This window comes from Nocardia vaccinii NBRC 15922, from assembly GCF_001613305.1.
Lineage (GTDB): Bacteria > Actinomycetota > Actinomycetes > Mycobacteriales > Mycobacteriaceae > Nocardia > Nocardia vaccinii.
The window spans coordinates 1-47,353 of sequence record NZ_BDCC01000082.1 but is presented as its reverse complement, the minus strand read 5'-3'; the positions used below and the strand labels follow the sequence as shown (position 1 = coordinate 47,353).

Genomic DNA, 47,353 nt, shown 5'->3' with positions numbered 1-47,353 from the left:
CACCACGATAGAACCACCGCCGCCAGTGTGACAAGGCTCTCCATCAAGATCTTCCGGCGAGGCCGCTTGGAAACGTAATTCGCGCTGCGAGCAAATAAATAGAAACGAACAGGAGATCAGAGTCACCGTAAAGAGCGGTCAGACGACATCACATTCTCCGGTAGAGTGCAACGATGTTCTGCACACGCGACAACCAACAGGTTCATCCGTGACAAGCCCCATCGAAGAGCCGGGCTGGAAGCAACGGGCGGTCGAGCGGTCGCTGCGCACCGCCAAGATGCGAGCCGAGCAGCGGGTGCAGCGCTTCCTCGACGCCGCGCAGGCGCTGATCACCGAAAAGGGCACCACCGACTTCACCGTCCAGGAGGTCGTGGACCGGTCCCGGCAGTCCCTGCGCAGCTTCTACTTGCAGTTCGACAGCAAACATGAACTGCTGCTGGCCTTGTTCGAGGATTCCCTGGTGCGCACCGCCGACCAACTGCGCGTCGCGGCCACCAATGCGTCCGATCCGGTGGAACGCCTGCGTATCGTCATCGAGTTGCTGTTCGAATTGTGCCGCCCCGACCCGACCGCGCGCCGGCCGCTGTTCACCGACTTCGCACCGCAACTGCTGATAACCCACCCCGCCCAGGTGAAACTCGCGCACGCTCCGGTGCTCGCGCTGTTCACCGAGTTGCTGGACGAGGCCGCGGCGGCGGGACAACTGCGCAAGGATGTCATCCCCCGGCGCATGGCCGCCATGGTCATGCAGACCGTCATGTTCAGCGCGCAGTCCGCGGAGGATCCGGAGAACGAGACCCAGTACCCGGTCACCGGCGCGGAGATCTGGGACTTCTGCGCACGCGGTTTCACCAAGAAGTGACTCGCGGCGGCCCGCTCTGTTCCCGCTCGTAGCCCCCCGGCTGCGCCGGGCCGAGATCCCGCGACGCCCCGAGCAGGGTATCGAGGCGGCCCAGGACGTCGAGCTGGGCGGACCGCGCACCGCATCCGGGCGGCGATTTTCGAGAGAATTTGACTCTCCGATTTAAATACTCATCTTCTTCTGAATGGTAACTTTGTTACTCGACAGGGAGAGTGATGGAAACTCCCTGGAGAGTCGGAGGAGTATCGCGTGCGCCCTACAGAACCGGTCTACTGGGATCCCTGGGACCGCGATATCGCCGACGATCCGTATCCGGTGTACCGGCGGCTGCGCGCCGAGGCACCGCTGTACTACAACGAGCGGCACGACTTCTACGCGCTGAGCAGGCACGACGATATCGATCGCGCGCTGCTGGACTGGAAGACGTTCTCCTCCTCGCGCGGACCGATTCTGGAGATCATCAAGGCCGGTGTGGAAATTCCGCCGGGGACGTTGCCGATGGAGGATCCGCCCGCGCACGACATCCATCGTTCGCTGCTGGTGCGCGTGTTCACCCCGCGGCGGGTGCTGTCGCTGGAACCGCAGATCCGCCAGATGTGCGTCCGCTCGCTGGAGCGCCTGGCCGGCGTGGACCACTTCGACCTCATGACCGCGTTCGCGAACGAGGTGCCGATGCGGGTGATCGGCATGCTGCTCGGCATTCCAGAAGCCGACCAGCAGTCGGTCCGCGATCGCGCGGACGCCGATCTGCGCACCGAACCCGGACAGCAGATGCAGGTCGAGCAGGCTATTCCGAATACCGACCACTTCGCGGAGTACATCGACTGGCGCGCCGAGCATCCCTCCGACGATCTGATGACGGAATTGCTGCACGCCGAGTTCGAAGATGTCGAGGGGGTGCGGCGGACCCTGACCCGTCAGGAGATCCTGACCTATATCTCGGTCGTGGCCGGTGCGGGAAACGAGACCACCGCCAGATTGATCGGCTGGCTCGGTTCACTGCTGACCCGCTATCCGGAGCAGCGCGCCCAACTCGTCGCCGATCCCGGCCTGATCCCGAACGCCATCGAGGAGACGCTGCGCTTCGAACCCACCGGCCACGCGATCGCCCGGTACGTCACCACCGACGTCGAACTGCGTGGCGTCACCGTCCCCGCGGGCAGCGCCATGATGCTGCTCGTCGCCTCGGCCAACCGCGACGAGGATCGCTGGTCCGATCCCGACCGCTTCGACATCCACCGCAAGATGAGCAATCTGCGCACCTTCGGTTTCGGCACGCACTACTGCCTCGGTGCCGCCCTGGCCCGGCTGGAAGCCAAGATCGCGCTGGAGGAACTCCTCAGACACTTCCCGACTTGGGACGTCGATTGGGACAAGATCACCTTGTCCCCCACCTCGACGGTCCGCGGCTGGGAAACCCTGCCGGTCACCGTCGGCTGAATCCGGCTGCGCCACAGAGTGTTACGAATACCGCGGATTTTCCGCAGACGTCCACGACGCATACGGAAAACCCCTGTGCGAGTCAGTGGTCGGCGTCGGTGTAGCGGATGACGCCGCGAATGTTCTTGCCGTCCAGCATGTCCTGATAGCCGTCGTTGATCTGGTCCAGGCGGTACTGGCGGGTGACCATATCGTCGAGGTTCAGCTTGCCCGCCTTGTACATCGACAACAGTTGCGGAATGTCGTAGTGCGGGTTGCCGCCGCCGAAGATGGTGCCTTGCAACCTCTTCTGCAGCAGCGACAGCATGGCCAGGTTCAGCGTGGCCTCGTTCTCGACGAGACTGCCCATCGCGGTGACCACGCAGGTACCCGCCTTGGCGGTGATGCCGAGCCAGGTGTCGATATCGCGGCCGTGCGCCTCGCCGACGGTGACGACGACCTTCTTGGCCATACCGCCCGCGGTGATCTCCGCGCACGCCGCGGTCGCCTCCTCGATGGTGGCGTAGGCGTGCGTCGCGCCGAACTTCAACGCCTGCTCGCGTTTCCACTCGACCGGATCGACGGCGAAGATGTACCGCGCACCGCAGTGCACCGCCCCTTGCAGCGCCGCGACTCCCAGACCGCCGATACCGATGATCGCGACGTCCTCACCCGGGCGGATGTCCGCGGCGCGGGTGGCCGAGCCATATCCGGTGGTGACGCCGCAGCCGACCAGGCAGGCGACCTCGAACGGGATCGAGGGATCGATCTTCACCACCGAACTCTGATGCACCACGGCGTACGGGGCGAAGGTCCCCAGCAGCGTCATCGGAAATACGTCCTGACCACGCGCGGTGATCCGATGTGAACCGTCGCTGACCGAGGTGCCGGCCAGCAGCAGCGCGCCCAGGTCGCACAGGTTGCGCAGACCGGCCTGACACGAGGGGCACTTACCGCAGGACGGTATGAACGACAGCACCACGTGATCGCCGACCGCGAGATCCTCGACGCCGGGGCCGACCTCGATGATCACGCCCGCACCCTCGTGCCCGCCCAGCACCGGGAAACCCGCCATCGGAATGCCGCCGGTGACCAGGTGGTGGTCGGAGTGGCACATACCCGCCGCCTCCATCCGCACCTTGACCTCGTGGCCGCGCGGCTCACCGATCTCGATCTCCTCGATCGACCAGGGCTGGTTGAATTCCCAGATGAGGGCGCCTTGTGTCTTCATCGTCACACTGCTTTCACGATCGGGATCGCCGCAGGGCTGGTCGCGCGACGATCGGGACGAACTCGGATCGAGGTCCAGGACCCGCGCAGCCCGCGCGATCCTATGCCCGCGTCCCGCTTGGCGCGCCATGGAGACATCTGCATGATACAGCTGTTTAGACAGGCGTCCAGCAGTTTCGGATACCGAGTCCCGGTGACCGGACATCGAACTCGTCGTCGCTGGTCACCAACGGTGATCTACCGTGGCCGCGGGGCGGCTCAGGAGACGTCCGACAGGTGTACGGAGTGCGCGACGGCGGTGACGTGCAGGCCGTCGGCAGCGGGCTGGATGGCCGTGAGCCGCGCGCCCAGCGGCAGCTTCTGCAGTGGAACGACGAACGTGAGCGTCTGCCGCAGCAGAGACAGCGACAAGCTCGGGCCACCGACGGCGGCCTGCACGGAGACCGGGGTGACGGATATGCCGTTCTCGGTCGGCGAGACGGTGACCACGACGGTGCCCGGCACCTGGATGCCCTCGACCGTGAACGTCCCGCTGACGTGCATCCCGTCCGTGCCGTAGGAGATCGACTTCACCCCCGAGGGGGCGAATTGCCGCACCGTGTCGTAGGGCACCCGGGCGGTCGCCGACGCCGAATCCGCCACGTAATCGGCGGTATTGCCGTGCAGCACGTCGCTCAGCGGCGCGGCGACATCGGTCAGCGTCACGTCGAGGTCGTGGACCGAGATCTTCTCCCCGGACCACTCCCCGGCGTGGATCTCGATGTCGTGGTACTTACCGGCGACGGCCTGGGTCAGGAACGGGAAGCCGCCGATGCGGACGCTCGGCCGGTCCGCCATACCGTATTCGGCGGCTATCTTGGTCCCGATCTCGTTCTGCGCCAATACAGCCGCCACTCGATCGCCGGCGACCAGCGCGATCACCACCACGACGAGGAAGATCAGAAATCCGCGCACGCACTCACCCCTTCGAACATCCCCCCATCATGCTGGTGATCGCGTCCGGGCGCAGCGCGAACGCGGGCGATCGGCCGCCGGCAGCCGGAACGCGCAGCCCGCGACTCCGCCCGCCCGCGTCCGGCGAGCACCGTCGCGCGAGGCCGGACCCGGTGCGGACGACGGGCAGCACGAGCCGGTGATCACAATGGACCCGAAACGACAGGAGATCGAATATGCCCGCGAATCCTCTCGGCATCGCCCTGCGCAATCGGCGCGCCGGTCACCACACCCTCGTATGGGCTCGCCCCGAGCTACAGGCCACGGAGAACTTCACTCTGACCAGTCCCGTCTTCGAGCACGAGACAGCCATCCCGGAGAAATATCGCGGCCGGGTGTTCGGCGCGAACATCTCCCCCGCCCTGGCCTGGACCGAACCACCTTCCGGCACCGTCGAACTCGCGCTGATCGTGCAGGATCCCGACGTCCCGTTCGGGAAATCGGCCACGCACGCCCTGGCGATCGGCATCGATCCCACGCTGCCGGGACTGCCGGACAACGCCCTCGCCTCGCCCGCTCCGGTCCCCGGAATCCGGCACGGCAAAGGCGGTCTCGGCCGGCGCGGCTGGATGGGCCCGATGCCGATTCGCTCGCACGGCCCGCACTCCTACGTCTTCCAACTGTTCGCCCTCGACCGAACCCCGGACCTGCCAACCGGATTCACCCTCGACCAGACGATCGCCGCGCTCACCGGCCACGTCATCGGCCGCGCACGACTCGACGGCACGTACGAAATCCGTTGAACCCGAGTCCGGAGCGGAGTTGTTCTCGCGCACCGGAACCGGGCGAGGCGCCGCCCCGCCGAGCGAACCGCGTACCGCTGAGGCGATCGAGCGGAACTAGAGCCCGAGCGAGCTGAGCAGATTACCGATCACGGGGAGAGAATCCGCGCTGCCGGTGCCGGCGGAACTGCTGCACCCGGCACTGCCCGCGGCCTGCACGGTCACCGCCACCGGGCCGATGGTGTAGCCGCCGTTGGGCTCGATGCCCCGCATCCAGAGATCGTGCGTTCCGCTGGTCGTCGGCGTCCACGTGGCGGTGGCGCTCTGACCGGAACCGGACCGATAGGACTGCTGGGCGCCGATCCGGGTCGCGGAGCCGAGGCTCGCACCGTCCAGGAAGTAGTAGCCCGTCGTACCGGTCTGGATCTTCGACGCAGCCACGGTCAACGTGTACGACTGGCCGGCGCACTGGGTAGTGCCGGACACGGTGATGTATTGATCGGCGGACGCGGGCGCGGCGAACGACACCGTCGCCGCGGCGACGATCGCAACCCCTGCCACACCCGAACCCACGCGAGCGAACCTAGAACGCCTCACGTCGTTACTCCTCTACGCTGTCTACCGGAAAAACCTGTTACGCCGTAATCGGAATCCGGCCGGTGGCGTTACCGCGAGGATATTCGGCGGCGATATCGGTCCCGAGATCGCGCATCACCTGTCATCAATGCGCGATGGGCGTGTAAGTCCTTGCATCGCTGACGAATTCGGGATTGCCGTAGGCGGCCAATCGGCGCCGCACGAGCCGGGTGATGTACCGGTCGACGGCCGGGCGCAACGCCGGGATGCGATTCGCGCCGGTCACCACCACGAGACGGCCGAGGATGAACGGCGCCGTCAGCGCGATGCGCACGAGATCGAACAGTCCGATCGATACACCCATGCGCCGGGCGACATGTCGATTGCCGTGGCAGAAGGCGATCACGAAACCTGCTGTGCTGTAGCTCTTCTCGACCGCGTCGGCGATGCGATCGAACCGGGTATGCCCCGAGCGCAGATAGGCCGCCATCGTCGAACGGATCAGCCCGCCGCAGGTGGCGTCGTCGAATCCATCGCGCAGCAGCGCGGCGCGGGCGTGGAAGACCTGGATGATCTCCTCGGCCGTGGTGGGCAGCAACTCCTCGGGCAGTCCGAGCAGGAAGCAGCGGTAGCGCGCGAATTCGACCAGGGCGCACTCACTTTCGGTGAATTCGGTCCGTCCCGCGCGGCGAATCCGGACGGCGAGCAGATACAGGCCGATCATCCCGGCGGGCATCTGGTCGACCTGCGGCACCGGCACGCCGTAGATCTCCGGTTCCCAGCGATCCGAACGTTCGAGCGCGTTGTAGCGAACCATCGAATGCATCAATCGCACCATGGCCGCCGCCTCGAATCCGGGTCCGTACCGGTCCAGCGCACCCGGCAGGGTGGTGACCGCGAAGAAGTTGGCCGTCTCGTTGACTCGCCTGGTCGCGCGCCGCCCCGATAACGCCCCGGTCAGCGCCATCGGCAGCGCCGCATAGGTATTGGTGAAAGTGGCGATGAACGCGCCCCGGGTGATGAAAGGCGACAGCAGCGCCGCATCGACGCGGGCCTGGCGAGCACCCTTGCGGACCAGGTCCATATCCAGCCATGCCGGCGTGGCCTCCATATCGGCGATGAACGCGACCAGTTCCGGCGGCGCGTCGGGGACCGCCTCGACGCCCTCGCGACAGGCCCGCCGGACCATGCCGACCAGGTCGGTCACACTGTGCCGCGGCATAAGCGCGGCGAATGGATCCGCGACGGTGTCGCCCAGCATCGTGGCCGTCGAGATCAGCTCGACCACACGCTCGTCGGTCAGCAGCGACGCACGCTCGGCCACCCACTTCGGCAGCGCCGACGCATCGTCCGGATCGGTGGTGAGCCGGTACGGCGGAGTGTCGAAGTCGATGCCGCCGTAGAGCTCCGGCTGCAACTCGCGCTGACTGCGCACGCGTCGCGCGAGGTCCGGATAGTGGGTCGTCATCGAAGCCTCCAGCAAAAACTAACAAGTTGTCAGTAACCATACTCACGATGCGTTAGTTATGCTGTCAAGGGTGAACGCGCAGCGCCGACGACGGATGACGGCCGAGGACAGGCGAGAGCAGATCCTCGACGTCGCGCACATGATCATCACCGCCGAGGGCTTCCACGCGGCGACGCCGAATCGCATCGCCGACGCGGCGGGGGTCAATCGCTCACTGCTGTACCAGCAGTTCGGCGATCTCGCCGGACTGTTCGTCGCGCTGATCGACCGCGAGGCCGCCCGAGCGGCGATCCAGTTCAACGAGGCCGTGGCCGAGGGAGAGGACGGCGACAGCGATGTACTGCGCGCTTTCGACGGCATACTCCGAGCCGTCGACGCGTATCCCAACACCTGGCGCCTGTTCCTGTTCCCGCCCCAGGGCGCCCCGCCGGAACTGTACGAACGCCTCGCGCAAGCCCAGGCCGCGGTCCGCGAATATTTCATTCGTCAACTGCTGCATGCGAATCCGAACCTCGAGGATCCCGAATACACCGCCTACGTCCTGCACGCGGCCGGTCGCGAACTACTGCAACTACGACTCGGCGACCCCGAATCGGCCACCCACGAACGCCTGCGCGCCCTCGTGCGCAGACTCAGTTCCGAACTGCAGCACAGGATTCGGTAGTTCCCGGGCTCCGCGCCCCGACGCCTGCCACCGCTCGGTCCGCCCAGCGGGAATACTGGGCGCGGTGAGTGACGATACCGACTCGGTTCCGGCATGGGCCCGGCGCAGCGCGGGTGAATCGCGAGTGGCCGCGACTTTCGCGGTGCTCGTCGTAGTCGCCTTGCAGTGGAGGCTGCCCGATCGCCTGACGATACGGCCGACGGCGTTGGTTCCGGGCCTGGCGCTGCTGCTGCTGGTGGTGTTGATCGTGGCCAATCCGGTGCGGATCGACCGGGAGACGCAGTGGTTGCGCTGGGCGAGTCTGGCATTGTCGGGCCTGCTGGGGGTGTCCACCGCGTGGTCGGTGGACCGGTTGGTCGCGGGACTGATCAACGGGACGCTCAGCAACGACCCGGGTGTGCTGCTGTCCTCCGGCGCGGGTGTCTGGGTAACCAATGTGCTGGTCTTCGCGCTGTGGTACTGGGAATTCGATCGCGGCGGCCCGGCCGCGCGCGCACACGGCCGCAGGAAACATCCCGATCTGCTGTTCCCCCAGATGCAACTCGGCAAGCTCGCCGACCGCGATTGGGAACCACAATTCGCCGACTACCTCTACCTGGCCTTCACCAATGCCACCGCCTTCAGCCCGACCGACGTCATGCCCCTGTCCCGCTGGACCAAGATGATGATGACCGTGCAGGCCGCCATATCCTTCGTCACCGGAATCCTCGTCATCGCCCGCGCGGTCAACGTCCTGAAGTGAGTCACGGGTCGGCACGCCCGCGAGCTGTAGAGTTCAGCCCGAGTGCCCGGCGCAGAGCTGAGGAGTTCGTGATGACCTACACAGTGGACTTCGACAACGTTTCGACCGTTGGCCTGGAATCGTCGCCGGTCGCGGCCGCCCTGGCCGGGCTGCGGGCGAACGAGGCCCGATATTTCAAGAACAAGTACGACCACGTCTTCACGGTGGAGCCCGCCGAGGACGCCCGGTCGGTGATCGATCGGGTGAGCCGGATCCTCGAGGACGAACGCGGGATCGTCATCGCCTCCCGTCCGCTCGAGGCGACGGCCTTCCAGGTGGAGAACCTGCACATCGCGTACGTCTTCTACGAGAGCGGCCTGTCGATCAACGTCATGTACTCGATCGACGATCAAGGCAAGCGGGCGGTCGGATTCAAACTCTCCGACGGCATGGAAGTTCCCACCGAACTCGCCTCGTTCAAATTCGCGAGGCAGAAGTCGAAGCTGGCGGGAACCATCCGCGGCTCCTACTTCGTCATCAAGGGCGCCTACCCCTCCGGATAGAACACGAACAACGTGCAACCGGCGGCGCTGTTCGGGATGTGCCAGCTACCCGCCGGGGCGTGCAGGAACGTCCCGGCGGGGTAGTCGCGGGCCCCGTCGTTGAAAACGCCCGCGACCACGTAGACCTCCTCGGAGCCGGGCTCGTGCACATCGCGCCGCGGCCACGTACTGCCCGGGTCCATCTCCAGGACGTGGGCGTGCGCACCGGACTCCCCCTGCCACAGCGAACGCAGCCGAATCCCCGGAAAGAGTTCGCGGACAGGGGATTCGGCAACGGCGGCGGAGGTGTAGCCCGCTTGGGCCAGAATCTCGGGGTGCATGGGTTCAGGGCTTCACGGCCACAGCGGCGTACTGGCCGTACACCCGGTCCATCTCGGCCAGGACTTCCTCGCGCAGGAAGAACCGGTCCGAGGGCCGCCAGCGGTGCGGCGGCACGACCCCGGGCTCGAGTAGCTCGAAGCCGTCGAACAGCGCGGTGACCTCCTCGCGGGAGCGCCACATGATCGGCACGCCCGAGGCGTCGTAGATTCCCTGGAGCTTGGCGAAACGCTCCGGGTCCAGGTCGGACGCACCGTGCGAGACGATCAGCCAGGAGCCCGAGGGCGCCGCGTCCATCAACTGCTTCACCACCCCGGCCGGATTCTCGACGACGAAGTGCAGCAGCGCGACCAGGCTCACCGCGACCGGCCGGGACAGGTCCACGAGGTCGGTGAACTCGGCGGAGCCGAAGATCGCCTCGGAGTCGTGCAGATCCGCCAGAACGAAGGCGGTCCGGCCCTCGTCCGAGCCCGTCATCAAGGCTCGGGCGTGGGTGAGGACCAGCGGATCGTTGTCCGCGTAGACGACTCGCGCGGCGCGGTTCACCGCCTGGGCGGCGTGGTGCAGGTTCGGCGTGGTCGGAATTCCGGTGCCGACGTCGAGGAACTGGTCGATACCGGCTTCGGCGGCCGCGGTCACCGCGCGCAACATGAAATCGCGGTTGGCCCGCGCCGCCTGACCGACCTCCGGGAAGATCTCCATCACCCGCGAGGCCGCCTCGCGATCGGCCGGATAGTTGTCCTTGCCACCGAGGTAATAGTCGTACATGCGCGCCGAATGCGCCTTCTGCGTATCGAACTCGTGGCCTTCGAGGGACATCCCGGAAACTCCTCACCCTACGTCTGCGTCGTCGCCGTCCACGATGGCTCCGATACAGGCATACCAGTCCCGCGAGATCGCTGCCGTTCGAAAGCATCATCCCGTACCGGCCGATTCCGCGGGCCGGCCCCGCGAATCCGCCGATGAGCGAGCGCCGGCCGACGCTCGAACGGGGATGTTCCCGTGCGCGGGACGATGTCCGCCTACGATGGGCCTACAGCAGGGACGGATCGTGATCAACACGACAATTCGGGGACGCGGTCTCGTTGGACGGGAGGATCGCGTGTCGGAGACCAGGATTCAACGCGGAGACAGTGCACTGATCGACGCGTTCAGCCAGGATGCGGTACGTCGCCTGGCGCGCAACGCCGACGGATTGTCCGATTCATCGCTGGTGATCCTGACCAACTTCGCCACCGCCCTGCGCCGCGCCGAGAAGCTCTTCCCGGAGACCGCCGATCTGTGAAGGCGCACCGCCGATCCGGATTCACCGCATTCGGCCGGTCAGCCGGCCCCACACTCCGGCGCGCGGTGGCGCGACCGCGAACCCGGCCCGGTCGCCGTCGTCCGCACCGCCTCGGTCGTCGCCGCGATCCGCTGCCCGGGTCTCGACTTCCGCTGCGGGCGTGGGCATCTCGCGCTCGCGCTGCTCCGGAACCGCCGACCACGCCACCGGTTCGCACGCGACAGGATCGATCACGGGTAGTTGCGTGGTCGGCTGATCGTCGAATTCGGCGCGCAGCCGAGCGAAGAACGCGTCGAGCGAACCGTAGCGATCGGTGACCTCGCCCACGAGACGCGACATCTCGGACTGTGAACCCATCATCGTTCTCCCCTCGTATATTTCGGCCGCGACGCACGCGCGGACGGGGAGGCTTCCGGCGCGAGTCGCCCACTTGTCACGGGAAGCCTCCCCACCCACAGAGCGCCGCGTACTCGCATCACTCCGACGGCTCCACCCCGGAAGCAGTCCGTGTACTGCGGCCGTCCTCACTCTAGAGCCACTTCAGCTACTTTCCGGACATCTACGACGATTCTTTTCGCGTGTCGCAGCTAACTTCGGACATATCACCCTGATTCAAAGCTTGATATTGTGAAATCTGAAATGTTAGTTATCATTTCATAATTTCAGCCAACGTTCAGCGATCACACCGAGATTTCATGGCTACCAGTCGGCAATCCGGACCGGACGGCAGTTGGCGCGAGCCCGATTCCCGGCCCGCCGAACTGTTCACTCCCGGCTACCGGGTCGATCCGGTGACGCGACGATCGAACTGGTCGAGATACACACGAATCGCGTACGCCCCCGCCAGTTTCGACACCGAGCGAAAAGTCTTACCCGACAAGGACGCCGGGCTCAGGGACCGACGGCACACCCCGACCGCATGGCGGGGATGTACGGGCGCAGGCCCAGGGCGATATCGGCGCAGGCGGCGAGGGCCATATCGCGTTCGACGCGGTCGAGCGGATGCGGTGCGGCGAGACGGGTGCCCAGGATGGGCACCGGCAGCCGCACACCGGTGCGATCCCACCAGAGGTAGGTATCGCCCAGGGGGTCGGCGAGGCGGTGCGAGGACCAGCCGCCGACGGTGCGGATGACGTCCAGGCGACCGAATTCGCCGCCCGAGCGGTCCAGCAGCACGAGCCGGAACAATTCCGGCGTACACGACTCGTCAGGATCGGGTACGACGTGGAACAGCGTGCCGCCGGTGGCCGCGACGGCGGTGACGGTATCCCCACGCCGGATCGTGCCGAGCGCCGCGCCGTCGCCCCGCCGCAGCACGATACTCACCTCGTCCAGCGGTTCGGCGCGCACCACGGAACCGTCGGCATAGCCGATCCGGAACCCGATGTTCTTGCGCCCCAGAAGAATTGCCGATCTCGCCCGGCGAGCCTCAGCTCGCGCGGCAACGGCAACGGGGATACCGGGCCCACCCCGGAATGCGATCGTCGCCGCCCCCGGCGTCTCGCACGCCACCCTCCCCTCGATCATCGTCGAACCGTTCCGCAGGGCTGGCATGCATCCGATCGTAGAACTGTGACGAAGGTCTCACTGGATATCGGACAGAGCGCGTCGTAATTACCGCGATCAGGCGTCCAGCAAGGCGTTGACGGCGCTGGGCGAGAGCACCTGATCCAAGATCATCGCCGCACACGCGGCGACTCCCGTCGGCGCGTCGGACGCGCCCGGTTCGACGCGCAGCGCCCGGGTGGCCAATGCCGAGGAACGCTGATAGATCAGCTCGCGCATGCCGGCCGCCAGCGGTTCGTAGGCGTGGGACAGATCCCCGCGCACGATGATGAGCGCCGGATTGAGCAGATTCACCGCCGCGGCCAGGACCTCGCCGATCCGGCGGCCGGCCTCGCGCACCACCCGCAGCGCCTCCGGATCACCGGCCCGCACCAGCTCTACCAGTTCGGGCAGTCCCGACACCGATTTCCCTTGCGCGGCGAGCTGTTCCAGCAACGCCCAGCCGCCGGCCACGGTTTCCAGACAGTGCAAATCCCCGCACCGGCAGCGCCGATCCGGCGCTCCGGTGACCTTGATGTGCCCGATCTCCCCCGCGCTGCCCCAGGCCCCGCGCTGCAACCGACCACCGGCGATGATGCCCGCGCCGATCCCCGTGGACGCCTTGAGCAGCAACAGGTCACAGACGTCGGGGTGGCGGGCGTGCTCGGCCAGCGCCAGCGCGTTGACATCGCTGTCCACCCGCACCGGCGCGCCGAAACGCGCGGTGAAGTATTCCGCGACGGCCACCTCACCCAGGGCGGGCCCGGCGCCGACGCTGTGCCCGGTGGCCACGTCGACCGCACTCGGCACACTCACTCCGACCCCGCGCACCACTCGCCGCGGCCCCTCGATTCGCTCGAGCAGCGCCTCCATCCGCTCGGCCGCGCTGACCAGCAGAGATTCGGTGACTCCACTTGCCGGAACGGCGAATTCGGATTCCGCGAGCACCCGCCCGGCCAGATCGCAGACCGCGACCTGGGCACGGCTGGCGCCGGTCGATGCCGCCAGCACCAGACCGGATTCCGGATTGAACATCAGCCGGGTGGGCGGGCGGCCGCCGGTGGAACCGCCGTCGGCGCATTCGACGACCAGGCCGCGTTCGAGCAGCTGTTCCACGCGCAAGGTCACCGCCGTGCGGGACAGGCCGGTCAGCCGGCGGATGTCCGCGCGGGTGACCACATCGTTACCGCGGATCAGGCCAAGCACATCGCCCGCCGAAACGCCGGGCGTCGCCATCGGTCGACCGGTCACCGCACCTCCTCACCGAATCCGTAGAGCACCACACTATCCGTCCAGCTCGGGCCGACACACCCTCTATTTTGTTCTTATCAAACCAAAGTTTGCTTGCAAATAAGCCTAAGTATCTCTAGCGTGCTGTGTGGCCGATCACACACGAAGGAGTCCGCGATGCCGCTCCACATCGACTCGCCCATCCATCCCGTCCTGGCCGCCGTCACCGCCCGCGTCACCGAACGCAGCGCGAGTACGCGGCACGCCTACCTGACTCGCATCCGGGCCGCCGCCGGCCGCGGCCCAGCCCGAATGTCGTTGGCCTGCAGCAATATCGCGCACGGCGTTGCGGCCTGCGCACCGGCGGACAAACTCGCGCTGCACGGTGCGACGCAGCCCAATATCGCCATCGTCACCGCTTACAACGACATGCTCTCGGCGCATCAGCCGTACCGGGACTATCCGGATGTGTTGCGCGAGGCCGTAACCGGCGCACGCGGGGTCGCGCAGGTGGCCGGTGGCGTTCCGGCCATGTGCGACGGCATCACCCAGGGCCGGGCGGGGATGGAGTTGTCGCTGTTCAGCCGGGACGTCATCGCGATGTCCACCGCGATCGCGCTGTCCCACGACATGTTCGACGGCGCGTTGCTGCTCGGCGTCTGCGACAAGATCGTGCCGGGACTGGTGATCGGGGCGCTGTCCTTCGGACATCTGCCGATGCTGTTCGTGCCCGCCGGGCCGATGCCTTCGGGCCTGGCCAACGCCGACAAGAGCCGGATCCGCCAGCGCTACGCGGAGGGCGCGGCCACCCGGGCCGATCTGCTCGCCGCCGAATCGGCCAGTTATCACGGCCCCGGGACCTGCACCTTCTACGGAACGGCGAATTCCAATCAGTTGCTGATGGAGGTGATGGGTCTGCATCTGCCGGGTGCGAGCTTCGTCGCGCCGAATACACCGCTGCGCCGGGCGCTGACCGTCGCGGCGGGGCGGCGCATCGTGGAGCTGACCGCGTTGCGCGGCGGAGCGGCCCCGATCGGCGAGGTGATCGACGAGCACGCCATCGTCAACGGCATCGTCGCGCTGCTGGCCACGGGCGGATCCACCAATCACACGATGCACCTCGTGGCGATGGCCGCCGCGGCCGGAATCGATGTGCGCTGGGACGATTTCGCGGAACTGTCGGCCGTGGTGCCCACTCTGACCCGCATCTACCCCAACGGCGAGGCCGACGTCAACGCCTTCCAGCGGGCGGGCGGCATGCCGCTGCTGATCGGCGCGTTGCTCGGCGCCGGACTGCTGCACGACGACGTCACCACGGTCGCCGGACACGGCCTCAGCACGCACTACCGCGAGGCGCCGATCCTCGAGGCGGACGGCGAACTCGCCTGGCACCGTGGGCCTTGCGACAGCGGCGACAAATCCGTGCTGCGCTCGGCGGCGGACCCGTTCGCACCCGACGGTGGTCTGCGCATGCTCGACGGATCGCTCGGCCGCGCGGTGATCAAGGTTTCGGCCGTCGCACCCGAACATCGCGTTGTCCGCGCTCCCGCACGGGTTTTCGCCGATCAGGAGGAATTCCTCGGGGCGTTCCGGGACGGACTGCTGGATCGGGACATGGTCGCGGTCGTGCGTTTCCAGGGCCCGCGCGCCAACGGCATGCCCGAATTGCACAAGCTCACACCGGCTCTGGGGGTGCTGCAGGATCGCGGATACGCGGTCGCCCTGGTCACCGACGGCCGGATGTCGGGTGCGTCGGGCAAGGTACCCACGGCGATGCATCTGACGCCCGAGGCAGCGGCGGACGGTCCGATCGCTCGCATCGCGGACGGCGACGTCATCGAATTGGACGCCGAGACAGGTGCACTGGACATCCGAGTGGATCCGGTCGAACTCGCGGCCAGGCCACCCGCGCAGACCCCGGCAAAGCCGATCGGCACCGGACGCGAGCTGTTCGACTGCTTCCGCACCGCAGTCGGCCCGGCCGATCGGGGCGCGAGCGTATTCGGGGCGGCGCGATGACGCGCACCCCCTCCCCCGGCGAACCTTGGCTGGTCGCCGATATCGGTGGCACCCATGCCCGGTTCGGTCTGATCGGCGAACTCGGCGGCGAACCGTTCGAGGTTCGCATCCTGCGCTGCGCCGACTACCCGGATCTCGTCGCGGCGGTGGAGAATTACCTCGATCGAATGCCATTCGCGGTACGACCGTCGATGGCCTGCGCCGCCGTCGCGGGGCCGGTGCGCGGCGACCGGTTCCGGCTCACCAACGCGCACTGGGATTTCTCGATCTCCGAGAGCCGGATGCGACTGGGCTTGGGCCGGCTCGAGCTGATCAACGATTTCACCGCACTGGCGCTGGCCGTACCGGATCTCCCGGATTCGGCCTTCGTGCGGATCGGCGGCGGCGTGCGGTGGGCCGCGGAGCCGATGGCGGTGATCGGACCGGGGACCGGCCTGGGCGTCAGCGGGCTGATGCGCCTGGGGGAGCGCTGGATCGCGATTCCCGGCGAGGGCGGACACGCGGGGCTGCCGGTGGAGACCGAGCAGGAGATGCAGGTCGCGCGAGTGCTGCGCGAACAGCATCCGATCGTGGACGCCGAGACCGCGCTGTCCGGCCCCGGTCTCGGACGGCTGTACCGGGCGCTGTGCGTCGTGCACGGGGTCGCGCCCGCGGCGGGACCACCCGAACAGGTGTGCACGGCGGGGCGGCGTGGTGCCGATGCCATTGCCCGCGAAGCGCTTTCGATATTCTGCGGAATGCTCGGCACCTTCGCCGGGAACGTCGCGCTGACCCTCGGGGCGCGCGGCGGAGTGTTGCTCGGCGGCGGCATCCTGCCCGGAATCGTGGATTTCCTCGCCGACAGCGACTTCCGCGCCCGGTTCATCGGAAACCGTTCCATCACAGGCTATCTCGATTCCGTGTCCACCGAACTCATCGTGGCCGCCACACCCGCGCTGCGCGGCGCCGCCGTGGCGCTCGAACAGCACCGACTGATCCCGGAGCCAGCATGAACATCCTCGATATCGCACCGGTCGTCCCCGTCGTCGTTCTGGACGACCCGGAGCGCGCGGTCCCCCTGGCCCGCGCGCTGCTCGACGGCGGCGTCGGCATCATCGAGATCACCCTGCGCACCAATGCCGCACTGCCCGCCATCGAGGCCATCGCGGCCGAGGTTCCCGAGATGGTCGTCGGTGCGGGCACCCTGGTCACCCCGCTACAGGTCGAGGCCGCGGTGGCCGCCGGAGCGCGCTTCCTGGTGAGTCCCGGAACCACCCCGAACCTGCTGGATGCCCTCGCCGATACCGGCCTGCCGTATCTGCCCGGCGTCGCGACCATCTCGGAGATCCTCACCGTGCTGGAACGCGGCATCACCGAGATGAAATTCTTCCCCGCCGAATCCTCCGGTGGCACAACGGCTCTGCGCGCCTTCGCCGGTCCCCTGCCCCAGGCCCGTTTCTGCCCGACCGGCGGGATCACCCCCGCCACCGCCCGCGACTACCTGGCGCTGCCCAACGTCGGCTGCGTCGGCGGATCGTGGCTCACCCCCGCCGCCGCACTAGCCGCCGCCGACTGGCCCGGTATCCGAGACCGGGCCGCGGCGACCACGGCCCGGCGGGAGTGAGCACGGCTCGAGTTCGAAGCGGTTCAACGGCTCCCCCGGCCCACGGCTGACCCCGAACGATCCGGTCCCACGTCCGGGGCGTGGGCACAGCCGCCGGCCCCACAGGAGTGAGCGCGACTCCAGCCCGACGCCGATTCTCCGGCCCCGCATCGAATTCCGGCGGTCCGTCACACGTCCGTGACTCGGCCGTGGCAGCCGCGGAAGTCGATTCGATTCGAGCCGGGAGCGATATCGCGGCTCACCGAGCCCCACTCTGGCGTCGAGCCGGCTCGGCGCCACATATCGAGACCCGGCGTTCAGACCTGGGCCCGGTGAAGTGTGCGCTGGTCGTCCCGCGGCGTCGGATTCCGCGCGCTGCGCGGCCGTCGTGGGTGCGACGGTCGACCACCGGACGACGACTCCGCAGGCTGATGGGACAATTCGTGCGGTGATCACCGCCGCCCCCTCCGGCCGAACGGCCGGTCCGCGCCCCTGGTCCTTGCGGGCGCGGCTGCTGGCCGGGCAGTTGCTGCTGTTGGTGACGGTGGTGATCGGCATCGGGGTGGCTACCGAACTCGCGCTGCAACAGTTCCTGGTGGACCAGTTGGACGGCCAGCTGGCGGGTGCGCAGAACCGCGCCCAGATGGCCGTCAGCGGACCGCCGCACTTCTTCGGGCCACCCCCGCCCGATTCGGATTCGATTCCACCGCCACCGGGCGCGGATTCGACGGCCCCGCCGTCCGGGCCGAGGCCGCAGGGCACGCCGCCCACGCCGACCAGCGGCCCCGGCCCGGAATTCCTGTCCCGGCCCGGGGTGCCACCCGACGAGATCGGGGCGATCATCGAGGGCCGCACGATCACCGCGGTCGGCAAGCTCGGTTCGGACGGCAATCGGACCGCGCTGAGCGACGCAGCCGAACGCCGGCTCGCCGGGGTCGCCGCCAACGGCAACCCGCGGACCATGAGCCTGGACGGTCTGGGGCGGTACCGAGTGGTGGCCGAGCCCGGATCCGAGGACGGCCAGATCGTTCTGACGGGACTGTCCATGGCGCCGGTCGACGCGACGCTGCTACGGGTGCTGGTGGTGCTGCTGGTTGTGGCCGCGATCGTGCTGTTGATCGCGATCACGGTGGGTATCACGCTGATTCGCCGCGCGCTGGCGCCGCTGGACCGGGTCGCGGCGACCGCCTACCGGGTCGCGGATCTGCCGCTGGATAGCGGCGAAGTCGAACTGCCCGTGCGGGTTCCGGCCGAGGACGCCGATCCGCGAACCGAGGTCGGCAGGCTCGGCGCGGCGGTGAATCGCATGCTGGACAACATCACCGGCGCGCTGTCGGCTCGCTACGCCAGCGAGACGCGCGTACGCCGGTTCGTCGCCGACGCCAGTCACGAACTGCGCACCCCGCTGGCCGCCATCCGCGGCTATACCGAACTGGCCCGGCGCGACAGCGACGCGGTGCCCGCGGCCGTCGCCGACGCGATGGGCCGGGTGGACGCCGCGGCCAACCGGATGTCGGGTCTGGTGGAGGATCTGCTGCTGCTGGCGCGACTGGATTCGGGGCGCCCGCTCGAGCACGAACCGGTCGATCTCACCCAGATCACCGTCGACGCGGTCAACGACGCCCATATCGCCGGGGCCGATCACCAGTGGGATCTGGACCTGCCCGACGAACCGGTCGAGATCACCGGCGACGCCGCGCGCCTGCATCAGGTGCTGGCCAATCTGCTGACCAACGCCCGCGTGCACACCGGCCCCGGCACCGTGGTGACCACCTCGCTGGAATCGGACGGCGCGGGCGGCGTGCGGTGGCGGGTGCGTGACACCGGACCCGGCATCCCGCCGGAGCTGGTGCCGGAGATCTTCGAACGTTTCGCCCGCGGTGATTCCTCGCGTTCGCGCCACACCGGCAGTACCGGGCTGGGCCTGGCCATCGCCAGCGCCGTCGTGCGGGCACACGGCGGCGACATCACGGTGACCAGCGAGCCCGGCGAGACGGTGTTCACCGTGCATCTGCCGGGCGCGAGCGGCTCGCCGGACGACGGTTAGACGGTGGCCCGCTCCCGGGTCGCGCGCGCGGCCTCGCGGGCCAGCAGCCGGTCCCGCTGCTCCTCGAATTTGGTGGCGTCGCGGTCCAATTTCTCCAGGAATGCGGCCAGCTCGTCCCGGGCGCGCTCACCGCGCGGACCGAAGTCGTTGCGGCCGAACACATCCCAGATCTTCAGCACCGGCCGCACGACCTCCTCGAGATGTTGGCGCAGATCGTAGATGCCGTGCTTGGCCATGATCACGCCGTTGCGGCGGAAATTGGGCATGCCGTATCCGGGCATGACGAAATTCGTCACGATCCGGGCGATCGCCTCGATCTGCTGATCCGGTACCAGATCCAGTCCGGCCGCGCACAGGTTGCGGTAGAAGATCATGTGCAGGTTCTCGTCCGTGGCGATGCGCTGCAACATCCGGTCGGCGATCGGATCGTCGCAGGCCCGGCCGGTGTTGCGGTGCGAGACGCGGGTCGCCAGCTCCTGGAACGTCACATAGGCGACGTTCTCCAGGAATCCGCCCCAGTCGTCCGGGGACTGCGCGCCATTGGTCATGTGGACCATCCGATCCCGTTCCAGCGCAACCGGATCCACCGCCCGGGTCACCACCAGATAGTCCCGGATGACGATGCCGTGCCGATTCTCCTCCGCGGTCCAGCGACCCACCCAGGTGCCCCACGCGCCGTCCATCGAGAAGTTCTCGGCGATCTCGCGGTGGTAGGAGGGCAGATTGTCCTCGGTGAGCAGATTGGTGATCATCGCCGCCTTGGCGACCTCACCCAGTGACGACTGGGACGGATCCCAGTCGTCTCCTCCCATCGCCGCGAAGTTGCGCCCGGCGTCCCACGGCACGTAGTCGTGCGGATGCCACTCCTTGGCGATCGACAGATGCCTGTTGACGTTCTGCTCGGCGACGGGCTCGAGTTCGGTGAGAATTTCCAGCTGCGTCAGATCCCGGGCCATATGCGGAGCCTTTCCGTCGTCATGTCTTGATGTCGTGCACCTGTCGAAATCGCCGCCGAACCGTGCCGGCGGCCGATCCAGTAGACGATGATGCGCTATCAGTGCACTGTGCCCAACCTGTGGCTGGGCTGTGCAGACTCGTGACGTCGCGGCTCCGGCGCGACCTGCGAAGGTGGCGCGAGCACGCCGGGATCAGGTCAGCACGCCGTCCTGACACAGACTCGACGACCGCCAGCTCGCCGACGGCGGCCGCACGCCGGAGTCGAAGTTCCACCAGGAAATCGGGCCGACCGATCGCCAGTACACGAACAGACCGCTGTTGTCGGTGACCGCGGTATAGATGTCGGCACTGCCCTCGATCAGCTGATTGCCGACGCAGTAGTCGTTGTAGGAGGTGCCGGGCTGCCAGGCGCCGGGGCTGAAGCTACCGGCGGGATTGCCGGTCGCGCCCGGATTGGACACGGTGCTGTGATGCCCCGACGCGCCGTCCTTGTTCCAGTGCGCCACGCCGAACGCGTCCATATGACAGCTGAACGCGAAACCTCCCGCGTACACCACCTGCCCCTGCCGGTAGCTGTTGCCCGCCCACAGGCACGGCATACCCGTGGCGTCCGCGTGCGCCGCGGGGACACTCGCCGCGCCGAGTCCGGTCGCGGTGATCGCGGCCAGGGCACACAGGGCCGCCCGGATGGCTACCCGGAACCGCTGGGACACAGGTCCGTTGATTCTGCTCATTACCGCTTCTTTCATGTGCGGGTCGCTGCTGCCCGGACGCCGGTCTCCCGACGACACTTCCGGGACTCATCACGGGGGATAATGTACCGTTATTCAACGGCACATTATTTGCGGAATTCTCACGACTGGGAAGTAGGGGAGCCCGCGGCGGCACGCCGACTCGGGCAAATGCGACACTTCGTTCACGAAAAGTGAACAGTGACCGAATGTTCGGCGCGCGGATCGCCGGTGAGTAATATCGAGCGCCTGGCAGGAGCTGGAGTTGGTATGTCGGACGTTTCCCACGGTGCCGGCGAGGTCGACACGCACGATCGTCGCCTGGTCGGCCGCGAACGCGAGCTGATCGTCGTTGCCGAGCGGCTCGCGCAGACGGTCGTCGGACGCGGCGGCGTGCTGATCATCGATGGTGAGCCCGGGAGCGGCAAGACCTCGGTGCTCGAGCAGATCCTCGGCTCGGCGGGCCAGGTGCACATGCGGGTATTGGCCTGCGCCGCCAGCGAACTGGAGATGCGCACGCCGTTCGCCGCGACACGGACCTGGTCGGCCGCCGACTGGTTCGCCGAAGAGGTCCCGGCGGAGCTGATCGACCGCTCGCGCGCGCTGCTGCGCGGGGAGACCACGGCCGCGGGCGATGCGATCGGCTGGGAGAACTCGGTGATCGACACCTTCGCCGAGATCGTCGAACGGCTCTGCGCCACAGGTCCGGTCGCGGTCGTCGTGGACGATGCGCACTGGGCGGATCCGGCCACCCTGCGCACGCTGGAGCGTCTCGCCGAACTGATCGACGAGCTGCCGCTGCTGATCGTGCTCGCGGTGCGCCCGCTACCGCGCGAGGGCACGGTGACCGATGTCATCGGGCGAGTCACCGCGGCGGGCGCGGCCCATGTGCGACTCGAACCGCTGGACGAACCGGACGGCGCGGAACTCGCCGCGAGCGTCCTGGGCGCACCGGTCGGCCCCGGGCTGGCGCGCGCACTCACCTGGGCGGCCGGAAATCCCTTGTTCATAACCGAATTGGTGGCCGGACTGCGACAGGCCGGACAGCTGACGACCGCCGACGACGGAACGGTGGACCTCGCCGCGGGCGCGCCCGGCGGACGAACCGATCCGCGCCTTCCGATCTCACTGACCGAGGCCATCCTGCGCCGGCTGGACTATCTGCCGACGAACGCGCAACGGGTGCTCTCGCTCGCGGCTGCCCTGGGCTCGGGCGTCGAGGCAGGCGAGCTCACCAGCGTGCTGGGGGCCGAGGCCGAGGAGATCGATGAGATCGTGGCCGTGGCAACCGATGTCGGGGTGCTGATCTCCGGGCGCACCGGTCTGGTCTTCCGGCACGATCTGATCCGCCGGGTGTTCGCCGATCAGGTGCCCGGGGCCACCCGGTCCAGTCTGCAATGGCATGCCGCGCAGACCCTGATAACCGCGGAGGGGCCGATCGAACGCATTGCGGGATATCTGATTTCGGCCGGGGTGAAGCTGGATTCGCCGAGTACCGATTGGCTGCTCGCCTCGGCCAACCGGCTGATGATCTGCGCACCCGAGAGCGCGGTACGACTGCTGAGCACGGCCATCACCTCCGATCCGCAGGCACCCGCCACGAATCGGCTGCGACTGCTGCTGGTGCGCGCCCTGCTGTGGAGCGGGCGCGCGGCCGAGGCCGAACGCGCGGCGCGCGAGGCCCTGGAACGACTCCCCGAACCCGGGGAACGCCGACGCGGGGATTTCCTGTGGCTGCTCTCCCAGGCATGTCTTGCGCAGGGGAAAGTCGCTGCCGCGCACGATGTTTCGACAACAGCCGTACGCGAGGGCGCGCCGCCGATCCGCGAGGCGCGCCACCAGGGCGTGCTGGCCGTGGTCTCGCATCTGCTGGATCGGCTCGACGACGCGGAGCGGGCCGCCGATCGCGCCCGGACCCTGGGCTTCGAACTCGCGGATCCGGTCGCGATCGGCATGGCGCAGTTCTCGCTCGGGCTGGTCCGGTACTACCAGGGCCGCCTCGAGGAATGTATCGAACTGGGCGACAACCTGATCCGGCAGTACGAGGCGCTGAGCCAGGGCCGCAGCACATTCGGGCACTTCAATCCGTACCTGGTCAGCGGCCAGTGCCTGATGGAACTCGACCGACCCGAGCGTGCCGAGGAAATCCTCACCACCACAGTCGATTACGAGGAGCGCAGCGGCGGCGCGATGCAGACCGCGAATCTGCTGGCGCTGAGCAAACTGCATTTCACCAGCGGCCGCTGGGACGACGCTCTGGTCACGCTGGAGCGATGTCACAACACCGCGGACGTGTTCGGCTATGGGCGCGTCGCGCCGAGCCTGACCGCCTTGATCGGTGTCTACCGGGGAACCTTCACCGGCACACCGGATTCCATACCGCCGCTGATCGACGACATCGCCGGTCGCACCGGTCTGCACGTGCGCGCCTGGGCTCGGGCGGTGGCCCTCGAGCGCGATAGGCGCCCCGGCGAGGCGCTGGATCTGCTGCTGGCCACCTGCGCGCGGGTCGAGTCGCCGTGGACCGAGATCACGCTCTACCACATCTACCCGGAGATGGCCCGGCTGGCGGCGATCACCGAGCGCATGGCGGATCTGCGGTCGATCGCGGACGCCGCGCAGCGGTCCGACGAGCGAATCGCGACCAATTCCCGGCATGCGACGGCGTTGCTGTGTACCGGTCTGGCGCAACAGGATCCGGCCCTGCTCGCCGAATCGGCCGACCTGTTCGGCACGGCCGGGCGGCCGTTCTACACCGCGCACGCCTATGAGAATCTGGCCGCGGTGTACGCGCAGGCGGGCCGCACCGATGCCGCGCGCTCGGCGTCGGATTCGGCGGTCGAACTGTACGCCGGCATGGACGCCCGGTGGGCCGTCGCCCGCGCGGATGCCCGGTTGCGCGGCCTGGGGCTGCGGCACGGCCGTCGCGGCCCGCGCAACCGGCCGAAATCCGGTTGGGCCGCACTGACTCCCACCGAACGCCGGGTCGCCGATTTCGTCACCGAGGGTTTGTCGAATTCACAGATCGCCGCGCAGATGCTGCTGTCCCGGCGGACGGTGCAGACACATGTGTCGAGCATTCTGGCCAAACTCGATTTCACCTCACGCGTGCAGATCGCCATCAGTCACGCCAATGGCACTCGGCCCCAGGAAGCTCGATGAGCGCCACGGTGGATCGGCCATTCGGCGCGTAAGCGCGATGCCCGGGAGCTCTCCAGGAGGGTTCGCCGCTCCTCCTCGGTCATTCCACCCCATACGCCGAACGGCTCACCGACCGCGAGCGCGTACTCCCGGCACCGTTCCAGCACCGGACAGCCGCGGCAGATCCGCTTGGCCTGGTACGCGCGTTCGGCGCGGGCCCGGCCGCGCTCACCATCGGGATGGAAGAAAACCTCCGAATCCACTCCGCGACAATGCCCGTCGAGCTGCCATTCCCACGCTTGGGAGGTCGAGGGATAGTAGCGCCCGATATCGGGGAATGCGGCGAGCATGGCCCGAATGTACCGAAATCCCCGAAAGAGCCGAATCCGATATCTTCCCGTTATCGGGAAATGCCCTCGCGGGCAGCCGGATTCGCGTATCGCGAGGGCGGCGCCGAGTCAGTTCCGCGGGCGGCGGACCGAGACCTGCGGCTCGGGCGTGCGGTCACCGAGAATCTCGTCGGCAAGTACGCTCAGCCCCAACATGATTCGGTTCATCTGCGCATCGGTGAGATCCGGGAAGACCGCACGCAATCCCTCCTCGATGGGCACCGAGGTGTCGGGCACCTGTTTGCGCGCTACGCTGCCGGAGCGGACCGCGACCAGGGTGCGCCGGCCGTCGCGGGGGTCCTGGGACACCTCGAAGACACCGCCCTCCCGCAGGCGCACAACGGTTTTCGAGACGAAACTCTGCGCCAGGCCGGTTCGTTCCGCGATATCGCCGATGGCCGAGTCCGGATGGGCGGTGACGTCCTGCACGATCGCCACCATCCCGGCCGACATCTGTTGATCACCGGAGCACACCGTCGCACTCGACGCGATCTCGCGCAGCACGCGAACCAGCCGATGCAGTTCGGCGACATTCATAGTGCCGATGATACATCTGCGTGAAAACGCTTCCACCTGGTGCGATAATCCATCACCAGGATCGGGCGCGAACCGCGCTAGGAGATGCGCTGCCGCGCGGACCCGACCTCCTCGGCCAGCGTCGTACGGCACCGCGACCGCTCCACGACCATCCGAGCGGGTTTGACCGGTACCGGCTCCTCGGGCAGCGCGGCACGCACGAATTCGGCGATGGCCAGATGCCGGGCCGAGTAGCCCGGATACGGATACAGCGACAGCGACGCGGGAGTGTAACCGCCGCAATGGTTCAACACCCGCAGCGTCACCGTCGCGGCCGAACCCGATCGCAGCCGTTCGGCCACGGCGGCGAGCTGTGCGCGATCGTCCGGATGGAACACCTCGACCGGGGAGGCCAGGTTGTCCCAGCGCACCCAGGGCGCGGGATCGGTCAGCCAGTGCGAAATGCTCGCGTGGTCCACCTGCAGCACGCCCAGATGCGTTCCCGCGCGACGGTGCGCCTCGCGCAGAGCGACGCGCTCCAGCGTGGTCACCTGCGCACCGGGATCGACCGGTCCGGCATCTTCGATCAGCAGCCACGCGCCATTGGTGCGCAGGTCGTCGCGCGCCCGCATGGAGATCAGCCAGCGGGCCGAAATTCCAACTGTCACATCGAATTGCAGGCTCGCGCCCGGATTCGGGTCGTAGAGCAGATCCAATACCTCGGCATGCCGGTCGAAGCCGGTCCAGCGATGGAACAGCTCCGCGATCGACATGGTCGGCGCGTAGTCCGCCGGCGACATCCCGGTCAGTTCGGTCACCCCGGCGGGCAACCGGATCGTCTGCGAGGCCAGATCCCAGATCCCGCCCACCGCAGCAGTCGGAATCGGCACCCGCACGCCGACCGGCCCGATCCACAACCGCACCGCGTGCACGTCGCCCGCGGGCCCGAGCACCGGACGGGCGAGCATCCGGTGCGGGCCGGCATCGGTGGGGACCCGCAGATCCACATCGACCGCGTCGCGGGCCGCGGTCGTGAGCGCCTCGCAGGCGTTGCTGGTTGACAGGCCGTGGGCCGAGGGCATCTTCGCCATCATCCTCTGCACCACGCGCTGCCAACCGGCGAACTCCCGAGCCTGTCCGCCGACCGACGCCGCCGACATGCCTTCGGGCGCCAACATCTCCACCGTCAGCCACGGGTTGCTGCGCGGCATTTCAAACGACCCCATATGAAGCATGCAACCCCGCGGCGACCGCGGAAACATCCGCCAAGATACGTAGACGAAGAAAATTTCCGGGCGGAAAGTTCCGCCACCACAAACACCACCGAACAGGCAAGACACCAGTTTCGGGGGCAGGCTCCGCGGGTGAGCGATACGAATGCGACGTCGCATCCGTCACGCCCAGCGCGGTGGCGGCGGATCACCGCAACCAACTGTTGAAATCGAAACTATGTTGCCGACACTGTATCGTCAATCCTCCTCGGCACAACCACAGCCGATTCCCAGATTCGGGAAGTGTTTCCCGTCGTCAGCCGCACTGCGGCCGGGTGGCGTCGCAGCCGCCGTGACCGTTGTTGGGCGCCACGCTCTTCTGCGGATCCGCCTGCACGGGCGGAGCCATGATGTTCCACAGCATCGCGCCGTCCCGCAGCCACTGATTGAAGGAATCGCCAGGTGCGGGGATCGGCAGGGACCGCTCCAGCTCAGCGGCCGGAGCCGGCTCCGGGTTCGAGCGGTGCGGCACGGTGATGTTCGGGATCGAATTCGAGGGGGCCGCGAGCGAGGGACCGGTCGCACTCGGGGCCGATTGCGCGGGCGCGGGGCGCGAGAGGGAGGAATCCGACGGAGACGAGTGGGAGGGCGACGAATGCGAGGGCGAGGAGTACGACGGCCCCGAATGCAGGCTCGGCGTCCCGCTGTTGTGAGATCCCGGCGAGCTCACACCCGCGTGCGAGGTGCCGGCCGGACTCGAGTGTCCGCCACCGCTGCTGTGCCCGCCACCGCCGGACCCGGGAGTGGCACCGGCCATGCCGGCCGAACCGATCGACACCGCGACCGCCACCGCGACGCAGGTCAGGAACCGGGAACCGAAGGGATTCCGCTGAACACCGTTGAGTTTCGAGACATTCATCTTCGTACCGTCCATCGACGTCTTATAAGAAGGGCTGCCCGGCGACGTCGATCTCACGAGCAGTGCTTATCACTCATTTAATGTACCGCTGTTCAACGGCACATTAAACTGGTGCTCTTGCCACTGCTGGGAATTTCGCGACGGTGTGAGATAGGTGGTCACATCCGCGTGCTCACCTCGCGTGACACGATCCGCGAGGTGAGGACGCTGCCGGGCTCAGCCCTCGGCGAGTGCTTCGGTCAGTTCGGTATCGCCCTCGAGATATCGGGCGATGGACCGCTCGACCAGTTCGGTTGCGGTCTGCACGGCGACCGACCGCGTCGCGGTGAGCTGTCCGGTCAAGTGCGCCAGATCCTCCGGGCCGCGCTCGGATTCCTGGTACTGCGTCCAAGCGGTGCGCTGGAACAGCTCCACCACCCGGCGCGCAATGCGATCGCAGTCGGTGCGCATCTTCTCCAGATCGGCGAGAACCTCTTCGGTGGGCAGCCCGACGCCGGTCAACTGCTCGACCACCCGCACCAGCTTCGCGTCGACCACACGGTAGGTCGCGGCGTCCACCGGCTCGAACAGCCCCAGGCCGACCACGCGAGCCAGGCCGTGCGAGACGTTGCTGTACCGCTCCGCGAGTTCGGTGGCGGCGATCGTGTCATCGGATGACGGTTCGATCTGTGATGATGCGTCCGGCTCGATCACGCCGAGGATGTCACCGAGGTCATCGCCGCGATCCCACGCCTCGAGCAGCTCGCGGATGCCGTTGAGTTTGATCCCGCGGTCCAGCAGCCGGCTGATGGTGGCCACCCGATTCAGATGTTCGGGCCCGTAGAACCCCGTTCTGCCACGAACCTCCGGTGAGGGCAGCACGCCGCGTTCGTGATACACGCGAAGGCTGCGCACCGTCGTCCCCGCCGCCCGCGCGAGCTCATCGATGGTGTACTCCACACTGGCCATACATAAAGGAAACCACACCGAAATACCCGCGGGTATCTTCGCGGGTGGGTACGCCGCCGAAGACGGTCACCACCAGCTGCGCGGGCGGACCTGGTTGGCCAGGTCGATGAGCCGATACCGGTGCCACCGGTCGGGCGCGATCTGGGCCAGTGCGCGCAGGCTGGATTCCAGGCCCTGTCGCAGGCCGGTGGGGGTGACCGGAAATCCGAGGATGCGTTGCAGTCTCGCGGGCTGGGCGCCGGCGCGCAGCCACTCCACCGCCGCACCCACCACGATCACCTTCAACTGCAGCGTTCGCGGGTCGTCCGGCAGGGCCGACAGGCGCGCGGCCGCGGCATCGAGGTCGCGCTCGGTGATCTCGGCGGTCGGGCGCGAGACCAGTAGCAGCGAACCGGTCATCTGCGCGATGGCGTGATGCCGTGACGCGGCGGGCACCTCGTCCAGCACCGCGACGGCCTCGAGCAGGTCGCCGTCCGCGGCCAGTCGCCTGGCCAGGCCGAATGCGGCGCTGACCACGCCGTGATTGGTGCGCCACACCGTGCGGTAGTGCTCCATCGCGGCATCGTGCAGGCGGTCGGGATCGCCCGGCTCGTCGAGATGCTGCAACATCAGCTCGGCGGCCGCTGCCAGCGCCAGCGGCGGGGCTATCTCACCGGGCACCATCGAGTGCACGGTGTCGAAATGCCGGTAGCCCCGCTCGAAATCGCCGTCCAGCAGTGCGGCGACACCCAGGTGCCATTCGATCCGCCAGTCGTCGCCGTGGCGGGGGGCCAGCTCGTCCAGCAGCGCACGGGCCTGCACCACGTCACCCAGCTCGAGATGGGCCTGCGCCGCGGCCAGCGCACCCTCCAGTTCGAAGGACTCCGGTTCGGCCACGACCCCGGCCGCGATCCGAGCGCTGGTGCGGCGCAACGCATCCAGGACCTGGTGCGGGTCGCCACGCAGCAGCGGCAGCAGCAGTTCGGCGCTGGGATCCTCGGTGTCGATCAGCGGGACCGGCAGCGCGGCCACCACATCGGCCACGTCCACCTCCGGCATGCGGTGCGTGCCGTCGATCACCCGATCGGTCTGCCCGATGAGCGTATCGATGCCGAAATCGCCCAGGATGGAAGCGAATTCGACCGATGCCTGGGGATGTTCCCGGCCGCTGTCCACCGCCAGCACCATCCGCAGCACGCCGACCAGCTGGCAGTACATCGCATAGGCCGAGGGGAAACGCCGGCGCGGATCGGGATCGGTTGCCCGGCAGAGCAATCGGTGCAGTCCGGGGTAGCGCCGCAGCAGCGGTTCCTGCTCCGGCGACGGGATGACCGGAGCCAGATTGCCGTCCCGTTCGAGCGGCAGATCCAGGATCAGCGCTGCCAGGGTCCGGCCGACCGAGTACAGATCGGCGGCCACGGTGGGCCCGGTCTCGGTGATCTCCGGCGCCTGGTAACCCGGTGTGCCGTAGATACTTCCGTAGGAGTCGAGTGCGGCGACCGCACCGAGGTCGATGAGTTTGACCTCGTCCTCGCTGACCATGATGTTGTCGGGTTTGAGGTCGTTGTAGGCCAGGCCGAACGAATGCAGATAGTCCAGCGCGGGCAGCACCTCCATCAGATACGCGATCGCCTCGGCCACCGGAATACGCTCCGGCGCAAGCTCATCGAGCATCTTCTTGAGCGACCGGCCGCCGACGTACTCCATGACGATGTATCCGGCCGCGACATCGCGGCCCGCGGAGGCGTGCTTGACGAAGTTGTGGATCTTCACGATGCCCGGATAGGCCATCTCCGACAGGAACTGCCGTTCGGCCAGGGCCACCACGTGCGCCTCGAAATCGAGCGGGTTCTGCAGCCCCTTGAGTACCACCCAGCGGTCGCTGACGTTGCGGTCCACGGCCAGATACACCCAGCCCAGGCCACCGTGCGCCAGGCAACCCTGGACCTCGTACTGTCCGGCGACCAATTCGCCCGGCACCAGTGTGGGCCGGAAGTTGAACGGTGATCCACAGGCCGCGCAGGTGCCGCTGATCGCGCCGGGGCCGTCGGTGCTCCGGCGGCCCACGGGCGCATCACATTTCCAGCAAAATCGCTTGACCTCGTGCACTTCGGGATCGGTCAGCACTGCGGCGCGCGGATCGAGTGGAGTCACCTTGGGCATTTCCACCAGCCCGCCACCCAATTTGCGCACACTGGGCCGGGACCGGGCGCTGCGTCCCGATCCCCGGCCGGTATCGGCCTCGAGATCGGATTCGACCGCGGCCGAATCGGATTCGGCAAGCAACTCGAGTTCGAACTCGTCCTCGTCGCGCCGACGTGCCACCGGACGGGCGCGCTGTGCCGAAAACCGTTCCGACAGGATCGGATTCGGTATCCGGCTCTCGGGCGCGGCCGGGCCCCGAGTAGCCCACGGATGAGTGGTCGACCGCCGCGGCATCTCGCTTCCGCGCATGCGCCGATTGGCCCACGGGTGCGGCAGCGGTTGGTCGTGCGCCTCGGAGTGCTCGGGCATGGGAACCTTTCGTACCCATTGGTGAGTCGGGCTCTCATTCTGGTCCGCCATCGATATCGTCGTGGAGGAGATGTTCCCTCCGGTGGGAATATGCTTGCCGGGCGGCCGGCCCGGTCCCCGCGACGCTCAGGTCCGGTCGGTCTCGACCACCACGTCCACGGTCAACTCCCGCGAATCCGGTTCGGGCTCAGACGGTTCGGGCAGGTGCGGCGACTGCGCGCTCACCGCCCGCCAGCTCGCGGCGATATCGGCGGCGCGTTTGCGGGCCAGCAGCCATCCGGCCGTCAGCACCGGCAGCATGACCACCACGACCGCGATCACCGCACCGCGCTGCACGACGTCATCGCTCACGGCCATCAGCACGACCACGCTGAGCAGGAACGCCAACGTCAGCGCGCTGGTCCACGGCGCGCCCGGCAACCGGAACGCCGGCCGCTGCGCCAGGCCCTTGCGACTCCACCGCCACAGGCGCAACTGACAGGCCACGATCACCGACCACGCGGTGATCGTGCCCAGCGCCGACATGTTCAACACGATCTCGAATGCCTTGTCCGGCACCACGGCGTTGAGGCCCACCCCGATCAGCGCGATCGCGCCGGTGGCGAGAATGCCGACATAGGGGACGCCCGAGTTGGACATTCGCGCACCCAGGGCCGGTGCGCTGCCGTTCACCGACATCGAACGCAGAATGCGGCCGGTGGAATACAGCCCGGCGTTCAGGCTGGAGAAACCCGCGGTCAGTACGACCAGATTCATGATGGTGCCCGCGCCGTGCACGCCCAGTCCGGCGAAGAAGGTCACGAACGGGCTCTCACCACCCACGAAATCGCTGTAGGGCAGCAGCAGCCCCAGCAACACCAGGGAGCCGACGTAGAACAGCGCGATCCGGGCGATCACCGTATTGATCGCGCGAGGCATGACCTGTTCGGGATGTTCCGTCTCGCCGGCCGCGGTGCCGACCAATTCGACTGCGGCGTAGGCGAATACCACGCCCGTTGTGACCGTGACCAGCGGCAGCAGGCCCACCGGGAACAGCCCGCCGTTCTCGGCCAGCAGGCCGAATCCGGTCTGCTGGCCTCGGATGGTGAACCGGCCGCCGAGAATGATCGAGCCGACGATCAGGAAGGCGACCAGGGCCAGGACCTTGATCAGCGCGACCCAGAACTCCAGTTCGCCGAACCAGCGCACCGAGATCAGATTGAACGCGACCACGATCACCAGCGCCACCAACGCGATCGCCCACTGCGGGATGATCTGGGTCGGACTCCAGTAATGCACATAGGTGGCGATGGCGGTGATGTCGACGATGCCGGTCATGCACCAGTGGAAGAAGTACATCCAGCCGACGCCGAAAGCCAGTTTCTCCCCGTAGAACTCGCGCGCGTAGGACACGAACGACCCCGAGGACGGCCGATGCGCGACAAGTTCGCCCAGGGCCCGTAGGACGAAGAAGACGAATACGCCGCATACCGCGTACACCAGGAAAAGTCCGGGCCCGGCGTGTTCGAGCCGATCCGCCGATCCCAGGAACAACCCGGTGCCGATCGCGCCGCCGATGGCGATCATCTGTAGCTGCCTGGGCCGTAGCGACTTGTGATACCCGGCGTCCTCGTGATGCAGACCTGCGGACGGAGCGGTCGACCTGGGCGGGTGGACGGCTGTCATGACACGGCCTTTCAGGTGACGTAAATCATATCGCCACCCAATGTACCGCCAACTATCGGCACATTAATCCCATCGCTGGGAACCCCCGAGGCCGGGCGAGCAACTACGGCGCTCGACCCGGCCCCGGGAATATGTGCTCAGACCCGCGCTCGGCCGGAATCCCCGAGCTCGTCCACATTCGCCTTGGACAGCGGTTCGGCGATGTCCTCCAACGACTTCCCTTCGGCATCCACACCGAAGAACCAGGCGACCAAGCCGCCGAAGATCATCGCCGCGGCTCCGATCAGATAGCCGATCGCCAGCGGCAGCCGGTCCAGACTCGGATTGTCGGCCCCGCCCACCAGGAGACTGAACAGATAGGGGGCCAGCACGCCGCCCGCGCCCTGGGAGATGGCGAAGAAGAAGGAGATCGCCTGGCCCCGCAGCTCCAGCGGGAAGATCTCGCTCACCGTGAGATAGGCCGAGGACGCACCGGCCGAGGCGAAGAAGAAGATGACGCACCAGAAGGCGGTCTGCGTGCCGGCATTCAGGATCCCGGCGTGGAATGCCCAGGCGGACAGGGCGAGTAGCACGCCGGAGAGCACGTACGTCCCGCAGATCATCTTGCGTCGCCCGATGCTGTCGAACAGCGGACCCAGCACGATCGGGCCGATCAGATTGCCGATCGCGAACGGGAAGAAGTAGTACCCGGTGTGATCGTCGGGCACGTGATAGAAGTGGGTCAGGACCTGCGCCTCGGTGAAGAAGATGGCGTTGTAGAGGAATGCCTGGGTCACCATCATCGTGAATCCGAGGAATGATCGAGATGGGTAGCGCCCGAAGAAGACTCGCGCCATCTGAAGATAGGACACCCGATCGAGTTCGACGATCTCGAGTGCCTGACTCGCATCCACCGGCGGCAGGTCCACGCCCCTGCTGCGGACGTGTTCCTCGATCTCGGCCACGGTGCGTTCGGCTTCCACGGCCCGGCCGTGCGTCAACAACCACCGCGGGCTCTCCGGGATCTGGCGGCGCAGGAAGATGATGATGAAACCGAGCACCGGGCCGATGAAGAAGCCGACGCGCCAACCCCATTCGACGGGCACGTAGTGCTCGTTGTACAGCAGCAGACTGGCCGCGGCCCCCAGAGCCGCACCGCCCCAATAGGTTCCGTTGATCGCGATATCCACCCGGCCGCGGTACCGCGAGGGCATGATCTCGTCGATCGCGGAATTGATGGCGGTGTACTCGCCGCCGATTCCGGTGCCCGCGATGAACCGGAAGATGAACAGCGACCAGGCATCCCACGAGAAGCCGGCCAGCCCGCTGCCGATCAGATAGATCGCCAGCGTCAGGATGAACAGCTTCTTGCGGCCGAGTTTGTCGGTGATCCGGCCGAAGAACAGCGCGCCCACCACCTGCCCGCCCAGATACCACGACCCCATCGCACCGACCTCACCGGGCGTCAGGTGCAGGGTCTGCTGATTCTGCAGCAGCGAGCCCATACTGGAGACGATCTGGATCTCCAGGCCGTCCAGAATCCAGGACACCCCGAGACCGACGACGATCAGCCAGTGGAATCTGGCCCACGGCAACCGGTCCATTCGCGCGGGGACCAGACTTCGAATGATAGTGCTGGGTGTCGACACTGTGCTGTCACCTCGATGGGAACGGGCGGATTCGGCTGCCGCGAGCGACCTTCCGATGATCGGAGGCCGACTGCGCAGTGCCAATGTATAGGTCAACCGCAGGCGGTACCGGCGGACTGCAAACCTCGGCCGAGTACGAGATGCCGCCTCGGCACGACCGATGCGCGTTCCGCTTTCCGGGGGCGTTCGCTGTGCCGGATGATGCGCAGCGGCGGCTTGTGATCGACGGCCGCGATCCGATGCCGATCCAGGTTGTCCAGGACCCGGCCGGCCGCGTCGTAGGCCACGCCCGCCCAGATCATCGAGCGCGGCCCCATTCCCCGATCTATCAGTACGCGAGCCGATTCCGCGCACTGACTCAGCAGCGGGCACTCCTGGCAGATCTGCACGGCGGCACGCCACGAATCGGGCGTGCCGACGTCCAGATCCCAATCGTTGGGGCCCTCCGCACAGGACGGTCGCCGCGCGCTCGCGGGCGGAAAAGCGGAGGATGAAGACGCCGAATCACGCGTCGGCGTACGCGATCCCGCTGTGGGCGCGGGTGTTTGGAAAGTGGTCACAGCCGTCTCCGAGGATGCCGAGGGCACGCCACGGGTCGGGCGTGTCCATGGGAGGGACGTCATCGGGGCCGATCAACGGTCCCCGGAAGCGGCGAACAACGCCGTACTCGAACGCTAACGCACTACAGCGCGAAGAGCAATAGATTGTGCCGTCAAATAACGGTACATTGACCTATGGTCTTCAGAGACATACCGTTGACCATGTAACCGCTACATCGCGGTACATAGAAGAGATGAGTTGGGCTTCCAGGGGGTCTGGCTGTGCAGGCGGAGTACACGATCGATGAGCTGGCACGGGTGGCGGACACCACCGTACGCAGCGTGCGGGTGTATCACGAGCGTGGTCTGTTGCCCTCCCCCGAACTTCGCGGTCGCATCGGTTACTACGGGTCCGCCCACCTGCACCGGCTGCAGACGATCAGCCGCCTGCTGAGCCGCGGGATGAAACTCAACGGCATCCGGGAACTGCTCGAGGCCTGGGATCGCGGTGACGGCCTCGCCGATGTCCTCGGCGTGCCCGAACAATCGCCGGACCGGGCCACGGTGGCGATCACTCGCCCGCAGCCGGTCGCGAGCCCGCCCGTCGAGGCGGTGCCCGCGGACGACTCGCAGACGCGTGCGATCCACCGCGCCCCGGCCCCGAGTCCCGCGGACCCGGCCACCCGGCTCATCGACGCCGGCTTGAGTTCCGCCGAGGCGCTGGCGCTGATCGAACGATTACGCGCGGACTGCGATCGGATCGCCGAACAGCACGTGGGAGAACTCTTCCACCGCCTCGGCGGGCAGACTCGCGAACGGTCCGGACGTACCGCGAACGAGCGCGGTGGACTCGAATCCGCCACCGAGGCCGCCCGCCTCGCGGTGACGCGCGCACTCGGCGAACTGCTGGATCACGCCTTCGCCCGGCGCCCGAGCATGCCGTGAACGCGGCTCACCGACGCTGCACGAGCTCATCGACGCTGCGCGTAAGCCACCGCGACCTGAACGCGGGAACGCAGCCCGAGTTTGGACAGAATGTTCGACACATGCGTCTGCACGGTTCGCCGCGACAGGAACATCTTCTCGGCGATCTCGGCATTGGAACATCCCTGCGCCACCTGCACCGCGACCTTGTCCTCGGTCGCGGTCAACGCGTCCCATCCGGTCTTGGGCCGCCGGCGCGGGCCCCGCGCACCGCGACGCACACCCAGTTCGCGCAGCCGGGCCCGCACCCGGGCGCTCTCCGGAACCGTGCCGAGGGCCTCGTAACGCCGCACCGCCGCCTCCAGTGCGGCACAGGCCTCCGCCGTGCGCCCGTTGCGGACCAGCATCTCCGCCAGATTCTCCCCCGCCAGCGCGGCGAACCGGGGCCGCTCCGATCGGGCGAATTCCGCCACGGCCTCGGCGACCCGGTCCACATCGCCGTCGGCGAGCCCGCGGAACAACAGCACGGTTGTCGGATCGCCGGGCGTGGACAGGCTCTCCACCAGTGATTCCGCGGCCGCTGCGGCCACGGTGCCCTCGATGAGTTCGGCCACCCGATCCACCGCGGCCGACGGCGGAATCGGCCGGCCTGCCGTCGCACCCGCGTCGGCGGCCGGTTCGGCGATCCGCTTCAGATGCAGCCCTGCCACCTCGACGTGCCGGCGCAGAGTAGCCCGGATCGACGGGGACACCCCCTCGGCGAGGACCCGGCGGACCAGATCGTGCCGGAAGGCCAGTTCGTCCCCGTTGTGCACCAGCACGCGCGCCTCGACCGCGGTGCGGATCTCGTTCCACACATCGATCAGCGAAATGCCAAGGATCTCAGCCAGTTTCACCGGATCGATGCGCGGGGCCAGCACGGCGGCCACCTCGAGCGTGTGCCGGGCCGATTCGGGCAGGAAGTCCAGCCGATGCGCGATCCTGGCCGACAGCGCGTCCGGGAGTCCGGCGCCGGGCTCGGCCGAGGTGCGACCGTCCAGCAGATCGGTCAGGTACAGCGGATTTCCGGCAGCACCCGCGATCAGGGCGTTCAGGTGCGGCCCGGGTGGCGCGCCCAGCGACTGTTCCACCAATCGGGCGACGTCCGCATCGGCCAACGGGCCCAAGGACATCCGCCGCGCACCCACCGCGTCGAACTCCGACAGCAGACGCGGCAGGCCGGGCCCCAGCGGGTAGGGGCGCATGGCCACCACGACCAGTAGCGGCATGGTGTCCACCGCGACGCTCAGCCAGCGCAGCACCGACAGACTCGCCGCGTCGGCCCAGTGGATGTCGTCCACCAGTACCGCCACCGGTCCGTCGGCGCACCACTGGCTCAGCAGTTCCGAGATGGCGGCGGTGACGGCGAACTCGGAGACGGCGCGGCGTTCGCCGGCGTCCTCGAACCGGGCCCCCAGCCGATACCCGGCCGCGCTGCCATCGCGATCGCCCAGCGCCACACAGGAACCGATGGCCGCGCCGGGAACCGGTTGTTCCGCCTCGGTCGCCGCACCGAGCAGAACCCGCGTCCGCGCGGCGGCGGCCATGCCGACGACGTGGTGCAGCAGTGCGGTCTTCCCGATTCCGGGTTCGCCTTCGATGAGCACGAAGGCGCCGCCGTTCCCGGATGCGACCCGGTCGATCAGCGCGGCGATCCGCTCGATCTCCGCGCAGCGCCCGACGAGGTGGACGGCCTGCTCCAGGGGTTCGATCGCTGTCATCCGGCGTACATCACTCCCACGCTACCTACTTCGAGTGCGCCGCAAGGCCCTGCCGAGCCGCCGGTTCACCCGCGAATTACATCACGATAGATTTATGTCGCGCGGTGCACCACCGAAATTGCCACAGCAGAAACACAAGCCCAACAAGGGACGACGAGCGCCCGAACCTATCATGCTCTCGCACCTGGGAATTGCGCTACGTAATGCGCCAGGCGAATGTCGCGGACATCACGATATGACCAGCGGGTAACCGCTTCTCACCGACGCTGATCGCCGGTACCGCACCGGTTTTCGGCGCACCGTTCCGCCGCCGGATCGATCCGCGGCACGGCGCTACCCGTGGACGCGCATCCAACCGTTCCGGCGCCTCGGAAACCGCCATTTACATCTCTGGAGATGTTTTTCGGGTTCGGACCTCGCCGCTGTGTGGCCGTCCCGGCGAGCGGCACATACAGTGGGACAACATCAATCGGGTCGAATGCGGGGAGTCCCCGCGGAAGGGGCGGGTCGTGCCGATCCCGTTGCGCGCCGCGGACGGCGCACCGCAGGACAAGATCGCGATGGGACTGGGCTGGGATGCGGCCAAGTGGCGACTGTTCGGCTCACGCCCGGCCGATATCGACCTGAACGCGGCCGCACTGCTGTTCAGCGGCGATCAACTGGTGGAGGCGGTCTACCACGACCGGCTCGACTCCAGCGACGGCGCGGTGCGCCTGCACGGCGACAACCTCACCGGCGACGGCTCCGGCGACGACGAGATCATCACCTTGGACCTGGACCGGCTGCCGACGCGGATCAGCGGTGTCGCGCTGCTCGTAACCTGTTACACCGGACAGACATTCGACAAGATCCGCAACGGCTTCTGCCGTCTCCTGGACCGCCGGACCGGCACCCAGATCACCTGGCAGACAATGCTGCGCGGGCCGCACACCGGCATGATCATGGGCATCATCCTGCGCACGAACGACGGCTGGCAGTACACCGAGATCGCCGAGGGCATCACCGCGGACCATCCACGCGAGGCCATGCCGCAACTCACTCGCTACCTGTCCTGATCGGAATATCCGCCCGCACGTTGCGCTTTACACGCGACGCGCACCGGACACGCCGCATCTTTACGAACGATCTCGTAACAGTGCGGATACAGTGCGACCGCTTTTCCGCAACCACTCCGAACTCATGCTTTGCTGAGCATGCTCCTTTCGCAACCCGCACGTGCCAGCACAGCCGGTCGATGTGGAAGGCTCCGAAATGTCGAAACAGCGAAGTTCTCGACTCGGCAGGATCGTCGCCGTACTGCTTTGCGCCGCAACCATTTCGGTCGGCATCGCGACACTCTGGCAAACACCGCTCGCCCGAGCGGACTGCCAAGCCCTGTGCGATGACGCCGCGAGCCCGGCGGGTCTGGCCTCCGGTTCGGCCTCGGCGGGATCCTCGGCGGCCGGATCCTCGGCAGGCGGTTCGTCGGCGGCCGGATCCTCGACCATCGGACCGAATCTGACGGGTATGGGCCTGAGCCTGGTGTTGCCGGTGATGGGGTTCGCGCCGCGCACGCTGGCCCGGATGATCGTGCCGCCCACCCAGTTTCCGTCCTTCGACAACGTCATCACCAACGAGAGTTCGTGGAACATCTTCGCGATCAACCCGAGCTCGGGCGCATACGGTCTGGGGCAGGCGCTGCCGCCGCAGAAGATGGCCCCGTTCGGCGCGGACTGGGCGTTCAACCCCGCGACCCAGATCCGTTGGGCCTACACCTACATGTGCGAGCGGTACGGCGGCCCGGACGGCGCGTGGGCGTTCTGGCAGGCCCATCACTGGTACTGAATCACCGGTACCGAATCATGGGCGCCCGCACCGGCTCGCACCGCCGCGCACGCCGTACCGCACGGTCGCCGCCGGGTAGCGTGGCCGCATGACCGAGAGCTTCGTGGCGCGGGCCGGGCGGATCGTCGATGCGATACTCCAGGCCGATCCGGTGACCGCTCTGTACGTCGGCGACCACCGAATCGATGATCGGCTGCCGGATCTGTCGCCGGAGGCGGTGCGGGCGCGGATCGTCCTGCTGCGCGAGGCCTCGCATGTCCTCGCCGAGGTGGACGCCGAGGATCTCGGCGCATCCGACCGGGTCGATCACGCCCTGTTGCAACAAGAAGTGGACCGTCGGATCTTCACCCTCGGGGAATTGCGTGAGCACGAGTGGAATCCGTTGGTGCACAATCCCGGACCGCTGCTGCACGGGCTGCTGGCGCGGCCGTTCGCGCCGCCGCCGCACCGTCTGGAACTGCTCACCGCCCGCCTCACCGCGCTGCCCGATGCGCTGGCGACCGCCCGCGCCGTGCTGCGGGACTGCCCGAGAATTCACGTCGAGACCGCGATCGGGCAGTTCGCGGGTGTCGCCGCGCTGATCCGGGAGCAGGCCCCCGCCCTGGCCGCGCAGGTGCCGGGTGCGCGGATCGCCTCGGCCGCCGAGGCGGCCACGGCCGCACTGGCCGAATTCACCGGCTGGCTCACCGATCGGCTCGACCGGTCCGAGCGCGACCCGCGCCTGGGGCGCCGGCTCTGGGAAGCCACGCTCTGGCACACCCTGGACACCGAGCTCAGCGCCGCGCAGGTACTCGATCGCGCACATCGGCACCTGGACCACCTCATGGACGAGATCCGTAGCGCCGCAGGCGAACTCCTTGGCGTCGGCAACCCCACCGACGAGACCGTGCGCGCCGCGCTGCGCCACCTGGCCGTCGATCATCCCACCGACGAGACCGTCCTGGCCACCGCGACCACCGCCCTGGAGGAGGCCGAAACCTTCACCGCCGCACAAGACCTGGTGACGTTGATCGATGATCCGCTGATCGTGCAGGAGATGCCGGAGTTCGCCCGCGGGGTAGCCGTGGCCTACTGCGATTCACCCGGCGCGCTCGAAACCGAAGGCGCGCCGACCTTTTTCGCCATCTCGCCGACACCGCGGGACTGGACCGCCGAGCGGGTCGCCTCGTTCTATCGCGAATACAACGACCACATGCTGCGCAATCTCACCGTGCACGAGGCGATGCCGGGCCACTATCTGCAACTGGCCCACGCGCGGCGGTTCCACGGGTCCACCGCCGCGCGCGGGCTTTGCGCCAGCGGCACTTTCATCGAGGGCTGGGCCGTCTACGCCGAACAGTTGATGTCCGAGCGGGGATTCGGCGGCCTGCCGGTGCGGCTGCAGCGGCTCAAATCACATCTGCGGATGACCCTCAACGCGATCCTGGATCAGGGCGTGCACTGCGGGGACATGTCCGAGGCCGAGGCGATGGAACTGATGCGACGGCGCGGATTCCAGGAGGAGGGCGAGGCGGCGGGCAAGTGGCGGCGCGCCCGGTTGAGCGCGGCCCAGCTGTCCACCTACTTCGTCGGCTACACCGAGGTTTCCGCGATCGCGGCGGCGCGCCCGGCGGGTACGAGCGTGCGGGACTGGCACGATGCCATGCTCGCCCACGGATCACCCTCGCCACGCCATCTGGCGGAGCTGATCACGCCCGGCTGAACCCCTCGCGGCGTGAATTACCTCTCCCGCCCGCTCGATACGGACATATCGGACGAACTCCGACACCCCCGCCGGGCTGGCGTTTCGCACCCGTCGCACCTGCGAAGATCGATTTCGGAAGCCACACCGATTGTCGTACCCGCGCAAGAACTGTCACAATCGTGTTCAGGGTAACGATCGCCGCACAGGTGCCGTCATCCATCGAATGAGCACGCCGCGGGCTCAGGCCAGGGCTGACGAAAGGCGCGTCGTCATGTTTTTGCGAGTGTTCGCTCCATCGTTCATCGTCGCTATCGCAGCGCTCGTTGCGGCGCTGATCTACGGCGGTCCGCAGGCTCTCGTGGCCGCGGCGGTGCTCGGCGTACTCGAGGTATCCCTGTCCTTCGACAACGCCGTGGTGAATGCCGGTGTGCTGCAACGCATGAGCGTGTTCTGGCAACGGATGTTCCTGACCGTCGGCGTGGTGATAGCGGTCTTCGGGATGCGGTTGCTGTTCCCGCTCATCGTGGTCGCGATCGGGGCCCACCTGGATCCGATCCAGGCGTTGAATCTGGCACTGCACCCACCTGCGGGCGGTGCGCACTACTTTCCCGATGGGATGCCCAGCTACGAAACCCTTCTGAACGAGGCCAATCCCAAGATCGCCACCTTCGGCGGGATGTTCCTGCTGATGCTGTTCCTCAACTTCGTGTGTACCAGGCGGGAGATCACCTGGCTGAGCTGGATCGAACGTCCGCTGGCTCAGCTGGGCCGGTTCGCCATGTTCCCCGTGGTGGTCTCGCTCATCGCACTGGTGCTGGTCGCGGGCATCGTCGTACCCGACGGTGAGGCGACTGTCGTGATGGTCGCCGGTGCACTGGGCATCGTGACCTATCTGCTCGTCGACGGCCTCGGCGCGCAGTTCGACACCGAACCGACCGGCCCGTCCCGAGCCGTTGTCGCGACCGGCCGGGCAGCCTTCTTCGGCTTCCTGTACCTGGAGGTGCTGGACGCGTCGTTCTCCTTCGACGGTGTGATCGGCGCGTTCGCCATCACCGCGGATCCGATCATCATCGCGCTCGGGCTGGGGCTGATCGGCGCGATGTTCGTCCGCTCGATCACCGTCTACCTGGTGCGCAAGGGCAGCCTGGCGGATTACGTCTACCTCGAACACGGTGCGCACTGGGCCATCGGCGCACTGGCGGCGATCCTGCTGTGGTCCACCGGACATGCCATCGACGAGGTCACCACGGGCCTGATCGGCGTGGCGATCATCTTCCTCGCGGTCCTGTGCAGTTGGATGTACACCCGCAGGCAGAGCGGGCAGACCACACAGGTGCAGGCGGCCGAACGCGAGCCCGAGGAGGACGACCCAGCCTCGGCTTCGGAACAGACGGCCGTGGAGCAGGACTATGAGGGCGGCGACGCGGCACTGCGGCTGTACGGACCCGAATTGCTGCAGAGGGTGCCGAACCCGTCCTCCGCCAACGGGTTCGGCCACTCCCGAGCGGCGCTGCCTAACTCGTCCGCGCAATAACCCCGCGCAGGTAGGCGGCCTGCCCGGCGTGCTGCAGATCGTCGGAGATCACGCTGACCAGCCGCACGCCGAGGGTGACCGGCGGATCCCACCGGGTGTCCACCACCCGGGACAGATCCGCATCGCTCAGCCCGCCCACATAACGCAACGTCTGCTCCTGCACCGCGTCGTAGTAACCGGTGAGCAGTTCGGCCGGTGCCTGTATTTCCGCGACATCGTCCGCGGAATGGCCGTATCCCGTGTCACCGGGGTCGATCGGCAGTGCGAACCGGTCGAACCAGCCGCCCGCGGTCCAGACCTGCTCCCGGCCGGCGACGTCGGCGACATGATCGTCCTGTACCCGGGTCAGATGCCATACGAGCCAGGCGATCGAATTGGCGCCCGGATCGACCCGGAAGTTCAATGCCGCCGCCGCGAGCCCGTCCACCGCCTCGTGCACGACCTCCCGCACCCGCTCGTACCCGTCGATCAGGACCTCAGCACTGGTGGTCACGCTCGAACTCCTTCCCCACAGAGGAATCTGGTATCGAACCCGACCGTACGCCGTGTTCGAGGGGCGCCGCGTCGCTCCGGCGGGCCGGAGGCCCCGTGTCACACTCGTGACCGCCACTTCGTCTATCCGGCATACACGGTGCGGATCCCATGGAAGGAGACGAATCCATGACCATCGCCTATTACGTCGTCGCAGTTGTCACGGCCCTGTGGGTCGGGTTCTCCAGCTACTCGCTGTTCGCCCGGAAAGCGTTCGTAGTCGACTCGCTGGTGGACTACGGGGTGCCGCGGTCCTGGTGGAACTGGCTCGCGCTCGCGAAAGGGGCCGGTGCGCTCGGCCTGATCGTCGGGATCTTCATTCCCGCCCTCGGCATCGCCGCGGCGATCGGACTGATGTTGTACTTCCTGGGCGCCGTCGCGACCACCCTGCGGGCGCGCTCGTACCGGACCACCGTGTACCCGGTGCTGTACCTGATCCCCGCCACGGCCACTCTCGTCCTGCAACTCGCCGCTGCGTGACAACGCGTCCGGTGAATCGGCCCCGGGGTCAGCGCCCCGAAGGTGCGAAGCCGGGGGCAGAATGTACGGCATGAAGTCCAGGCCGTTGACGCTCATCCAGGACGATCTCGTCGAGTACGACAAGGCCATGGAACGGATGGCGGAGATGGTCGAGCAGCGGCAACGGGACGAGCGGCCGGACACCCTGTGGCTGCTGAGTCATCCGCAGGTGTACACCGTCGGCCGGCGCACTCCGCACGAACATCTGCCCGATCCGGCCCACCACATTCCGGTGGTGGAGACGACCCGCGGCGGACAGCTGACCTATCACGGACCCGGCCAGCTCGTCGGATACCTGATCGTGAAACTGGGCGCGGGCGAAGGCGTGGTGGATTACATCCGCGAGGTGGAGTTCCGGCTCATCGAGGCGCTCGACCGACTCGGCATCCGGGCCGAACGCCGCGACACCCCGCCCGGCTCGGAATTGCTGACGGGGGTGTGGACCAGTGCGACGGGCCGCAAGATCGTCTCGATCGGTATGCGCCAGAGCCGCGGGGTCACCAGCCACGGCTTCGCCCTGAACGTCGACGGCGATCTGGAACCCTGGCGGTGGGCGGTGGCCTGCGGTCTGCCCGAGGTCGACATGACCTCGGTGCACCGCGAATCCGGCGCCGGGACGATGGACCGGGTGCGCCCGGTCGTCGCCGAGGCGTTCGAGGCGGCACTGTAAGGCCACGTCACGGCGCGGGACTTCCCGCTGGTGGTGATTCGCGCCCGCGGGCGGTGCCCGTTCGCGGACTTATCCTGCTCATTGTGGATGACATGCCGTACGCCCGACTCAGCACCGCTGAACGCGAGCGCGCACTGCATGAACTCGCCCATCATCTGAGCGTCGGGCGGTTGAGCCCGGCCGAATTCGAGGAACTCACCACGCGCGCCACGGCGGCCACCAGCACGGCCGAGCTGGCCGGTCTGCTCGCTGATCTGCCGGGGCAGGCGCCCAGGCCCTCGACCGAACCACCCACTCGCCCGCTGACTCCGATCGCCGTGCTGTCGGCGATCGTGGTCCTGGGCGCGATCGGCATGAGTGTGCTGGCGGGAAACTGGTTGTGGCTGTTGCTGATCCCGGTCGTTCCGGCCGTAATCCTCGGTGCGCGAAACATTGTCGCGCGTCGGTCGGTCTGATTCGCTGAGGGAGTACTGATATGGCGTGGTTCGACAGGGAGTTCATCGCCGTCCCCGAGGCCCGTAAGAACCAGTTGGTCTACAAGTGGCCGGATGTGAGCATCCGTCGCTACTCCCGGGCGGTGGTCAACGCCGACGAGATGGCGTTGTTCGTCAAATCCGGGCAGGTGGTCGCCACGATGGGGCCCGGACGGCACCGGGTCGACGCCGATGAACTGCCGGTGCTGGGCGCGCTGGTCGACTCGGTCACCGGCGGCAACTTCTATCGCGCCGAACTGTACTTCGTCTCCACCCGGGAGTTTCCGGGGGTCAAATTCGGTGGGCGGCTGGCCGATATCGTCGACCCGGCCAGCGAGCAGGTGGTGACCTTGCGCGCCTTCGGCGAGTTCGCGCTGTCGGTGCGCGAACCCGAGCAGCTGATCACCTCACTGGCCGGAACGACCGACCTCGCCGATCCCGCCGCGGTGCGGAACTGGTGCTCCGAACTGCTCCTGAAATCCATGAAAGTGACCATCACACAAGGGATTTCCGGTCGCGAATGGCCGATTCTGGGACTGCCCGCGCACCTGCACGCCATAGAATCGGCGGTGCTGCGTCAGACCAACACGACGCTCTACGAATACGGTCTGCGCATACCGCGGATGGGCAACTTCGACATCACCCTCGCCCCCGAGGATGCCGAGCGGCTCAAACGGCTGGCCAAGGATATGACCTACATCCGCCTCACCGGCGACTTCCAGCGTTACGCGGCAGGCGAATTGGCGCTCGACGCGGGGCACGGACTCGCCCACGGCGCGGGCGGTGGCGCGGGCTTCCTGGGGGCGGCCCTGGGGCTCAACGCCATTCAGCAGCACACGACCGCTCCCCCGGCTCCCGCACCGGCGCAACCCGCCGCCATGCCCATCTGCCCCGCCTGCAGCACCCCCAATCCGGCGGGCGGGCGATTCTGCGCGAACTGCGGCGAACACCTGAAAACCCCTGAGCCACAGCACTGCACGGCCTGCGGCCACGAACTGGCGGCAGCAGCCAAATTCTGTAGCTCCTGCGGTGTGGCGACCGGGCGCTGACCCGCCGCAGTTCCTCGGCTTCGAGCGCGACCACGTACACGCAGCCCGGCGCGAGGTCTGGACCGGGACCGAATTTCGGCGGCTGCCGACCGAGCGGGCCGGGCTGGAATTGTCGGCGCATCGGCGTCGGCGCACGCGGCCCGATCGAACGGACCACACCGCAGCCGCCCGGACCGGATTCGGCGGCCGACCCGCCGAGGCATCGCGCCGCCCGGATCGTGCCGTGGCGAGGACCGGACCGGAATAACGTTGCCGACCAAGCTTTCCGGCGCAGTCGAGCGGGCCGCTCCCGGAGAGATGCGGCCCGCTCGCGACGCGGCGTCAGTCCATGATCGCCGGGCCTGCCTCACCGGTGCCGACCAGGCCGCGGAACTGGCGGGCGGCGACGGAGAGGGTCGCGAGATCCTTGCTGTCGCTGGCGAAGATGTCCGTCAGCGCCGACCGGGCGCGGGCCAGGCGGGGGCGGTTGGTGGATTCCCAGTAGGCGATCTTCTCCGCGGCGCTCTCGGCGGGTTCGGTGATGGTCAGGACGTCGATCGTGAGCGAGCGCAGTGAGCCGTACAGATCGTCGCGGACGGCGAGCCGGGCCAGGGTGCGCCAGCGGTCGCCGCGGTCCAGACCGGCGACCTCGGTGAGCAGGCGCTGGATCTCGAAGCGGTCGTCCAGGGCGTAATAGAGGGCCACGACCTCCTGCGGGTCGCGCTGGGTGATGTCGGCGATGTCGAGCACGTCCAGCAGCGAGAACCGGTGGATGAGCAGATACACCTCCTCGGCCAGATCGCGCGGAGCGCCACGGTCGATCGGCCCGCGCGAGCGCCGCAGCAGATCGGCCGCGAGCGGACCGGGCTGCCAGGCCGGCACCGCGAGGGTGCGCACCCCTTCCCGGTATCGCGCGATATCCGCGCCGATCGCGATCGGCTGCGGACGGTGGGCCAGCAGCCAGCGGCAAGCCCGATCGAGGGTGCGCTCGGTTTCCAATTCCAGCTCGTCGCGGACCGCGGCGGGCATCGGCGTGGTGCGAATGCGCTCCCACAGCGTGTGCAGGTCGAAGATCTCCACCGCCGTGGTGAAGGCGCGCACGGCATCCGCGGCATCGGCTCCCGCTTCCTCGGCCAGCCGGAAGGCGAAGGTGATGCCGCCGTAGTCGACCATCTCGTTGACCACCGTCGTGGCGACGATCTCCCGGCGCAGCGGATGCCTGCGGATCGCGATCGCGAATCGTTCGCTCAGCGCCCGCGGGAAGTACCCCGGCAGGCGGGCGGCGAAGGCCGAGCTGTCCGGCAGATCACCGGCCAGCAGCTCCTGTTTGATCGAAAGCTTCACGTGTGCGAGCAGATTCGCGATCTCGGGCGAGGTCAGCCCTTCGCCACGCGCCGCGCGCTCGCTGAGTTCGGCATCCGAAGGCAACGCCTCGAGCGCGCGGTCCAGCTCGTGCCGGGTCTCGAGATCGGCGATCAGCCTGCGGTGCACCTCCAGCATCGAACGCGCGTCGCCGCGGGACAGGCCCATGCAGAAGTTCTGCGAAATATTGTCCCGCAGAACGAGTTCGGCGACCTCGTCGGTCATCGAGGCCAGCAGCGGATTGCGGTCGGCGGCGGCCAGCTCGCCACCGGTGACCAGGCCGTCCAGCAGCACCTTGATGTTGACCTCGTGGTCCGAGCAGTCCACACCCGCGGAGTTGTCCAGTGCGTCGGTATTGCACTTACCGCCGTGGCGGCAGAATTCGATGCGTCCCAGCGAGGTGAGCCCGAGGTTGCCGCCCTCGCCGATCACTTTGGCTCGCAGGCGATTCGCATCGACGCGCACCGGATCGTTGGTCTTGTCACCGGCATCGGCGTCGGACTCGGTGGACGCTTTCACATAGGTGCCGATTCCACCGTTCCACAGCAGATCCACCGGCGCGAGCAGAATCGCCCGGATCATCTCCGCGGGTGAGAGCGAGTTCACCTCCGGGGAGAGTCCGAGTGCGACGCGCACCTGCGGCGTGACCGGAATCGCCTTCGC

At 67.6% G+C, this 47,353-nt stretch carries 44 protein-coding genes; 21 read left to right on the top strand and 23 right to left on the bottom strand.

Annotation, left to right across the window (positions count from 1 at the left end; genetic code table 11):
• Nucleotides 1-208: 208 nt before the first annotated feature.
• Nucleotides 209-862, top strand: coding sequence for a TetR/AcrR family transcriptional regulator (locus NV1_RS38770; protein WP_067903610.1), 654 nt, complete (start codon nucleotides 209-211; stop codon nucleotides 860-862).
• Between the two features lie 249 nt (nucleotides 863-1,111).
• Nucleotides 1,112-2,302: a cytochrome P450 gene (locus NV1_RS38765; RefSeq protein ID WP_067903607.1), complete on the top strand. Its 1,191-nt coding sequence runs from the start codon at nucleotides 1,112-1,114 to the stop codon at nucleotides 2,300-2,302.
• A gap of 82 nt (nucleotides 2,303-2,384) precedes the next feature.
• Here NV1_RS38765 and NV1_RS38760 read toward each other — a convergent pair whose 3' ends face one another.
• Complete coding sequence (locus NV1_RS38760) at nucleotides 2,385-3,512, bottom strand: NDMA-dependent alcohol dehydrogenase (protein WP_067903604.1); 1,128 nt, start codon at nucleotides 3,510-3,512, stop codon at nucleotides 2,385-2,387.
• A 257-nt stretch (nucleotides 3,513-3,769) separates the two neighbouring features.
• Entirely contained in the window at nucleotides 3,770-4,465 is a 696-nt protein-coding gene (locus NV1_RS38755) for an LmeA family phospholipid-binding protein (protein ID WP_067903602.1), read from the bottom strand.
• Nucleotides 4,466-4,680: 215 nt separating this feature from the next.
• On the opposite strand from NV1_RS38755, the gene NV1_RS38750 reads away from it, so the two are divergent.
• The gene (locus NV1_RS38750; RefSeq protein WP_067903599.1) at nucleotides 4,681-5,247 is read left to right on the top strand and encodes a YbhB/YbcL family Raf kinase inhibitor-like protein; all 567 of its coding nucleotides are present in this window, start codon (nucleotides 4,681-4,683) and stop codon (nucleotides 5,245-5,247) included.
• A 96-nt stretch (nucleotides 5,248-5,343) separates the two neighbouring features.
• On the opposite strand, the gene NV1_RS38745 is transcribed toward NV1_RS38750, so the two are convergent.
• The gene (locus NV1_RS38745) at nucleotides 5,344-5,823 is read right to left on the bottom strand and encodes a hypothetical protein (protein ID WP_218027349.1); all 480 of its coding nucleotides are present in this window, start codon (nucleotides 5,821-5,823) and stop codon (nucleotides 5,344-5,346) included.
• Between the two features lie 124 nt (nucleotides 5,824-5,947).
• Nucleotides 5,948-7,270 carry an oxygenase MpaB family protein gene (locus tag NV1_RS38740; RefSeq protein WP_067903626.1) on the bottom strand — a complete coding sequence of 441 codons (1,323 nt, stop codon included), beginning with the start codon at nucleotides 7,268-7,270 and terminating at the stop codon, nucleotides 5,948-5,950.
• A gap of 94 nt (nucleotides 7,271-7,364) precedes the next feature.
• On the opposite strand from NV1_RS38740, the gene NV1_RS38735 reads away from it, so the two are divergent.
• The 3 genes from NV1_RS38735 (at nucleotide 7,365) to NV1_RS38725 (ending at nucleotide 9,218) form a co-directional block, all read left to right on the top strand.
• Nucleotides 7,365-7,934 (top strand): TetR/AcrR family transcriptional regulator, encoded by a 570-nt coding sequence (locus NV1_RS38735; protein WP_067903594.1) that lies wholly within the window; start codon nucleotides 7,365-7,367, stop codon nucleotides 7,932-7,934.
• A gap of 64 nt (nucleotides 7,935-7,998) precedes the next feature.
• On the top strand, nucleotides 7,999-8,676 hold the full coding sequence (locus tag NV1_RS38730; RefSeq protein ID WP_067903592.1) for a DUF1345 domain-containing protein: 678 nt from the start codon (nucleotides 7,999-8,001) through the stop codon (nucleotides 8,674-8,676).
• Nucleotides 8,677-8,747: 71 nt separating this feature from the next.
• Complete coding sequence (locus NV1_RS38725; RefSeq protein WP_067903590.1) at nucleotides 8,748-9,218, top strand: DUF8821 family protein; 471 nt, start codon at nucleotides 8,748-8,750, stop codon at nucleotides 9,216-9,218.
• Here the strand turns inward: NV1_RS38725 and NV1_RS38720 are convergent.
• The gene (locus tag NV1_RS38720) at nucleotides 9,203-9,538 is read right to left on the bottom strand and encodes a cupin domain-containing protein (RefSeq protein ID WP_067903587.1); all 336 of its coding nucleotides are present in this window, start codon (nucleotides 9,536-9,538) and stop codon (nucleotides 9,203-9,205) included. The genes NV1_RS38725 and NV1_RS38720 overlap by 16 nt on opposite strands.
• A gap of 4 nt (nucleotides 9,539-9,542) precedes the next feature.
• A complete protein-coding gene (locus tag NV1_RS38715; protein ID WP_067903585.1) occupies nucleotides 9,543-10,355 on the bottom strand; it encodes an SAM-dependent methyltransferase in 813 nt (270 codons plus the stop codon).
• Between the two features lie 283 nt (nucleotides 10,356-10,638).
• Here NV1_RS38715 and NV1_RS38710 point away from each other — a divergent pair, with 283 nt between their 5' ends.
• The gene (locus NV1_RS38710) at nucleotides 10,639-10,821 is read left to right on the top strand and encodes a hypothetical protein (RefSeq protein WP_157117662.1); all 183 of its coding nucleotides are present in this window, start codon (nucleotides 10,639-10,641) and stop codon (nucleotides 10,819-10,821) included.
• Between the two features lie 21 nt (nucleotides 10,822-10,842).
• On the opposite strand, the gene NV1_RS38705 is transcribed toward NV1_RS38710, so the two are convergent.
• From NV1_RS38705 to NV1_RS38695, 3 genes are all read right to left on the bottom strand, one after another.
• Nucleotides 10,843-11,178 (bottom strand): hypothetical protein, encoded by a 336-nt coding sequence (locus NV1_RS38705; RefSeq protein ID WP_157117661.1) that lies wholly within the window; start codon nucleotides 11,176-11,178, stop codon nucleotides 10,843-10,845.
• A 534-nt stretch (nucleotides 11,179-11,712) separates the two neighbouring features.
• Nucleotides 11,713-12,375, bottom strand: a complete 663-nt coding sequence (locus tag NV1_RS38700) for a hypothetical protein (RefSeq protein ID WP_067903578.1) — start codon at nucleotides 12,373-12,375, stop codon at nucleotides 11,713-11,715.
• A 69-nt stretch (nucleotides 12,376-12,444) separates the two neighbouring features.
• Nucleotides 12,445-13,617, bottom strand: coding sequence for an ROK family transcriptional regulator (locus NV1_RS38695; RefSeq protein WP_245714152.1), 1,173 nt, complete (start codon nucleotides 13,615-13,617; stop codon nucleotides 12,445-12,447).
• Between the two features lie 156 nt (nucleotides 13,618-13,773).
• Here NV1_RS38695 and edd point away from each other — a divergent pair, with 156 nt between their 5' ends.
• The 4 genes from edd to NV1_RS38675 all read left to right on the top strand — a co-directional run bounded on the left by edd (nucleotide 13,774) and on the right by NV1_RS38675 (nucleotide 19,244).
• A complete protein-coding gene (gene edd, locus NV1_RS38690) occupies nucleotides 13,774-15,615 on the top strand; it encodes a phosphogluconate dehydratase (RefSeq protein WP_067903572.1) in 1,842 nt (613 codons plus the stop codon).
• Complete coding sequence (glk, locus tag NV1_RS38685) at nucleotides 15,612-16,607, top strand: glucokinase (protein ID WP_067903569.1); 996 nt, start codon at nucleotides 15,612-15,614, stop codon at nucleotides 16,605-16,607. Before edd ends, glk begins: the two co-directional genes overlap by 4 nt.
• Complete coding sequence (gene eda, locus NV1_RS38680; RefSeq protein WP_067903566.1) at nucleotides 16,604-17,218, top strand: bifunctional 4-hydroxy-2-oxoglutarate aldolase/2-dehydro-3-deoxy-phosphogluconate aldolase; 615 nt, start codon at nucleotides 16,604-16,606, stop codon at nucleotides 17,216-17,218. Before glk ends, eda begins: the two co-directional genes overlap by 4 nt.
• A 427-nt stretch (nucleotides 17,219-17,645) precedes the next feature.
• Nucleotides 17,646-19,244 (top strand): sensor histidine kinase, encoded by a 1,599-nt coding sequence (locus tag NV1_RS38675; RefSeq protein ID WP_084526543.1) that lies wholly within the window; start codon nucleotides 17,646-17,648, stop codon nucleotides 19,242-19,244.
• Here the strand turns inward: NV1_RS38675 and NV1_RS38670 are convergent.
• Nucleotides 19,241-20,200, bottom strand: coding sequence for an acyl-ACP desaturase (locus tag NV1_RS38670; protein WP_067903563.1), 960 nt, complete (start codon nucleotides 20,198-20,200; stop codon nucleotides 19,241-19,243). The genes NV1_RS38675 and NV1_RS38670 overlap by 4 nt on opposite strands.
• Nucleotides 20,201-20,392: 192 nt before the next feature.
• Nucleotides 20,393-20,935, bottom strand: a complete 543-nt coding sequence (locus NV1_RS38665; RefSeq protein ID WP_067903560.1) for a hypothetical protein — start codon at nucleotides 20,933-20,935, stop codon at nucleotides 20,393-20,395.
• A gap of 267 nt (nucleotides 20,936-21,202) precedes the next feature.
• On the opposite strand from NV1_RS38665, the gene NV1_RS38660 reads away from it, so the two are divergent.
• Nucleotides 21,203-24,094: an ATP-binding protein gene (locus NV1_RS38660; RefSeq protein ID WP_067903558.1), complete on the top strand. Its 2,892-nt coding sequence runs from the start codon at nucleotides 21,203-21,205 to the stop codon at nucleotides 24,092-24,094.
• Here NV1_RS38660 and NV1_RS42920 read toward each other — a convergent pair.
• From NV1_RS42920 to NV1_RS44220, 9 genes are all read right to left on the bottom strand, one after another.
• Complete coding sequence (locus NV1_RS42920) at nucleotides 24,058-24,423, bottom strand: WhiB family transcriptional regulator (RefSeq protein ID WP_084526539.1); 366 nt, start codon at nucleotides 24,421-24,423, stop codon at nucleotides 24,058-24,060. The genes NV1_RS38660 and NV1_RS42920 overlap by 37 nt on opposite strands.
• A gap of 108 nt (nucleotides 24,424-24,531) precedes the next feature.
• Nucleotides 24,532-24,999, bottom strand: coding sequence for a winged helix DNA-binding protein (locus tag NV1_RS44820; protein ID WP_067903554.1), 468 nt, complete (start codon nucleotides 24,997-24,999; stop codon nucleotides 24,532-24,534).
• Between the two features lie 77 nt (nucleotides 25,000-25,076).
• The gene (locus tag NV1_RS38650) at nucleotides 25,077-26,204 is read right to left on the bottom strand and encodes a GAF domain-containing protein (RefSeq protein ID WP_157117659.1); all 1,128 of its coding nucleotides are present in this window, start codon (nucleotides 26,202-26,204) and stop codon (nucleotides 25,077-25,079) included.
• A gap of 301 nt (nucleotides 26,205-26,505) precedes the next feature.
• A complete protein-coding gene (locus NV1_RS38645; RefSeq protein WP_067903547.1) occupies nucleotides 26,506-27,123 on the bottom strand; it encodes a hypothetical protein in 618 nt (205 codons plus the stop codon).
• 201 nt (nucleotides 27,124-27,324) lie between these two features.
• Nucleotides 27,325-28,056 carry a MerR family transcriptional regulator gene (locus tag NV1_RS38640; protein WP_067903544.1) on the bottom strand — a complete coding sequence of 244 codons (732 nt, stop codon included), beginning with the start codon at nucleotides 28,054-28,056 and terminating at the stop codon, nucleotides 27,325-27,327.
• A 66-nt stretch (nucleotides 28,057-28,122) separates the two neighbouring features.
• Entirely contained in the window at nucleotides 28,123-30,549 is a 2,427-nt protein-coding gene (locus NV1_RS38635) for a serine/threonine-protein kinase (protein WP_067903541.1), read from the bottom strand.
• Between the two features lie 126 nt (nucleotides 30,550-30,675).
• Nucleotides 30,676-32,214, bottom strand: coding sequence for an amino acid permease (locus NV1_RS38630; RefSeq protein ID WP_067903538.1), 1,539 nt, complete (start codon nucleotides 32,212-32,214; stop codon nucleotides 30,676-30,678).
• Nucleotides 32,215-32,351: 137 nt separating this feature from the next.
• Nucleotides 32,352-33,842, bottom strand: a complete 1,491-nt coding sequence (locus NV1_RS38625; protein ID WP_245714151.1) for an MFS transporter — start codon at nucleotides 33,840-33,842, stop codon at nucleotides 32,352-32,354.
• A 92-nt stretch (nucleotides 33,843-33,934) separates the two neighbouring features.
• Nucleotides 33,935-34,402: a hypothetical protein gene (locus NV1_RS44220; RefSeq protein WP_157117658.1), complete on the bottom strand. Its 468-nt coding sequence runs from the start codon at nucleotides 34,400-34,402 to the stop codon at nucleotides 33,935-33,937.
• 261 nt (nucleotides 34,403-34,663) lie between these two features.
• Here NV1_RS44220 and NV1_RS38615 point away from each other — a divergent pair, with 261 nt between their 5' ends.
• Nucleotides 34,664-35,326 (top strand): MerR family transcriptional regulator, encoded by a 663-nt coding sequence (locus NV1_RS38615; protein ID WP_245714150.1) that lies wholly within the window; start codon nucleotides 34,664-34,666, stop codon nucleotides 35,324-35,326.
• Nucleotides 35,327-35,352: 26 nt separating this feature from the next.
• On the opposite strand, the gene NV1_RS38610 is transcribed toward NV1_RS38615, so the two are convergent.
• Nucleotides 35,353-37,065 carry a helix-turn-helix transcriptional regulator gene (locus tag NV1_RS38610; protein ID WP_067903527.1) on the bottom strand — a complete coding sequence of 571 codons (1,713 nt, stop codon included), beginning with the start codon at nucleotides 37,063-37,065 and terminating at the stop codon, nucleotides 35,353-35,355.
• A gap of 509 nt (nucleotides 37,066-37,574) precedes the next feature.
• Here NV1_RS38610 and NV1_RS38600 point away from each other — a divergent pair.
• From NV1_RS38600 to NV1_RS38585, 4 genes are all read left to right on the top strand, one after another.
• Nucleotides 37,575-38,120 carry a TerD family protein gene (locus NV1_RS38600; RefSeq protein WP_084526537.1) on the top strand — a complete coding sequence of 182 codons (546 nt, stop codon included), beginning with the start codon at nucleotides 37,575-37,577 and terminating at the stop codon, nucleotides 38,118-38,120.
• Between the two features lie 196 nt (nucleotides 38,121-38,316).
• On the top strand, nucleotides 38,317-38,889 hold the full coding sequence (locus NV1_RS38595) for an aggregation-promoting factor C-terminal-like domain-containing protein (protein WP_084526535.1): 573 nt from the start codon (nucleotides 38,317-38,319) through the stop codon (nucleotides 38,887-38,889).
• 88 nt (nucleotides 38,890-38,977) lie between these two features.
• Nucleotides 38,978-40,591 (top strand): DUF885 domain-containing protein, encoded by a 1,614-nt coding sequence (locus NV1_RS38590; protein WP_067903522.1) that lies wholly within the window; start codon nucleotides 38,978-38,980, stop codon nucleotides 40,589-40,591.
• Nucleotides 40,592-40,844: 253 nt separating this feature from the next.
• A complete protein-coding gene (locus tag NV1_RS38585; protein WP_084526533.1) occupies nucleotides 40,845-42,107 on the top strand; it encodes a DUF475 domain-containing protein in 1,263 nt (420 codons plus the stop codon).
• Here NV1_RS38585 and NV1_RS38580 read toward each other — a convergent pair.
• Nucleotides 42,088-42,600, bottom strand: coding sequence for a mycothiol transferase (locus tag NV1_RS38580; RefSeq protein ID WP_067903520.1), 513 nt, complete (start codon nucleotides 42,598-42,600; stop codon nucleotides 42,088-42,090). The genes NV1_RS38585 and NV1_RS38580 overlap by 20 nt on opposite strands.
• A 167-nt stretch (nucleotides 42,601-42,767) precedes the next feature.
• Here NV1_RS38580 and NV1_RS38575 point away from each other — a divergent pair, with 167 nt between their 5' ends.
• The 4 genes from NV1_RS38575 (at nucleotide 42,768) to NV1_RS38560 (ending at nucleotide 45,349) form a co-directional block, all read left to right on the top strand.
• Complete coding sequence (locus NV1_RS38575; protein ID WP_067903614.1) at nucleotides 42,768-43,118, top strand: DoxX family protein; 351 nt, start codon at nucleotides 42,768-42,770, stop codon at nucleotides 43,116-43,118.
• A gap of 70 nt (nucleotides 43,119-43,188) precedes the next feature.
• Entirely contained in the window at nucleotides 43,189-43,827 is a 639-nt protein-coding gene (gene lipB / locus NV1_RS38570) for a lipoyl(octanoyl) transferase LipB (RefSeq protein ID WP_067903612.1), read from the top strand.
• Nucleotides 43,828-43,919: 92 nt separating this feature from the next.
• The gene (locus NV1_RS38565; RefSeq protein ID WP_245714153.1) at nucleotides 43,920-44,282 is read left to right on the top strand and encodes a DUF1707 domain-containing protein; all 363 of its coding nucleotides are present in this window, start codon (nucleotides 43,920-43,922) and stop codon (nucleotides 44,280-44,282) included.
• A 20-nt stretch (nucleotides 44,283-44,302) separates the two neighbouring features.
• On the top strand, nucleotides 44,303-45,349 hold the full coding sequence (locus tag NV1_RS38560) for an SPFH domain-containing protein (protein WP_067903515.1): 1,047 nt from the start codon (nucleotides 44,303-44,305) through the stop codon (nucleotides 45,347-45,349).
• 321 nt (nucleotides 45,350-45,670) lie between these two features.
• Here NV1_RS38560 and NV1_RS38550 read toward each other — a convergent pair.
• A partial coding sequence (locus tag NV1_RS38550) for an NAD-glutamate dehydrogenase domain-containing protein (RefSeq protein WP_174557528.1) occupies nucleotides 45,671-47,353 on the bottom strand: 1,683 nt, incomplete at its 5' end.

Excerpts from the sequence above, each read along its gene's own strand:
- NV1_RS38725 (WP_067903590.1), top strand. The coding sequence starts at position 8,748 with ATGACCTACACAGTGGACTTCGACAACGTTTCGACCGTTGGCCTGGAA.
- NV1_RS38735 (WP_067903594.1), top strand. The coding sequence starts at position 7,365 with ATGACGGCCGAGGACAGGCGAGAGCAGATCCTCGACGTCGCGCACATG.
- NV1_RS38610 (WP_067903527.1), bottom strand. The coding sequence starts at position 37,065 with ATGACAGCGATCGAACCCCTGGAGCAGGCCGTCCACCTCGTCGGGCGC.
- glk (WP_067903569.1), top strand. The coding sequence starts at position 15,612 with ATGACGCGCACCCCCTCCCCCGGCGAACCTTGGCTGGTCGCCGATATC.
- NV1_RS38760 (WP_067903604.1), bottom strand. The coding sequence starts at position 3,512 with ATGAAGACACAAGGCGCCCTCATCTGGGAATTCAACCAGCCCTGGTCG.
- lipB (WP_067903612.1), top strand. The coding sequence starts at position 43,189 with ATGAAGTCCAGGCCGTTGACGCTCATCCAGGACGATCTCGTCGAGTAC.
- NV1_RS38715 (WP_067903585.1), bottom strand. The coding sequence starts at position 10,355 with ATGTCCCTCGAAGGCCACGAGTTCGATACGCAGAAGGCGCATTCGGCG.
- NV1_RS38575 (WP_067903614.1), top strand. The coding sequence starts at position 42,768 with ATGACCATCGCCTATTACGTCGTCGCAGTTGTCACGGCCCTGTGGGTC.
- NV1_RS38590 (WP_067903522.1), top strand. The coding sequence starts at position 38,978 with ATGACCGAGAGCTTCGTGGCGCGGGCCGGGCGGATCGTCGATGCGATA.
- NV1_RS38665 (WP_067903560.1), bottom strand. The coding sequence starts at position 20,935 with ATGAGCAGAATCAACGGACCTGTGTCCCAGCGGTTCCGGGTAGCCATC.
- NV1_RS38750 (WP_067903599.1), top strand. The coding sequence starts at position 4,681 with ATGCCCGCGAATCCTCTCGGCATCGCCCTGCGCAATCGGCGCGCCGGT.
- NV1_RS38640 (WP_067903544.1), bottom strand. The coding sequence starts at position 28,056 with ATGGCCAGTGTGGAGTACACCATCGATGAGCTCGCGCGGGCGGCGGGG.
- NV1_RS38660 (WP_067903558.1), top strand. The coding sequence starts at position 21,203 with ATGTCGGACGTTTCCCACGGTGCCGGCGAGGTCGACACGCACGATCGT.
- NV1_RS38630 (WP_067903538.1), bottom strand. The coding sequence starts at position 32,214 with ATGACAGCCGTCCACCCGCCCAGGTCGACCGCTCCGTCCGCAGGTCTG.
- NV1_RS38740 (WP_067903626.1), bottom strand. The coding sequence starts at position 7,270 with ATGACGACCCACTATCCGGACCTCGCGCGACGCGTGCGCAGTCAGCGC.
- NV1_RS38595 (WP_084526535.1), top strand. The coding sequence starts at position 38,317 with ATGTCGAAACAGCGAAGTTCTCGACTCGGCAGGATCGTCGCCGTACTG.
- NV1_RS38720 (WP_067903587.1), bottom strand. The coding sequence starts at position 9,538 with ATGCACCCCGAGATTCTGGCCCAAGCGGGCTACACCTCCGCCGCCGTT.
- eda (WP_067903566.1), top strand. The coding sequence starts at position 16,604 with ATGAACATCCTCGATATCGCACCGGTCGTCCCCGTCGTCGTTCTGGAC.
- NV1_RS38635 (WP_067903541.1), bottom strand. The coding sequence starts at position 30,549 with ATGCCCGAGCACTCCGAGGCGCACGACCAACCGCTGCCGCACCCGTGG.
- NV1_RS38645 (WP_067903547.1), bottom strand. The coding sequence starts at position 27,123 with ATGGACGGTACGAAGATGAATGTCTCGAAACTCAACGGTGTTCAGCGG.
- edd (WP_067903572.1), top strand. The coding sequence starts at position 13,774 with ATGCCGCTCCACATCGACTCGCCCATCCATCCCGTCCTGGCCGCCGTC.
- NV1_RS44820 (WP_067903554.1), bottom strand. The coding sequence starts at position 24,999 with ATGAATGTCGCCGAACTGCATCGGCTGGTTCGCGTGCTGCGCGAGATC.
- NV1_RS38700 (WP_067903578.1), bottom strand. The coding sequence starts at position 12,375 with ATGCCAGCCCTGCGGAACGGTTCGACGATGATCGAGGGGAGGGTGGCG.
- NV1_RS38650 (WP_157117659.1), bottom strand. The coding sequence starts at position 26,204 with ATGGGGTCGTTTGAAATGCCGCGCAGCAACCCGTGGCTGACGGTGGAG.
- NV1_RS38670 (WP_067903563.1), bottom strand. The coding sequence starts at position 20,200 with ATGGCCCGGGATCTGACGCAGCTGGAAATTCTCACCGAACTCGAGCCC.
- NV1_RS38585 (WP_084526533.1), top strand. The coding sequence starts at position 40,845 with ATGTTTTTGCGAGTGTTCGCTCCATCGTTCATCGTCGCTATCGCAGCG.
- NV1_RS38565 (WP_245714153.1), top strand. The coding sequence starts at position 43,920 with ATGCCGTACGCCCGACTCAGCACCGCTGAACGCGAGCGCGCACTGCAT.
- NV1_RS42920 (WP_084526539.1), bottom strand. The coding sequence starts at position 24,423 with ATGCTCGCCGCATTCCCCGATATCGGGCGCTACTATCCCTCGACCTCC.
- NV1_RS38705 (WP_157117661.1), bottom strand. The coding sequence starts at position 11,178 with ATGGGTTCACAGTCCGAGATGTCGCGTCTCGTGGGCGAGGTCACCGAT.
- NV1_RS38560 (WP_067903515.1), top strand. The coding sequence starts at position 44,303 with ATGGCGTGGTTCGACAGGGAGTTCATCGCCGTCCCCGAGGCCCGTAAG.